Annotated in this window: 47 protein-coding genes, 3 tRNA genes and 2 pseudogenes (1 of these 52 cut by a window edge); 36 read left to right on the forward strand and 16 right to left on the reverse strand. The window is 58.4% G+C overall.

All coding sequences use genetic code 11. From position 1 onward, the window contains the following. Positions 1 to 141: 141 nt before the first annotated feature. The 4 genes from carA to AC1DIH_RS16470 all read left to right on the forward strand — a co-directional run bounded on the left by carA (position 142) and on the right by AC1DIH_RS16470 (position 5,551). Positions 142 to 1,278: a glutamine-hydrolyzing carbamoyl-phosphate synthase small subunit gene (gene carA / locus AC1DIH_RS16455; protein WP_477772484.1), complete on the forward strand. Its 1,137-nt coding sequence runs from the start codon at positions 142 to 144 to the stop codon at positions 1,276 to 1,278. A gap of 139 nt (positions 1,279 to 1,417) precedes the next feature. Further along, on the forward strand, positions 1,418 to 4,639 hold the full coding sequence (gene carB / locus AC1DIH_RS16460; protein WP_477772485.1) for a carbamoyl-phosphate synthase large subunit: 3,222 nt from the start codon (positions 1,418 to 1,420) through the stop codon (positions 4,637 to 4,639). A gap of 2 nt (positions 4,640 to 4,641) precedes the next feature. Beyond that, positions 4,642 to 5,118 carry a transcription elongation factor GreA gene (gene greA / locus AC1DIH_RS16465; RefSeq protein WP_477772627.1) on the forward strand — a complete coding sequence of 159 codons (477 nt, stop codon included), beginning with the start codon at positions 4,642 to 4,644 and terminating at the stop codon, positions 5,116 to 5,118. A gap of 28 nt (positions 5,119 to 5,146) precedes the next feature. Continuing rightward, the gene (locus tag AC1DIH_RS16470; protein ID WP_477772486.1) at positions 5,147 to 5,551 is read left to right on the forward strand and encodes an MFS transporter; all 405 of its coding nucleotides are present in this window, start codon (positions 5,147 to 5,149) and stop codon (positions 5,549 to 5,551) included. Positions 5,552 to 5,560: 9 nt separating this feature from the next. Here the strand turns inward: AC1DIH_RS16470 and AC1DIH_RS16475 are convergent, their stop codons facing one another. Next, positions 5,561 to 5,869 (reverse strand): YhbY family RNA-binding protein, encoded by a 309-nt coding sequence (locus AC1DIH_RS16475; RefSeq protein ID WP_019691785.1) that lies wholly within the window; start codon positions 5,867 to 5,869, stop codon positions 5,561 to 5,563. 101 nt (positions 5,870 to 5,970) lie between these two features. Between AC1DIH_RS16475 and rlmE the strand changes: the two genes are divergently transcribed. The 16 genes from rlmE (at position 5,971) to AC1DIH_RS16555 (ending at position 21,450) form a co-directional block, all read left to right on the forward strand. After that, a complete protein-coding gene (gene rlmE / locus AC1DIH_RS16480; protein ID WP_477772487.1) occupies positions 5,971 to 6,600 on the forward strand; it encodes a 23S rRNA (uridine(2552)-2'-O)-methyltransferase RlmE in 630 nt (209 codons plus the stop codon). A 203-nt stretch (positions 6,601 to 6,803) separates the two neighbouring features. Then, complete coding sequence (ftsH, locus tag AC1DIH_RS16485; RefSeq protein WP_477772488.1) at positions 6,804 to 8,705, forward strand: ATP-dependent zinc metalloprotease FtsH; 1,902 nt, start codon at positions 6,804 to 6,806, stop codon at positions 8,703 to 8,705. An 8-nt stretch (positions 8,706 to 8,713) separates the two neighbouring features. After that, entirely contained in the window at positions 8,714 to 9,565 is an 852-nt protein-coding gene (gene folP, locus AC1DIH_RS16490; RefSeq protein ID WP_477772489.1) for a dihydropteroate synthase, read from the forward strand. Positions 9,566 to 9,581: 16 nt separating this feature from the next. After that, positions 9,582 to 10,919 (forward strand): phosphoglucosamine mutase, encoded by a 1,338-nt coding sequence (gene glmM / locus AC1DIH_RS16495; protein WP_477772490.1) that lies wholly within the window; start codon positions 9,582 to 9,584, stop codon positions 10,917 to 10,919. 66 nt (positions 10,920 to 10,985) lie between these two features. Beyond that, the gene (gene tpiA, locus AC1DIH_RS16500; RefSeq protein ID WP_477772491.1) at positions 10,986 to 11,741 is read left to right on the forward strand and encodes a triose-phosphate isomerase; all 756 of its coding nucleotides are present in this window, start codon (positions 10,986 to 10,988) and stop codon (positions 11,739 to 11,741) included. A 4-nt stretch (positions 11,742 to 11,745) separates the two neighbouring features. Next, entirely contained in the window at positions 11,746 to 12,129 is a 384-nt protein-coding gene (gene secG / locus AC1DIH_RS16505; protein ID WP_054594060.1) for a preprotein translocase subunit SecG, read from the forward strand. Positions 12,130 to 12,151: 22 nt separating this feature from the next. Next, positions 12,152 to 12,237 (forward strand) — tRNA-Leu (locus AC1DIH_RS16510). 96 nt (positions 12,238 to 12,333) lie between these two features. Beyond that, positions 12,334 to 12,410, forward strand: a tRNA-Met gene (locus AC1DIH_RS16515). A 139-nt stretch (positions 12,411 to 12,549) separates the two neighbouring features. Continuing rightward, on the forward strand, positions 12,550 to 13,008 hold the full coding sequence (gene rimP / locus AC1DIH_RS16520; RefSeq protein WP_429539943.1) for a ribosome maturation factor RimP: 459 nt from the start codon (positions 12,550 to 12,552) through the stop codon (positions 13,006 to 13,008). Between the two features lie 47 nt (positions 13,009 to 13,055). Then, entirely contained in the window at positions 13,056 to 14,537 is a 1,482-nt protein-coding gene (gene nusA, locus AC1DIH_RS16525; protein WP_019691793.1) for a transcription termination factor NusA, read from the forward strand. A gap of 26 nt (positions 14,538 to 14,563) precedes the next feature. Further along, the gene (gene infB, locus AC1DIH_RS16530; protein WP_477772492.1) at positions 14,564 to 17,077 is read left to right on the forward strand and encodes a translation initiation factor IF-2; all 2,514 of its coding nucleotides are present in this window, start codon (positions 14,564 to 14,566) and stop codon (positions 17,075 to 17,077) included. A 159-nt stretch (positions 17,078 to 17,236) separates the two neighbouring features. Continuing rightward, positions 17,237 to 17,638, forward strand: a complete 402-nt coding sequence (gene rbfA / locus AC1DIH_RS16535) for a 30S ribosome-binding factor RbfA (protein WP_019691795.1) — start codon at positions 17,237 to 17,239, stop codon at positions 17,636 to 17,638. Positions 17,639 to 17,641: 3 nt separating this feature from the next. Then, positions 17,642 to 18,559 carry a tRNA pseudouridine(55) synthase TruB gene (truB, locus tag AC1DIH_RS16540; RefSeq protein ID WP_054594058.1) on the forward strand — a complete coding sequence of 306 codons (918 nt, stop codon included), beginning with the start codon at positions 17,642 to 17,644 and terminating at the stop codon, positions 18,557 to 18,559. Between the two features lie 117 nt (positions 18,560 to 18,676). Continuing rightward, the gene (gene rpsO / locus AC1DIH_RS16545) at positions 18,677 to 18,946 is read left to right on the forward strand and encodes a 30S ribosomal protein S15 (protein ID WP_011332409.1); all 270 of its coding nucleotides are present in this window, start codon (positions 18,677 to 18,679) and stop codon (positions 18,944 to 18,946) included. 196 nt (positions 18,947 to 19,142) lie between these two features. Further along, entirely contained in the window at positions 19,143 to 21,248 is a 2,106-nt protein-coding gene (gene pnp, locus AC1DIH_RS16550; RefSeq protein ID WP_477772493.1) for a polyribonucleotide nucleotidyltransferase, read from the forward strand. Positions 21,249 to 21,374: 126 nt separating this feature from the next. Continuing rightward, positions 21,375 to 21,450, forward strand: a tRNA-Thr gene (locus AC1DIH_RS16555). A 7-nt stretch (positions 21,451 to 21,457) separates the two neighbouring features. Here AC1DIH_RS16555 and AC1DIH_RS16560 read toward each other — a convergent pair. Beyond that, positions 21,458 to 21,958, reverse strand: a complete 501-nt coding sequence (locus tag AC1DIH_RS16560; protein ID WP_477772494.1) for a hypothetical protein — start codon at positions 21,956 to 21,958, stop codon at positions 21,458 to 21,460. Between the two features lie 301 nt (positions 21,959 to 22,259). Here AC1DIH_RS16560 and AC1DIH_RS16565 point away from each other — a divergent pair, with 301 nt between their 5' ends. Beyond that, on the forward strand, positions 22,260 to 22,565 hold the full coding sequence (locus AC1DIH_RS16565) for a DUF6388 family protein (protein WP_054598178.1): 306 nt from the start codon (positions 22,260 to 22,262) through the stop codon (positions 22,563 to 22,565). 38 nt (positions 22,566 to 22,603) lie between these two features. Here AC1DIH_RS16565 and nadC read toward each other — a convergent pair whose 3' ends face one another. Further along, entirely contained in the window at positions 22,604 to 23,452 is an 849-nt protein-coding gene (gene nadC, locus AC1DIH_RS16570) for a carboxylating nicotinate-nucleotide diphosphorylase (protein ID WP_477772495.1), read from the reverse strand. 127 nt (positions 23,453 to 23,579) lie between these two features. Here nadC and AC1DIH_RS16575 point away from each other — a divergent pair. From AC1DIH_RS16575 to AC1DIH_RS16595, 5 genes and pseudogenes are all read left to right on the forward strand, one after another. Next, a pseudogene (locus AC1DIH_RS16575) lies at positions 23,580 to 23,711 on the forward strand (hypothetical protein); the annotation flags it as partial. Between the two features lie 64 nt (positions 23,712 to 23,775). Further along, the gene (ampD, locus tag AC1DIH_RS16580) at positions 23,776 to 24,336 is read left to right on the forward strand and encodes a 1,6-anhydro-N-acetylmuramyl-L-alanine amidase AmpD (RefSeq protein WP_477772496.1); all 561 of its coding nucleotides are present in this window, start codon (positions 23,776 to 23,778) and stop codon (positions 24,334 to 24,336) included. Further along, positions 24,333 to 25,169: a regulatory signaling modulator protein AmpE gene (gene ampE, locus AC1DIH_RS16585; protein WP_477772497.1), complete on the forward strand. Its 837-nt coding sequence runs from the start codon at positions 24,333 to 24,335 to the stop codon at positions 25,167 to 25,169. Before ampD ends, ampE begins: the two co-directional genes overlap by 4 nt. 1,262 nt (positions 25,170 to 26,431) lie before the next feature. After that, positions 26,432 to 26,635, forward strand: a pseudogene (locus tag AC1DIH_RS16590) (HAMP domain-containing protein); the annotation flags it as partial. Positions 26,636 to 26,788: 153 nt separating this feature from the next. Then, positions 26,789 to 27,493: a methyl-accepting chemotaxis protein gene (locus AC1DIH_RS16595; RefSeq protein ID WP_477772628.1), complete on the forward strand. Its 705-nt coding sequence runs from the start codon at positions 26,789 to 26,791 to the stop codon at positions 27,491 to 27,493. 28 nt (positions 27,494 to 27,521) lie between these two features. Here AC1DIH_RS16595 and AC1DIH_RS16600 read toward each other — a convergent pair whose 3' ends face one another. Beyond that, positions 27,522 to 28,298, reverse strand: coding sequence for a TatD family hydrolase (locus AC1DIH_RS16600; RefSeq protein WP_477772498.1), 777 nt, complete (start codon positions 28,296 to 28,298; stop codon positions 27,522 to 27,524). A gap of 3 nt (positions 28,299 to 28,301) precedes the next feature. Then, on the reverse strand, positions 28,302 to 29,297 hold the full coding sequence (gene cra, locus AC1DIH_RS16605) for a catabolite repressor/activator (RefSeq protein ID WP_477772499.1): 996 nt from the start codon (positions 29,295 to 29,297) through the stop codon (positions 28,302 to 28,304). A gap of 307 nt (positions 29,298 to 29,604) precedes the next feature. Here cra and ptsP point away from each other — a divergent pair, with 307 nt between their 5' ends. The 4 genes from ptsP (at position 29,605) to AC1DIH_RS16625 (ending at position 36,735) form a co-directional block, all read left to right on the forward strand. Beyond that, positions 29,605 to 32,466, forward strand: a complete 2,862-nt coding sequence (gene ptsP, locus AC1DIH_RS16610) for a phosphoenolpyruvate--protein phosphotransferase (protein WP_477772500.1) — start codon at positions 29,605 to 29,607, stop codon at positions 32,464 to 32,466. Further along, positions 32,466 to 33,407, forward strand: a complete 942-nt coding sequence (pfkB, locus tag AC1DIH_RS16615; RefSeq protein WP_477772501.1) for a 1-phosphofructokinase — start codon at positions 32,466 to 32,468, stop codon at positions 33,405 to 33,407. Before ptsP ends, pfkB begins: the two co-directional genes overlap by 1 nt. Positions 33,408 to 33,418: 11 nt before the next feature. Further along, positions 33,419 to 35,158: a PTS fructose-like transporter subunit IIB gene (locus tag AC1DIH_RS16620; protein ID WP_477772502.1), complete on the forward strand. Its 1,740-nt coding sequence runs from the start codon at positions 33,419 to 33,421 to the stop codon at positions 35,156 to 35,158. Positions 35,159 to 35,226: 68 nt separating this feature from the next. Then, positions 35,227 to 36,735, forward strand: coding sequence for an alkaline phosphatase D family protein (locus AC1DIH_RS16625; protein WP_477772629.1), 1,509 nt, complete (start codon positions 35,227 to 35,229; stop codon positions 36,733 to 36,735). Between the two features lie 212 nt (positions 36,736 to 36,947). Here the strand turns inward: AC1DIH_RS16625 and AC1DIH_RS16630 are convergent, their stop codons facing one another. The 3 genes from AC1DIH_RS16630 to AC1DIH_RS16640 all read right to left on the reverse strand — a co-directional run bounded on the left by AC1DIH_RS16630 (position 36,948) and on the right by AC1DIH_RS16640 (position 42,546). Further along, on the reverse strand, positions 36,948 to 37,313 hold the full coding sequence (locus AC1DIH_RS16630) for an endonuclease domain-containing protein (RefSeq protein WP_427530021.1): 366 nt from the start codon (positions 37,311 to 37,313) through the stop codon (positions 36,948 to 36,950). Between the two features lie 231 nt (positions 37,314 to 37,544). Then, the gene (locus AC1DIH_RS16635; RefSeq protein ID WP_477772503.1) at positions 37,545 to 40,076 is read right to left on the reverse strand and encodes a PepSY domain-containing protein; all 2,532 of its coding nucleotides are present in this window, start codon (positions 40,074 to 40,076) and stop codon (positions 37,545 to 37,547) included. A gap of 145 nt (positions 40,077 to 40,221) precedes the next feature. Further along, positions 40,222 to 42,546: a TonB-dependent receptor gene (locus AC1DIH_RS16640; RefSeq protein WP_477772504.1), complete on the reverse strand. Its 2,325-nt coding sequence runs from the start codon at positions 42,544 to 42,546 to the stop codon at positions 40,222 to 40,224. Between the two features lie 206 nt (positions 42,547 to 42,752). Between AC1DIH_RS16640 and AC1DIH_RS16645 the strand changes: the two genes are divergently transcribed. From AC1DIH_RS16645 to AC1DIH_RS16660, 4 genes are all read left to right on the forward strand, one after another. Continuing rightward, complete coding sequence (locus tag AC1DIH_RS16645; protein WP_054594043.1) at positions 42,753 to 43,433, forward strand: Fe2+-dependent dioxygenase; 681 nt, start codon at positions 42,753 to 42,755, stop codon at positions 43,431 to 43,433. Positions 43,434 to 43,435: 2 nt separating this feature from the next. Further along, complete coding sequence (locus AC1DIH_RS16650) at positions 43,436 to 44,191, forward strand: tetratricopeptide repeat protein (RefSeq protein WP_477772505.1); 756 nt, start codon at positions 43,436 to 43,438, stop codon at positions 44,189 to 44,191. A gap of 382 nt (positions 44,192 to 44,573) precedes the next feature. Further along, positions 44,574 to 46,790 (forward strand): alpha-xenorhabdolysin family binary toxin subunit A, encoded by a 2,217-nt coding sequence (locus tag AC1DIH_RS16655; RefSeq protein ID WP_477772506.1) that lies wholly within the window; start codon positions 44,574 to 44,576, stop codon positions 46,788 to 46,790. A gap of 49 nt (positions 46,791 to 46,839) precedes the next feature. Next, positions 46,840 to 47,718 (forward strand): hypothetical protein, encoded by an 879-nt coding sequence (locus AC1DIH_RS16660; RefSeq protein WP_477772507.1) that lies wholly within the window; start codon positions 46,840 to 46,842, stop codon positions 47,716 to 47,718. A 43-nt stretch (positions 47,719 to 47,761) separates the two neighbouring features. Here the strand turns inward: AC1DIH_RS16660 and AC1DIH_RS16665 are convergent, their stop codons facing one another. The 5 genes from AC1DIH_RS16665 to AC1DIH_RS16685 all read right to left on the reverse strand — a co-directional run bounded on the left by AC1DIH_RS16665 (position 47,762) and on the right by AC1DIH_RS16685 (position 52,763). After that, complete coding sequence (locus tag AC1DIH_RS16665; protein ID WP_477772508.1) at positions 47,762 to 48,925, reverse strand: type III PLP-dependent enzyme; 1,164 nt, start codon at positions 48,923 to 48,925, stop codon at positions 47,762 to 47,764. Positions 48,926 to 49,308: 383 nt separating this feature from the next. Then, positions 49,309 to 50,466, reverse strand: a complete 1,158-nt coding sequence (locus AC1DIH_RS16670; RefSeq protein ID WP_477772509.1) for an osmoprotectant ABC transporter ATP-binding protein OsmV — start codon at positions 50,464 to 50,466, stop codon at positions 49,309 to 49,311. Then, on the reverse strand, positions 50,463 to 51,116 hold the full coding sequence (locus tag AC1DIH_RS16675) for an ABC transporter permease (RefSeq protein WP_054594039.1): 654 nt from the start codon (positions 51,114 to 51,116) through the stop codon (positions 50,463 to 50,465). Before AC1DIH_RS16675 ends, AC1DIH_RS16670 begins: the two co-directional genes overlap by 4 nt. A gap of 12 nt (positions 51,117 to 51,128) precedes the next feature. Continuing rightward, complete coding sequence (locus AC1DIH_RS16680; protein ID WP_477772510.1) at positions 51,129 to 52,022, reverse strand: glycine betaine ABC transporter substrate-binding protein; 894 nt, start codon at positions 52,020 to 52,022, stop codon at positions 51,129 to 51,131. 24 nt (positions 52,023 to 52,046) lie between these two features. After that, positions 52,047 to 52,763 (reverse strand): ABC transporter permease, encoded by a 717-nt coding sequence (locus AC1DIH_RS16685; RefSeq protein WP_477772511.1) that lies wholly within the window; start codon positions 52,761 to 52,763, stop codon positions 52,047 to 52,049. A 486-nt stretch (positions 52,764 to 53,249) separates the two neighbouring features. On the opposite strand from AC1DIH_RS16685, the gene AC1DIH_RS16690 reads away from it, so the two are divergent. Next, on the forward strand, positions 53,250 to 54,833 hold the full coding sequence (locus AC1DIH_RS16690; RefSeq protein ID WP_427530037.1) for a peptide chain release factor 3: 1,584 nt from the start codon (positions 53,250 to 53,252) through the stop codon (positions 54,831 to 54,833). Between the two features lie 229 nt (positions 54,834 to 55,062). Then, entirely contained in the window at positions 55,063 to 55,305 is a 243-nt protein-coding gene (locus tag AC1DIH_RS16695; protein ID WP_477772512.1) for a hypothetical protein, read from the forward strand. A gap of 120 nt (positions 55,306 to 55,425) precedes the next feature. Here the strand turns inward: AC1DIH_RS16695 and AC1DIH_RS16700 are convergent, their stop codons facing one another. The 3 genes in view from AC1DIH_RS16700 to AC1DIH_RS16710 are tightly spaced (at most 10 nt apart) and all read right to left on the reverse strand, a layout consistent with a single transcriptional unit that may run on beyond the window. After that, positions 55,426 to 56,397, reverse strand: coding sequence for a peptide ABC transporter ATP-binding protein (locus tag AC1DIH_RS16700; protein WP_427530041.1), 972 nt, complete (start codon positions 56,395 to 56,397; stop codon positions 55,426 to 55,428). After that, a complete protein-coding gene (locus tag AC1DIH_RS16705; protein WP_427530043.1) occupies positions 56,397 to 57,365 on the reverse strand; it encodes an ABC transporter ATP-binding protein in 969 nt (322 codons plus the stop codon). The genes AC1DIH_RS16700 and AC1DIH_RS16705 overlap by 1 nt, the downstream gene beginning before the upstream one ends. Before the next feature lie 10 nt (positions 57,366 to 57,375). After that, positions 57,376 to 57,671, reverse strand: the 3' end of a protein-coding gene (locus tag AC1DIH_RS16710; RefSeq protein ID WP_019691855.1) for an ABC transporter permease subunit. The gene runs 616 nt beyond the window's last position; the window shows 296 of its 912 coding nt (coding positions 617–912); its start codon lies off the right edge, out of view; it ends in the stop codon at positions 57,376 to 57,378.

The raw sequence follows: 57,671 nt of genomic DNA on the forward strand, positions 1-57,671 counted from the left end.
TTCTGTAAGCTACAGCTTTAGTGTGTCCACTAAAAGCGCGCAGAATAATTCAGTGAAGAAGCGGGGTGACGTGTCCATACGTCACTCCGCTTTTTTACAACCTGCGATCGCCCTTTCAGGCTTTATTTACGGGAGGTCTTCTTGACTAAGCCAGCCATACTCGCCCTTGCTGATGGCAGCATTTTTCGCGGCGAAGCCATTGGAGCCGACGGTCAAACCGTTGGTGAGGTGGTGTTTAACACCGCCATGACCGGCTATCAGGAAATCCTTACCGATCCTTCCTACGCCCAACAGATCGTTACCCTGACTTACCCGCACATCGGCAACACCGGCACCACGCCGGAAGACGCCGAGTCCAACCGCGTCTGGTCGGCGGGTCTGGTGATTCGTGACCTGCCACTGGTTGCGAGCAACTGGCGTAACACGATGTCCCTGTCCGACTACCTGAAAGCCAACAATGTTGTGGCAATCGCCGGTATCGACACCCGCCACCTGACACGCATCCTGCGTGAAAAAGGCGCGCAGAACGGCTGCATCATGGCTGGCGACAACATTTCCGACGAAGCTGCAATTGCAGCGGCGCGCGGCTTCCCGGGCCTGAAAGGCATGGATCTGGCGAAAGTCGTCAGCACCAAAGAGCAGTACGAATGGCGCTCGACTGTCTGGGATCTGAAAACCGACAGCCACGCGACCCTCGACGCTTCCGATCTGCCGTACCACGTGGTTGCCTACGACTACGGCGTCAAGGTCAACATCCTGCGCATGCTGGTCGAGCGCGGTTGCCGCGTGACCGTGGTGCCAGCTCAAACGCCGGCTGCTGACGTTCTGGCTCTGAAGCCGGACGGTGTGTTCCTGTCCAACGGCCCGGGTGACCCTGAGCCATGCGACTACGCGATCCAGGCCATTAAAGATGTGCTGGAAACCGATATCCCGGTGTTCGGCATCTGCCTCGGCCACCAACTGCTGGCTCTGGCCTCTGGCGCCAAGACCCTGAAAATGGGCCACGGCCACCACGGTGCCAACCACCCGGTCCAGGATCTGGACAGCGGCGTGGTGATGATCACCAGTCAGAACCACGGTTTTGCGGTAGACGAAGCGACTCTGCCAGGCAACGTTCGGGCGATCCACAAATCGCTGTTCGACGGCACCCTGCAAGGCATCGAGCGTACCGACAAGAGCGCGTTCAGCTTCCAGGGTCACCCTGAAGCCAGCCCTGGTCCGAACGATGTGGCGCCGCTGTTCGATCGCTTCATCAACGAGATGGCCAAGCGACGTTAATCGCCGGGCTTGAGCATGTAGCGAGAAGTCCCTGAGGGTGGCCCCGGTATCCCGGCGGTCCCTGACGGGCTTCAGAGATTGATCAAGACGGCTTCTCCTCGGGGATTGCCGTCGGACCTGCGGATTTGAGTGACTACCCATGCCAAAACGTACAGACATTAAAAGCATCCTGATTCTCGGCGCTGGCCCGATCGTGATCGGCCAGGCTTGCGAATTCGACTACTCCGGCGCCCAGGCTTGCAAAGCCCTGCGCGAAGAGGGTTACCGCGTCATCCTGGTGAACTCCAACCCGGCCACCATCATGACCGACCCGGCCATGGCCGATGCCACCTACATCGAACCGATCAAATGGCAGACCGTTGCCAAGATTATCGAGAAAGAGCGTCCGGACGCGCTGCTGCCGACCATGGGCGGCCAAACCGCTCTGAACTGCGCCCTGGACCTGGAGCGCGAAGGCGTTCTGGAGAAGTTCGGCGTAGAGATGATCGGCGCCAACGCTGACACCATCGACAAGGCTGAAGACCGCTCGCGTTTCGACAAGGCGATGAAATCCATTGGCCTGGCTTGCCCGCGTTCCGGCATCGCCCACAGCATGGAAGAGGCCAACGCGGTTCTCGAGAAGCTCGGCTTCCCGTGCATCATCCGTCCGTCCTTCACCATGGGCGGCACCGGCGGCGGTATCGCTTACAACCGTGAAGAGTTCGAAGAAATCTGCGCCCGCGGTCTGGACTTGTCGCCGACCAAAGAGCTGCTGATCGACGAATCGCTGATCGGCTGGAAAGAGTACGAAATGGAGGTTGTCCGCGATAAAAAGGACAACTGCATCATCGTCTGCTCGATCGAAAACTTTGACCCGATGGGCGTGCACACCGGTGACTCGATCACCGTGGCTCCGGCACAGACCCTGACCGACAAGGAATACCAGATCCTGCGTAACGCCTCCCTGGCGGTACTGCGCGAGATCGGCGTGGAAACCGGCGGCTCCAACGTCCAGTTCGGCATCTGCCCGAACACTGGTCGCATGGTGGTCATCGAGATGAACCCGCGGGTGTCCCGTTCCTCGGCGCTGGCTTCGAAAGCCACCGGTTTCCCGATTGCCAAGGTCGCGGCCAAGCTGGCTGTGGGTTACACCCTGGATGAGCTGTCGAACGACATCACTGGCGGTAAAACCCCAGCGTCTTTCGAGCCGTCCATCGACTACGTCGTGACCAAGCTGCCACGCTTCGCCTTCGAGAAGTTCCCGAAAGCCGATGCCCGCCTGACCACTCAAATGAAGTCGGTTGGTGAAGTCATGGCTATCGGCCGGACCTTCCAGGAATCCCTGCAGAAAGCCCTGCGCGGTCTGGAAGTCGGTGTGTGCGGTCTGGACGAGAAGCTCGACCTGAGCAACCCGGAAAGCATGAGCGTGCTCAAGCGCGAACTGACCGTGCCGGGCGCCGAGCGTATCTGGTACGTGGCTGACGCAATGCGTGCCGGCATGAGCGTTGAAGACATCTTCGGCATGACCATGATCGATCCATGGTTCCTGGTACAGATGGAAGATCTGATCAAGGACGAAGAGAAGGTCAAGACCCTGGGTCTGACCAGCATCGACCGCGACCTGATGTTCCGCCTCAAGCGCAAGGGCTTCTCTGACATGCGCCTGGCCAAGTTGCTGGGTGTGACCGAGAAGAGCCTGCGTGCCCATCGCCACAAGCTTGAAGTGTTCCCGGTCTACAAGCGCGTCGACACTTGCGCCGCCGAGTTCGCCACCGACACCGCTTACCTCTACTCGACCTACGAGGAAGAGTGCGAAGCCGCACCATCGGGTCGCGACAAGATCATGATCCTGGGCGGCGGTCCTAACCGTATCGGCCAAGGCATCGAGTTCGACTACTGCTGCGTACACGCGGCACTGGCCCTGCGCGATGACGGGTACGAGACCATCATGGTCAACTGCAACCCGGAAACCGTATCCACCGACTACGACACCTCCGATCGCCTGTATTTCGAGCCAGTGACCCTGGAAGACGTGCTGGAAATTGTCCGCGTCGAGAAGCCAAAAGGTGTGATCGTCCAGTACGGCGGCCAGACTCCGCTAAAACTGGCTCGCGCCCTGGAAGCTGCTGGCGTGCCGATCATCGGCACCAGCCCTGACGCAATCGACCGCGCCGAAGACCGTGAGCGCTTCCAGCAGATGGTCCAGCGCCTGAACCTGCGTCAGCCGCCAAACGCCACCGTGCGCAGCGAAGACGAAGCTATTCGTGCTGCCGCGAAGATCGGTTACCCGCTGGTGGTGCGTCCGTCCTACGTACTGGGCGGTCGTGCGATGGAAATCGTTTACGAAGAAGAAGAGCTCAAGCGCTACCTGCGTGAAGCGGTTCAAGTGTCCAACGACAGCCCGGTGCTGCTGGACCACTTCCTCAACTGCGCCATCGAAATGGACGTGGATGCGGTTTGCGACGGCACCGACGTGGTGATCGGCGCGATCATGCAGCACATCGAACAGGCGGGTGTTCACTCCGGTGACTCCGCGTGCTCGCTGCCGCCGTACTCGCTGCCTTTGCATATCCAGGACGAGATGCGTGAGCAGGTCAAGAAAATGGCCCTGGAACTGGGCGTTGTCGGCCTGATGAACGTTCAGTTGGCGTTGCAAGGCGAAGACATCTACGTCATCGAAGTCAATCCGCGCGCATCCCGTACCGTACCGTTCGTGTCCAAGTGCATCGGTGTTTCCCTGGCAATGATCGCGGCTCGCGTGATGGCCGGTAAAACCCTGAAAGAGCTGGGTTTCACCAAGGAAATCATTCCGAACTTCTACAGCGTGAAAGAGGCGGTGTTCCCATTCGCCAAATTCCCTGGCGTTGACCCGATCCTTGGCCCGGAGATGAAGTCCACCGGTGAAGTGATGGGCGTGGGCGACACCTTCGGCGAAGCCTTTGCCAAAGCCCAGATGGGCGCCAGCGAAGTGCTGCCGACCGGCGGTACTGCGTTCATCAGCGTGCGTGACGATGACAAGCCACTGGTTGCAGGCGTGGCCCGTGATCTGATCAACTTGGGCTTCGAAGTGGTCGCCACTGCCGGTACTGCCAAGCTGATCGAAGCTGCAGGCCTGAAAGTGCGCCGTGTGAACAAGGTGACCGAAGGTCGTCCGCACGTGGTCGACATGATCAAGAATGACGAAGTCACGCTGATCATCAACACCACCGAAGGTCGTCAGTCGATCGCTGATTCGTACTCCATTCGTCGTAATGCCTTGCAGCACAAGATTTACTGCACCACCACCATTGCTGCTGGCGAAGCTATCTGTGAAGCGCTGAAGTTCGGTCCCGAGAAGACTGTGCGCCGCTTGCAGGATCTACACGCAGGATTGAAGGCATGAGCATAACCAAGTACCCAATGACCGTTCAGGGCGCGAAGGCCCTGGAAGAAGAACACGCTCACCTGACCAAGGTCGTCCGTCCGAAGCTTAGCCAGGACATCGGTACGGCCCGCGAGTTGGGTGACTTGAAGGAAAACGCCGAATATCACGCTGCTCGCGAGCAGCAAGGTATGGTCGAGGCACGGATCCGTGACATCGAAGGCCGCATGCAGAATGCGGTGATCATTGATGTCACGAGCATTCCTCACACAGGCAAAGTGATTTTCGGTACCACCGTTGAAATCGCCAACGTCGAAACGGATGAAAGTGTCACTTACCACATCGTGGGCGAGGATGAGGCTGACTTCAAACTCGGCAAGATCTCCGTCAGTTCGCCACTCGCTCGCGCCTTGATTGCCAAGGAAGAGGGTGATGTGGTGGCGGTCAAAACGCCTGGCGGCGTTATCGAGTACGAGATTGTCGAAGTCCGCCATATCTGAAGGCAAGCGCCTGCTTCGTGCGGGCGCCATGCTTTGGCAGCTGACTCAGATGTTATGGGTTGGCGGCCTGTGGTTGTTGCACATCGGTCTGCTGCCGGTGCTAGGCCGTATTGGCCTGGCGCCGCTGTTGGTCGAAGAAATTTCAAGCATGCTGAGTGCGCTGCTGGTCGGGTTTTCAGCGGTGTGCATGGTTTTTCAGGTTTTGGTGCTGGTTCAGGCCAAGGGCCTTGTCAGTCTATGGCGCGATATTCGTGGGCAGCTGCTGTTGATAGCGCTATATGCGAGTGCGATGTACTTCGTCGTGCTAATCGACTGGCCGCAGGCACAACACTGGTTGTTGTTCAGTTATCTTGTGCTGGGTTTTTCCGGGTTGGTGCTGGTTTTGCAGCCGGTGCCGGGATGGGGTGGCAGGGTGCGCGAAGCACACCCTTGACCCGTATCATCACTTGAAGCGATGGACGTTCGACAACTGCTTGTTGACGCTGAAGTTCTTGCGGTAAATCAGCGCCATCTTGCCGATGACTTGCACCAGATCCGCTTTGCCGGCCTTGCACAGTTCTGCAATGGCTGCCAGGCGCGATTCGCGATCGAGGATGCTGAGCTTGATCTTGATCAGCTCGTGATCGCCCAATGCGCGTTCCAGTTCGGCTAAAACACCTTCAGTCAAACCGTTGTCAGCCACAGTCAAAACTGGTTTCAGATGGTGGCCAATGGACTTGTACTGTTTCTTCTGCTCTTGAGTGAGCGGCATAATCTGACCCTTTCGTCTGGATTCTGTAAAATGGCGGCCATTTTACCCGAGGGCTCGTGGATCCGCCCAATTAATCACGACCCTTATCATCGAGGTGCCCAATGGCGCGTTCCAAGACAAGCCTTGGTTGGCTGAAAAGACATGTCAATGATCCCTATGTGAAGCAGGCGCAGAAGGATGGCTACCGCTCGCGTGCGAGTTACAAACTTCTGGAGGTCCAGGAGAAATACAAGCTGATCCGTCCGGGCATGAGCGTCGTCGATCTGGGGGCGGCGCCCGGTGGCTGGTCGCAGGTCACTAGCCGGCTGATTGGTGGTCAGGGGCGTCTGATAGCCTCAGACATCCTGGAAATGGACAGTATTCCGGACGTGACTTTCATACAGGGGGACTTCACCCAGGACGAAGTGCTCGCTCGCATCCTTGAAGCCGTGGGTAATTCGCAGGTGGACCTTGTGATTTCCGATATGGCCCCCAATATGAGTGGTACGCCTGAGGTGGACATGCCAAAAGCCATGTTTCTTTGCGAGCTGGCGCTTGATCTGGCGGAGCGGATACTCAAGCCGGGTGGTAATTTCCTGATCAAGATATTTCAGGGCGAAGGGTTCGATACTTACCTGAAGGACGCTCGTCAGAAATTCGACAAGATCCAGATGATGAAGCCGGACTCCTCTCGTGGCAGCTCCCGTGAGCAATACATGCTGGCTTGGGGATATCGCGGCCGTAGCGAGTAAAACGAGGTTTTTTTGGCGGGGTGATAGGTTTTTCGTATTTCGCCCCGCGTGCATAAGCGAATATTGTGTAGAAAGTGTTTCACAAAGGGTTACAGACGGCGCCTGCCAGAGCCGTAGGTAATGTAGTAAGTTAGGCCGGTGAATATCATGCGAAGCGCGCGCCAGTAGCGGAGCTTGCTTCAGAGGGTAGTTAATTGAACGATATGGCAAAGAATCTGATCCTGTGGTTGATCATCGCGGCTGTCCTCGTGACGGTGATGAACAACTTCTCCAGTCCTAACGAGCCACAGACCCTCAACTATTCCGACTTCATCCAGCAGGTCAAGGATGGCAAGGTCGAGCGCGTAGCTGTGGACGGCTATGTCATTACTGGCAAGCGCAATGATGGCGACAGCTTCAAGACCATTCGTCCGGCCATTCAGGACAACGGTCTGATCGGCGACCTGGTGGATAACCACGTAGTCGTCGAAGGCAAGCAGCCTGAACAGCAAAGCATCTGGACTCAGCTCCTGGTCGCCAGCTTCCCGATCCTGGTGATCATCGCCGTTTTCATGTTCTTCATGCGGCAGATGCAGGGCGGTGCCGGCGGCAAGGGCGGACCGATGAGCTTCGGCAAGAGCAAGGCGCGCCTGCTCTCCGAAGATCAGGTGAAAACCACCCTGGCTGACGTTGCCGGTTGCGACGAAGCCAAGGAAGAAGTGGGCGAGCTGGTCGAGTTCCTGCGTGATCCGGGCAAGTTCCAGCGCCTGGGTGGTCGTATTCCTCGCGGTGTGCTGATGGTGGGGCCGCCGGGTACCGGTAAAACCCTGTTGGCCAAAGCCATTGCCGGTGAAGCCAAGGTGCCGTTTTTCACCATCTCCGGTTCGGACTTCGTCGAAATGTTCGTTGGTGTGGGTGCCAGCCGTGTTCGTGACATGTTCGAACAGGCGAAAAAACACGCTCCGTGCATTATCTTCATCGATGAAATCGATGCTGTCGGTCGCCATCGTGGTGCGGGCATGGGTGGTGGTCACGACGAGCGTGAACAGACTCTCAACCAGTTGCTGGTAGAGATGGATGGTTTCGAAATGAATGACGGCATCATCGTCATTGCCGCAACCAACCGTCCTGACGTGCTTGACCCTGCGCTGCTGCGTCCGGGTCGTTTCGACCGTCAGGTTGTCGTGGGGCTGCCGGATATTCGTGGTCGTGAGCAAATCCTGAAAGTCCACATGCGCAAAGTGCCGATGGGTGATGACGTTGCTCCGGCGGTTATCGCACGTGGTACGCCTGGTTTCTCCGGTGCCGACCTGGCCAACCTGGTGAACGAGGCTTCGCTGTTCGCTGCCCGTACCGGTAAGCGCATTGTCGAGATGAAAGAGTTCGAACTGGCGAAAGACAAGATCATGATGGGCGCTGAGCGCAAGTCCATGGTCATGTCCGAAAAAGAAAAGCAGAACACCGCTTATCACGAAGCGGGTCACGCGATCGTTGGTCGTGTGGTTCCCGAGCACGATCCGGTCTACAAGGTCTCGATCATCCCGCGCGGCCGTGCGTTGGGTGTGACGATGTTCCTGCCGGAAGAGGATCGCTACAGTCTCTCCAAGCGTGCGTTGATCAGCCAGATCTGCTCGCTGTACGGCGGCCGTATTGCTGAAGAGATGACCTTGGGCTTCGATGGCGTGACCACGGGTGCGTCGAACGACATCATGCGTGCCAGCCAGATTGCACGAAACATGGTCACCAAGTGGGGCCTGTCGGAAAAGCTCGGTCCATTGATGTATGCCGAAGAAGAGGGCGAAGTGTTCCTCGGTCGCGGCGGCAGTGGTCAGCACGCCAGCTTCTCGGGCGAGACTGCCAAGCTGATTGACTCTGAAGTGCGTAGCATCATTGACCAGTGCTATGGCACGGCCAAGCAGATCCTGACGGATAACCGCGACAAGCTCGACGCCATGGCCGATGCGCTGATGAAGTACGAAACCATTGATGCTGATCAGATCGACGACATCATGGCTGGTCGCGCCCCGCGTGAGCCTCGTGACTGGTCGGGTGGCGCGGGTACTCCTCCTGTCGTACAGGAAGAGCGTCCGGAAACTCCCATCGGTGGCCCGGCTGCTGACGTCTAAGGTTTGAAATGACTCTAATGCAGTCCTCAACCCGGTTGCCTTGCGGCAACCGGGTTCTTGATTTGGCCCATGTGCATGTCATGGGCATCCTCAACGTCACTCCTGATTCTTTCTCCGACGGTGGTCGCTTCAGTCAGCTCGATGCTGCTCTGCGACACGCTGAGGCGATGGTGGCTGCTGGCGCGACCCTCATTGATGTAGGTGGGGAATCGACCCGGCCTGGCGCACGGGCGGTCTCACCGCTTGAGGAGCTGGAGCGCGTGGCGCCGATCGTCGAGCGTATTCATCGCGAACTGGATGTGATTATCTCGGTCGATACCTCGACGCCTGCGGTCATGCGTGAAACGGCCCGCCTGGGAGCAGGTCTGATCAATGACGTGCGTTCGCTGCGTCGAGACGGCGCGCTGGATGCGGCGGCAGCCACCGGATTGCCGGTGTGCCTGATGCATATGCTCGGTGAGCCGGGAGATATGCAGGACAATCCGCATTATCATGACGTGACGAGCGAAGTCGGTGAGTTTCTTGCCGAGCGCATGACGTCGTGTGCTGCGGTTGGCATTCCGGCCGAGCGGATCATTCTTGATCCGGGTTTCGGGTTCGCGAAAAATTTGCAGCACAATTTGAGTCTGTTCAAGCATATGGAAGCCCTGCATGCCTTGGGGCGGCCCCTGTTGGTCGGGGTTTCGCGAAAGAGCATGATCGGGCAGGCATTGAATCGTCCGGTAGGAGAGCGGCTGCATGGAGGCCTGGCTCTCGCGGCGTTGGCTGTCGTCAAGGGCGCGCGTATCTTGCGCGTGCATGACGTGGCCGAAACAGTCGATGTGGTACGGATGATCACAGCAGTTGAATCAGCCGAATAAGAATGATGGAGCGCTTATGACTAAGAAATATTTTGGCACCGACGGCATTCGTGGTCGGGTCGGCGAGTATCCGATTACCCCTGACTTCATGCTCAAGCTCGGTTGGGCCGCGGGCATGGCCTTCCGCAGCAAGGGCGCTTGCAAGGTTCTGGTCGGCAAGGACACTCGAATCTCTGGTTATATGTTCGAGTCGGCACTTGAGGCCGGGCTTACCTCTGCCGGGGCTGATGTCATGCTGCTGGGGCCGATGCCTACTCCGGCTATCGCCTATTTGACGCGTACTTTCAATGCTGAGGCCGGTATTGTAATCAGTGCTTCGCACAATCCTCATGATGATAACGGCATCAAGTTCTTCTCCGGCCAAGGCACGAAATTGCCGGATGATGTTGAGCTGATGATCGAAGAATTGCTCGATATGCCGATGACCGTGGTTGAGTCGAGCAAGATCGGCAAGGTCTCGCGAATCAACGATGCGTCGGGTCGTTACATCGAGTTCTGCAAAAGCAGTGTGCCAACCGGCACCAATTTCTCTGGTTTGAAAATTGTGATCGATTGCGCACACGGTGCTACCTATAAGGTAGCCCCGAGTGTTTTCCGTGAACTGGGTGCGCAGGTGACGGTGCTTTCTGCGCAACCTGACGGTCTGAACATCAATCACAATTGCGGTTCGACCCATATGGGGCAATTGCAGGCAGCCGTAGTGGCCGAGCAAGCAGATCTGGGCATTGCCTTCGATGGTGATGGCGACCGGGTGTTGATGGTTGATCACACGGGCGCGATCGTCGATGGCGACGAGTTGTTGTTTATCATCGCGCGCGACCTGCATGAGCGTGGCAAATTGCAGGGCGGTGTTGTTGGAACCTTGATGAGTAACCTGGGGCTGGAGCTGGCCCTGGCGGATCTGGGGATTCCTTTTGTGCGGGCCAACGTCGGTGACCGCTATGTAATCGCCGAACTGCTTGAGCGCAACTGGCTGGTGGGTGGTGAGAACTCCGGCCACGTCGTGTGCTTCAGTCATACCACCACGGGTGACGCGATTATCGCTGCGTTGCAGGTGTTGTTGGCGCTGAAGCGTCGTTCCGAGGGGCTTGCTCAATCGCGGCAGGCGCTACGCAAGTGTCCTCAGGTATTGATCAATGTGCGTTTCGGCGGCGGCGAAAATCCGGTCGAGCATGCGACTGTCAAGGAAGTCAGCGAGCGCGTCACCAAGGCCATGGCCGGGCGTGGTCGCGTGTTGTTGCGTAAGTCTGGCACAGAGCCGCTGGTGCGGGTCATGGTCGAAGGCGAGGACGAAACACTGGTTCGCGGTTACGCCGAGGAGCTGGCAAAACTGGTTGCTGAAGTTTCTGCCTGATTTCGGCTTGCCAGTAATGATGTGGTTGGGTAACATCTGCGCCCACTTTGACCGACGAGGTACAGCATGCGTCGCCCTATGGTAGCTGGTAACTGGAAGATGCACGGTACCCGCGCCAGCGTCGCTGAGCTGATCAACAGCCTTCGTCATCTGGCCTTGCCGAGTGATGTAGATGTCGCGGTATTCCCGCCTTGCTTGTATATCAATCAAGTGATTGATGGCTTGGAAGGTACGTCGATTTCGGTCGGCGCGCAGAATTCTGCGGTGGAAACCATGCAAGGTGCGTTGACTGGTGAGATTGCGCCGAGTCAGTTGGTGGATTCAGGTTGTTCCCTGGTGCTCATTGGGCACTCCGAGCGTCGCCAGATCATCGGCGAGCGTGACGAGACGCTGATTCGCAAGTTTGCAGCGGCACAGGCATGTGGCTTGATTCCGGTGTTGTGCATAGGGGAGACCCTTGAGCAGCGTGAAGCCGGAAAAACGCTTGAGGTTGTCGGGCATCAGCTGGGCAGCATCATCGATGAGCTGGGTGTTGGTGTATTTGCAAAAGCAGTAATCGCTTACGAGCCGGTCTGGGCCATTGGCACCGGGCTGACTGCTTCGCCGCAACAAGCGCAGGATGTGCATGCAGCCATTCGCGCACAGTTGGCGGCAGAGAATTCTGAGGTCGCACAAGGTGTGCGGCTTCTATACGGCGGCAGCGTGAAGGCGGCCAATGCGGTCGAACTGTTCGGCATGCCGGATATCGATGGGGGGCTCATTGGTGGAGCTTCCCTGAATGCAGATGAGTTCGGTGCGATTTGTCGCGCCGCGGGAAACTGAAAAAATGCTGGAAACAGTCGTAGTCGTTTTTCATCTGCTGGGTGCACTGGGCGTAGTTGCTCTCGTATTGCTGCAGCAGGGTAAAGGTGCGGATGCTGGCGCGTCTTTCGGAGCAGGTGCTTCAAATACTGTGTTCGGAAGCCAAGGTTCCTCTACCTTTCTTAGTAAGTTTACTGCTATACTTGCCGCAGGTTTCTTCATAACCAGCTTAGGGTTAGGTTACTTTGCTAAAGAGAAAGCTCACCAGCTGACTCAAGTAGGTTTGCCAAATCCAGCAGTGTTGGAAGTTCCAAAGCAAAAACCGGCTTCTGATGATGTCCCGGTGCTTCAAGAGCAAAAGTCGGCAACCAATGCGACTGACGTACCTCCAGCTCAAGAGCAAAAGTAAGAAGGGTTTCAAACGTAGTATTGCCGAGGTGGTGGAATTGGTAGACACGCAACCTTGAGGTGGTTGTGCCCATAGGGTGTAGGGGTTCGAGTCCCCTTCTCGGTACCAATTATCAGGAGAGCCCGCTGTTGCGGGCTTTCTTGTAGGTGGAAGGTTACATTGACCCTGTTAGGGATCGGTCGTATACTTCCGCCCCAGCTTTGTCGCGGGGTGGAGCAGTCTGGTAGCTCGTCGGGCTCATAACCCGAAGGTCGTCGGTTCAAATCCGGCCCCCGCAACCAGTTTCAGGAGCCCCTTTTAAGGGGCTTTTTGTTAGCTGGACACTTTATAACGCCGCTGTTCAACGGCGTTTCAGGGATGGGCGTTTCGCCCATTTTTTTATTTTGCATAGCATGCATTTACATGCACGAGGGGGTTCAGGTGTCGAGCAAGCTAGAACAGTTGCAGGCCTTGTTGGCCCCGGTGGTCGTGGCCCTTGGCTATGAATGCTGGGGTATTGAGTTTTCGGCTCAAGGTCGCCACTCACTGTTGCGCGTTTATATCGATAAAGAAGGCGGTGTGCTGGTGGACGACTGTGCCATCGTCAGCCGTCAGATCAGCGGTGTGCTGGATGTTGAAGATCCGATCTCCGTTGAATACACCCTTGAAGTTTCCTCGCCTGGCATGGAACGCCCGCTGTTCACGCTTGAACAGTTTGCAAAGTTTGCCGGTGACCAAGTGAAGATCAAGCTGCGCTCGCCTTTTGAAGGTCGACGCAACTTTCAGGGCCTTCTGCGCGGTGTAGAAGAGCAGGATGTCGTGGTGCAAGTGGATGACCATGAGTTCCTGTTGCCGATCGATATGATCGACAAGGCCAACATTATTCCCAGTTTTGACTGAGACGCGGATCCCGCGGATCCAATGGCTTGCGAAAGGCGAGGCGTACGATGAGCAAAGAAGTACTGCTGGTTGTTGAGTCGGTATCCAATGAAAAGGGCGTACCGGCAAACGTGATTTTTGAAGCGCTGGAGCTGGCTCTGGCCACTGCTACCAAAAAGCGTTTTGAAGACGAAGTTGATCTGCGTGTGGAAATCAATCGCCACACCGGTGCTTATGAAACTTTCCGTCGCTGGACGGTAGTCGAAGAAGCAGACCTGGATGATCCGGCTGTTGAAACCTGGCCGAGCAAGGTCCAGGAAACGCATCCTGGCGCGAAGGTCGGTGATGTTGTCGAAGAGAAAATCGAGTCCATCGAGTTCGGCCGTATCGCTGCGCAGACTGCCAAGCAGGTTATCGTGCAGAAAGTTCGCGAAGCCGAGCGCGCTCAAGTCGTTGATGCCTACCGCGAGCGTCTGGGAGAAATCATCTCCGGCACCGTGAAGAAAGTAACCCGCGACAACGTGATCGTTGATCTGGGTAACAACGCTGAAGCGCTGCTGGCTCGTGAAGATATTATTTCTCGTGAAACTTTCCGGGTGGGTGTGCGCTTACGTGCACTGCTCAAGGAAATCCGCACCGAGAACCGCGGCCCGCAGCTGATTCTGTCGCGTACCGCGCCAGAAATGCTGATCGAGTTGTTCCGCATCGAAGTGCCGGAAATCGCTGAAGGCCTGATCGAAGTAATGGCTGCGTCCCGTGACCCGGGTTCGCGCGCCAAGATCGCGGTCCGCTCCAAAGACAAACGCATCGACCCGCAAGGTGCTTGCATTGGTATGCGCGGTTCGCGCGTCCAGGCAGTGTCGGGCGAGTTGGGCGGTGAGCGTGTGGATATCGTCCTGTGGGACGACAACCCGGCGCAGTTCGTGATCAACGCCATGTCCCCGGCTGAGGTTGCGGCAATTATCGTTGACGAAGATGCCCATGCAATGGACATCGCCGTTGGCGCAGACAATCTGGCTCAGGCCATCGGTCGCGGTGGTCAGAACGTGCGTCTGGCTAGCCAGTTGACTGGCTGGACCCTGAACGTGATGACCGAATCGGACATCCAGGCTAAACAGCAAGCAGAAACCGGCGACATCCTGCGCAACTTCATCGACGAGCTGGAAGTCGACGAAGATCTGGCACAGGTGCTGGTTGATGAAGGCTTTACCAGCCTGGAAGAGATTGCCTACGTACCGTTGGAAGAAATGCTCAACATCGATGGCTTTGACGAAGACACCGTCAACGAGCTTCGCGCTCGGGCCAAGGATCGTTTGTTGACTAAAGCCATCGCTACTGAGGAAAAGCTGGCAGACGCCCATCCGGCCGAAGACCTGCTCTCGCTTGAGGGTATGGACAAGGATTTGGCGATGGAACTGGCGGTGCGCGGCGTAATTACCCGCGAAGACCTGGCCGAGCAGTCTATTGACGACCTGCTCGACATCGACGGCATTGACGATGATCGTGCCGGCAAGTTGATCATGGCCGCCCGAGCCCATTGGTTCGAGTAATAGGCGCGGCCTGAGGAGAGAAGTGCATGACGCAAGTCACGGTGAAACAACTGGCCGATGAGGTCAAAACACCGGTAGAGCGCCTGCTGCAGCAGATGCGTGAGGCAGGTCTGCCGCACACCGCCGCCGAGGAACATGTGACCGACAGTGAGAAGCAATCTTTGCTGACTCACTTGAAAAGCAGCCACAAGGCGAAAGTGGAAGAACCGCGCAAGATCACGTTGCAGCGTAAAACCACCAGCACCCTGCGTGTTGCTGGCAGCAAAAGCATCAGCGTTGAAGTACGCAAGAAGAAAGTCTTCGTACAGCGCAGCCCGGAAGAAATCGAAGCCGAGCGCAAACGCGAACTGGAAGAACGTCGCGCAGTAGAAAATGCTGCACGTCAGAAGGCTGAAGAAGAAGCCAAGCGTCGCGCCGAAGAAGAAGCGCGTCGCCAGCCTGCTGCTGTGCAACCTGCTGCTGAAGCTGTGGCAGCACCTGCTGCAGTTGCCGAGCCAGTGCGTGAAGCACCGGTTGTAGCAGCTGCGCCAGTGGCTGACACTCGCAAGCGCGACGAACAGCGTCGTCCGGACAAACCACGTGCCGACGATAACAATCGTCGTGGCGCGGGTGATGGTGAGCGCAAAAACGCTCCACATCGCGCTTCGGTCAAGGAAAAGGCGCCTGCTCCACGCGTTGCTCCACGCACTACCGACGAAGAAAGCGATGGCTTCCGTCGTGGTGGTCGCGGCAAGGCCAAGCTGAAGAAACGCAACGCCCACGGTTTCCAGAGCCCAACCGGCCCTGTCGTGCGCGAAGTGAAGATCGGCGAGACCATCACTGTTGGCGATCTCGCTCAGCAGATGTCGGTCAAGGCAGCTGAAATCATCAAGTTCATGTTCAAACTGGGTACTCCAGCGACTATCAACCAGGTACTTGATCAGGAAACTGCTCAACTGGTTGCTGAAGAGCTGGGCCACAAAGTGACCCTGGTCAGCGACACCGCCCTGGAAGATTCCCTGGCCGAGTCCCTGAAGTTTGAAGGTGAGGCCTTCTCCCGTGCGCCAGTCGTGACCGTAATGGGCCACGTTGACCATGGTAAGACCTCGCTGCTCGACTATATCCGTCGTGCCAAGGTAGCGGCTGGCGAAGCCGGCGGTATCACCCAGCACATCGGTGCGTACCACGTTGAAACCGAACGCGGCATGGTCACCTTCCTCGACACCCCGGGTCACGCCGCGTTTACCGCCATGCGTGCTCGTGGTGCCAAGGCGACCGACATCGTGATCCTGGTGGTTGCAGCGGACGACGGCGTAATGCCGCAGACCATTGAAGCCGTACAGCACGCCAAGGCTGCTGGTGTTCCACTGGTTGTTGCAGTGAACAAGATCGACAAGCCGGGTGCCGATCTCGATCGCATCCGTAGCGAACTGTCGGTTCACGGCGTGACCTCGGAAGAGTGGGGCGGCGACACTCCGTTCGTATCGGTCTCGGCGAAAGTTGGTACCGGTGTAGACGAGCTGCTCGAAGCTGTTCTGCTGCAAGCTGAAGTTCTCGAACTGAAAGCGACTCCTTCGGCTCCTGGCCGTGGTGTCGTGGTTGAATCGCGTCTCGACAAAGGTCGTGGCCCGGTTGCAACCGTTCTGGTTCAGGACGGCACCCTGCGCCAAGGCGACATGGTGCTGGTCGGTTCGAACTATGGTCGCGTTCGCGCCATGCTCGACGAGAACGGCAAGCCAATCAAGGAAGCCGGTCCTTCCATCCCTGTCGAGATTCTCGGCCTGGACGGTACCCCGGACGCTGGCGACGAGATGAGCGTGGTTGCCGACGAGAAGAAAGCCCGTGAAGTGGCTCTGTTCCGTCAAGGCAAGTTCCGTGAAGTCAAACTGGCTCGTGCTCACGCAGGCAAGCTGGAAAACATCTTCGAGAACATGGGCCAGGAAGAGAAGAAGACGCTTAACATCGTCCTCAAATCCGACGTCCGTGGTTCGCTGGAAGCGTTGAACGGCGCCTTGAACGGCCTGGGTAACGACGAAGTGCAAGTGCGTGTAGTCGGTGGCGGTGTCGGTGGTATCACCGAGAGCGACGCCAACCTGGCACTGGCCTCCAACGCTGTACTGTTCGGCTTCAACGTGCGTGCCGATGCCGGCGCTCGCAAGATCGTCGAGCAGGAAGGTCTGGATATGCGTTACTACAACGTGATCTACGACATCATCGAAGACGTCAAGAAAGCCCTGACCGGTATGCTTGGCAGCGACGTTCGGGAGAATATCCTGGGTGTTGCTGAAGTCCGCGACGTGTTCCGTTCGCCGAAGTTTGGCGCGATCGCCGGTTGCATGGTTATCGAAGGTGTTGTGCACCGTAACCGTCCAATCCGTGTACTGCGTGAAGACATCGTTATCTTCGAAGGCGAGCTGGAATCCCTGCGCCGCTTCAAGGATGACGCTTCCGAAGTACGTGCCGGCATGGAATGCGGTATCGGCGTGAAGAGCTACAACGACGTCAAAGTCGGTGACAAGATCGAAGTCTTCGAGAAGGTTCAGGTTGCTCGCAGCCTCTAACTCGCGCACTTCAAGAGCCGTGATGGGCAGTCGCATGAAAATGCACGGCGTATCACCCGGACTCTAAACGCAACGCCCGGTCTGGCTTCTGTCAGGCCGGGCGTTTGCCGCTTTCAGACCACACGGGTTTCACCGTGAGGCAGTAACAGGTAACAAGACATGGCAAAAGAATACAGCCGTACCCAACGTATCGGCGATCAGATGCAGCGTGAGCTGGCACAGCTGATCCGTCGTGAAGTCAAAGACCCGCGCGTCGGCCTGGTCACCATTACCGCTGTTGAAGTCAGCCGTGACGTCGGTCACGCCAAGATCTTCATCACCGTGATGGGGCAGGACAGCGCAGACGATATCGCTCAAAGCATCAAGGTGCTGAACTCGGCTGCCGGTTTCCTGCGCATGCAGTTGGCTCGCGAGATGAAGCTGCGCAGTGTTCCTCAGCTGCACTTCCACTACGACGAAAGCGTCGTGCGTGGCGCTCATCTGTCGGCATTGATCGAGCGCGCCGTGGCTGAAGACAATCAGCACCCGGTTGCGGCAGAACCCGTAGACACCAAGGAGTAATCGGTGGCTCAGGTCAAACGTATCCGTCGTAACGTCAGTGGCATCATCCTGCTCGACAAGCCGCTGGGGTTCACCTCCAACGCGGCGTTGCAGAAGGTTCGCTGGCTGCTCAATGCCGAGAAGGCCGGGCACACCGGCAGTCTTGATCCGTTGGCCACCGGCGTGTTGCCGCTGTGCTTCGGTGAGGCGACCAAGTTCTCGCAATACCTGCTCGACTCCGACAAGGGCTATGAAACCCTGGCGCAATTGGGCAAGACCACCACCACGGCAGACGCTGAAGGTGAAGTTTTGCAGGAGCGCCCGGTGACCGTTTGTCGCGCCGATATCGAAGCGGTTTTGCCGAAATTTCGTGGGCAAATCAGTCAGATACCGCCGATGTACTCAGCCCTCAAGCGTGACGGCCAGCCGTTGTACAAGTTGGCTCGTGCAGGTGAAGTGGTGGAGCGCGAACCGCGTTCTGTTACTATTGCGCGCTTGGAATTGCTGGCCTTTGAAGGTGATACTGCGCGCTTCGCCGTAGATTGCAGCAAAGGCACCTATATCCGCACCCTCGTGGAGGATATTGGTGAAGCACTCGGTTGTGGCGCTTACGTTGCGCAGTTGCGACGTACCCAGGCCGGTCCGTTCAGCCTGGCCCAGACGGTCACGCTGGAAGAGTTGGAAGCAGTACATGCCGAAGGCGGCAACGAAGCGGTTGATCGCTTCCTGATGCCATCGGACAGCGGCCTGCTGGATTGGCCACTGTTGCAGTTCTCGGAGCACAGCTCGTTCTACTGGCTCAACGGCCAGCCGGTACGTGCCCCGGATGCACCGAAGTTTGGCATGGTACGCGTACAGGATCACAATGGTCGCTTCATCGGTATCGGTGAAGTGAGCGAAGACGGGCGCATCGCGCCACGTCGACTGATTCGGTCAGAATGACCGAACGAGGGTGGCTGTTAACAGGCACGGTCACTACTCATTTTTCGATACAGGGATTTGTCCCTGGCCTGTTGAAACTGTTTCTTTGAAACAGTTTCCTGATAAAAGGATTGCCTCATGGCTCTCGACGTTCAAGAAAAAGCTCAAATCGTAGCTGACTACCAGCAAGCTGTTGGTGACACTGGTTCGCCAGAAGTGCAAGTTGCACTGCTGACCGCCAACATCAACAAACTGCAAGGTCACTTCAAGGCCAACGGTAAAGATCACCACTCCCGTCGTGGTCTGATCCGCATGGTTAACCAGCGTCGTAAGCTGCTGGACTACCTGAAAGGCAAGGACGTGAGCCGTTACAGCGCTCTGATCGCTCGCCTGGGTCTGCGTCGCTAATAAGCGATTGCGCTAGAGGTTGGTTGTCTGTCGTGCGTCAGCGGGTTTCCCGCAGGCGCATGGCAGGCTCCCAGCCTCAAGTTTTATCTGGACACACGTTTTACCCCTGGACAAGGGTTGGGCCGATTCCCGACATTGCCCAAGAATTTCGCAAGAAAACCAGTTCCCCCAAGAGCCACAAAGAAGGTAGGACACCGTGAACCCGGTAATCAAAAAATTCCAGTTCGGTCAGTCGACCGTTACCCTCGAGACTGGCCGTATCGCCCGTCAGGCCTCCGGCGCAGTATTGGTCACCGTTGACGACGACGTCAGCGTATTGGTGACCGTAGTCGGTGCCAAACAAGCCGATCCAGGCAAGGGCTTCTTCCCTCTGTCTGTTCACTACCAGGAAAAAACCTACGCTGCCGGTAAGATCCCTGGCGGTTTCTTCAAGCGCGAAGGCCGTCCTTCCGAGAAAGAAACCCTGACTTCCCGACTGATCGACCGTCCGATCCGTCCGCTGTTCCCGGAAGGCTTCATGAACGAAGTGCAGGTTGTCTGCACCGTCGTTTCCACCAGCAAGAAGACCGATCCGGACATCGCTGCGATGATCGGTACCTCGGCTGCGCTGGCGATCTCCGGCATTCCTTTCGATGGCCCGATCGGCGCTGCCCGCGTTGCGTTCCACGAAAGCACCGGCTACCTGCTGAACCCGACTTACGAACAACTGAAAGCTTCGAGCCTGGACATGGTCGTTGCCGGTACTTCGGAAGCGGTATTGATGGTTGAATCGGAAGCCAAAGAGCTGACCGAAGACCAGATGCTGGGCGCGGTACTGTTTGCTCACGACGAGTTCCAGGTTGTGATCAACGCTGTTAAAGAACTGGCTGCCGAAGCTGCCAAGCCAACCTGGACCTGGGCTCCTCAGCCTGAAGCCACCGCACTGCTGGGCGCTATCCGTGCCGAGTTCGGCGACGCGATCTCCCAGGCCTACACCATCACCGTCAAGGCCGATCGTTACGCTCGCCTGGGTGAACTGAAAGACCAGGTTGTTGCCAAGCTGTCTGGTGAAGAAGGCCAGCCTTCGTCCAGCGACGTCAAAGCTGCTTTCGGTGAAATCGAATACCGCACCGTTCGCGAAAACATCGTTAACGGCAAGCCACGTATCGACGGCCGCGACACCCGCACCGTACGTCCGCTGAACATCGAAGTCGGCGTTCTGCCGAAGACCCACGGTTCGGCATTGTTCACCCGTGGCGAAACCCAGGCTCTGGTAGTCGCGACTCTGGGCACCGCCCGTGACGCACAACTGCTGGACACCCTGGAAGGCGAGAAAAAAGACCCGTTCATGCTGCACTACAACTTCCCTCCGTTCTCGGTGGGCGAGTGTGGTCGCATGGGTGGCGCTGGTCGTCGCGAAATCGGTCACGGCCGTCTGGCCCGTCGTTCGGTTCAGGCCATGCTGCCTGCTGCTGACGTGTTCCCGTACACCATCCGTGTGGTATCGGAAATCACCGAGTCCAACGGTTCCAGCTCGATGGCGTCGGTCTGCGGTGCTTCCCTGGCGCTGATGGATGCTGGTGTGCCGATGAAGGCGCCGGTTGCCGGTATCGCCATGGGTCTGGTTAAAGAAGGCGAGAAGTTCGCCGTCCTGACCGACATCCTGGGTGACGAAGACCACCTGGGCGACATGGACTTCAAGGTAGCCGGTACCTCCAAAGGTGTTACCGCGCTGCAGATGGACATCAAGATCAAAGGCATCACCGAAGAAATCATGGAAATCGCTCTGGGCCAAGCCCTGGAAGCGCGCCTGAACATCCTCGGCCAGATGAACCAGATCATTGCCCAGTCGCGTACCGAGCTGTCGGAAAATGCTCCGACCATGATCGCGATGAAAATCGACACCGACAAAATCCGTGATGTCATCGGTAAAGGCGGCGCGACCATTCGTGCGATCTGTGAAGAGACCAAGGCTTCGATCGACATCGAAGACGACGGCTCGATCAAGATCTTCGGCGAAACCAAGGAAGCAGCTGAAGCCGCTCGTCAGCGCGTTCTGGGTATCACCGCTGAAGCTGAAATCGGCAAGATCTACGTCGGCAAGGTTGAGCGCATCGTCGACTTCGGCGCATTCGTCAACATCCTGCCAGGCAAGGACGGTCTGGTTCACATCTCCATGCTGAGCGACGCTCGCGTTGAGAAAGTCACCGACATCCTGAAAGAAGGCCAGGAAGTGGAAGTACTGGTACTGGACGTGGACAACCGCGGTCGTATCAAACTGTCCATCAAAGACGTAGCAGCAGCCAAGGCTTCGGGCGTTTAATCACCCCGTAGCTTAAACGCTGAACAAGCAAACGCCCCGACTGGTTCGGGGCGTTTTGCTGTGTGCTGGAAATTGAGGGGGGACCGAGTTGCCCGACCCCAAACTCAGTGCTAGCTTTAGCCCACCGCCCGTGTAGCTCAGCCGGTAGAGCAGCGCACTCGTAACGCGAAGGTCGCAGGTTCGATTCCTGTCTCGGGCACCACTTCCCCTTATTTCACCTTGCGGCTCAATTCCTCGACGGTGCGTTTGAGCTGATCTATCGCACGATCCTGATCGCTGATGGTCCGTTTCAGGTTCGAGATCTCGCTGCTGTTCGAGCTGGAGCCGCTGTTGCGCTTGAGGTCTTCCACCTGCCGGCCGAGATTATCCAGATCACGTTCCTGCTCTTTGACCTTGCTCTTGAGGTCGTCGATCTCCTTGCTGCTGGAGCTTGAGCTGGAACCGCTGCTGCGCTTGAGTTCTTCGATCTGGCGTGTCTGGTCTTTGATGGTTTCCTGCATCTTTTTCAGTTCGTCGATGCGCAAATCGCTTTTGACCAGAACGTCCTTGCCGTATTCATTGTGGATGGCGGAGAGTTTGTCATCGTAAGACGGACCGCTGTTGCTCAGCTCAATGCTGGCCATTGCGGTGCCCGGCAGAGCCAGGACACCCAGCAGGGCGGTCATTGCGGTGGCGGACAGAACAGAGGAAAGCTTCGAAAAACTGTGCATCACTGAGGTTCCTTGTGAAGTACCGATATGGCACATCGCTATGACTTTGGATTTGAATTTATGTTCCCAAGGCCCCCGACGCACCCTGCSTGAAACTTTTTGTGGAATAGATGTAAAGAGCCGTGTAATTCGCAGGCCAAACGTCCTATATTCGGTGCCTGCATGAGCATCGCCCAGCAGTTTTCAGATGATCCCGAATGGTTCTGAAGGCCAGATAAACCGGGCTTCAAACGGTTTTCTGCGTCAGAGAGATCCTTGATGATCCAGATCCATCTTCCATTCCCAGATCAGAGAGAACGATATGACCGTGAACGAAATGACTCAAGAACAACGACACGAAGAGGCCCTCAAGAAGTACATGCTTGATGCGCCAGAATTGATGGAAGAGATCAAGAACCTGAGCGCCGACGATCAGAAAGATCAGATTCAGTGGGCGTTCGAGGACGAGGCAGAAGCACAGGGCTTGCAGCCTTGGGAGCTGACGCTCAAGTACACCTCAACGCCTGAAGAATACGAAGCGACGCGCCTTGCGTTGCACAAGGAAGCAGCCGAAGTGCTGGGTGTCGAGTGGGAAGAATACTGCGAGATGAACAATCTGGTGGTTTGAAAGCAACGCCAGCCTCATGAGGCTGGCGTTTCTTTTTGTCAGAGACTCAAGCGCATCGACAGGTCTACAGCCTTCACATCCTTGGTCATCGCGCCAATCGAGATGTAATCCACGCCCGTCTCGGCGATTGGCCGCAAGGTGCTTTCGTTGACGCCACCGCTGGCCTCGAGTTTCGCCTTGCCGGCATTCAGGCGCACGGCTTCACGCATGTCGTCCAGGCTCAGTTCATCGAGCATGATGATATCGGCACCCGCCGCCAGGGCCTCCTTGAGCTCCTCCAGGCTTTCCACTTCAACCTCCACCGGTTTGCCCGGCGCGATCTTGTGCGCGGCGGCGATGGCTTGAGGGATGCCACCGCAGGCAGCGATATGGTTTTCCTTGATCAGAAAAGCGTCGTACAGGCCGATGCGGTGGTTGTGGCAGCTGCCGCAGGTCACGGCGTACTTTTGCGCCAATCGCAGCCCAGGCAGGGTTTTGCGGGTATCCAGCAATTTCACCTGAGTATCGGCAACGAAGTCGGCCAGGTATTGCGCACGAGTGGCGACACCGGAAAGCAGTTGCAGGAAGTTCAGCGCACTACGCTCGCCGGTCAGCAGCGAACGGGCGGGGCCTTCGAGGTGAAACAGCGCCTGATTGGGGCTCACGCGTTCACCGTCGCGCACTTGCCAGTGCACCGCGACCCGTGGGTCCAACTGCCGAAACACTGCATCGACCCAGGCGGTGCCGCTGATGACGGCTGTATCACGGGTAATGATCGTGGCTTTGGCCAGGCGTTCGGCCGGGATCAGTTGTGCGGTGATGTCGCCGCTGCCGATGTCTTCAAGCAACGCACGGCGCACGTTGGCTTCGATTTCGGCGGTCAAATCGGCGAGGCGTAGATTCGGCATAACGGGCTCCACTAACAAAGTGGCCCGATTATAGGGCCATGCGGCAAGCTAACCCAAGGCACCCTCTACTTTCAGCGGGTTCTTAAACCTGCATTTGGTCGACTCGCCAGCGTTACTCCTCAGCGATGAGCGCCGTCGCACCGGGCTGGCCCTGGAGTTTCGCCGTAGCGCGGTACGTACGTTCGACGAGACCTTGTTGTTTGATCGGGCGCTGGAGTCAGTGATTGGCGACCTGCGTCGACTCAATTACGGCAAGTGATCGCAACCTGAGGGGCGATCACGGCATACTGGAGCCCGTCAGAGCCGTCATTGAAGGAGCCTGTATGCAGTTGGACCCCGCGAGCGGTTGGTTTGAAGGCGTGCGCCATTGCCCGTCCCCCAACTTCAACGCGCGCCCCACGGGCGAAATCTCCTTGCTGGTGATCCACAACATCAGCCTGCCACCAGCGCAGTTCGCGACGGGCAAGGTGCAGGAATTTTTTCAGAACCGCCTGGATGTCACCGAGCACCCCTACTTTGAAGGGATTGCCGACTTGCGGGTGTCTGCCCATTTTCTGATCGAGCGTGACGGCGCGATCACACAGTTTGTCTCTTGTCTTGATCGGGCGTGGCACGCAGGCGTGTCCCGATTCGAGGGGCGCGAAGGCTGTAACGATTTCTCCCTTGGCATTGAGCTTGAAGGCACTGATGACCTGCCGTTCACCGATGCTCAATATCACGCGCTGATTGCCCTGACTCGCCAATTGCAGTCTACGTTTACAGCCATCACCCAATCACGTATTCAGGGGCATAGCGATATCGCACCCGGGCGTAAAACGGATCCGGGACCGGCGTTCGACTGGGCACGCTTTCGCGGGGCTCTGGAAAAAGGGGAAGCACAATGAGTTTTCTGGTGTTACTGCTGGCGGTCTGGATCGAGAAGTTCTCGGCCTTGCGTCATCAAGTTCAGCGCGACAGTGGATGGCTGCGGGAGCTGGCCAAATATGAAGCCAGCCCAAAGCTTGCGAATCGGCCCTGGCTGGTACTGGCATTGCTGGTGCTGTTCCCTGTGGCGTTACTCGGCTTTTTGTTGCTGGTACTGGAGCCGGTGGCCTATGGCTTGCTGGCCTTGCCGGTGCATTTGCTGGTGGTGATTTACAGCCTGGGCCGTGGAGATTTACTCGGCGGCCTGGGACCGTTTCGTGATGCCTGGCGCCGGGAAGACCTGCAAGCGGCGGCGCTTGTCGCCAAACGTGACCTGGATATTTGCGCCGACAGCGGCGAGCAGTTGCTACAACGGGTTCAAGCCCATTTGCTGTGGCAGGCTTACCAGAGTTTTTTTGCGGTGATTTTCTGGTACTTCCTGCTCGGTCCGGTGGCGGCCTTGAGTTATCGCTTGCTGGCCCTGGCGGCCGAACATGGCAAGAACCCGGCAGTGGCCGAGCGCGCCGCACAATTGCGACATGCCTTTGACTGGCTGCCGGTGCGCTTGCTGGCAGCGAGTTTTGCTTTGGTCGGCAACTTCGTCGCGGTCAGCCGGGTGATGCTCCATGAATTGTTGAACTGGAATATCAGCGCCGCACAGTTGATCGAGAACGTCGGCGTAGTAGCGGGTGAGATTCCGGCGCCAGTGGCGGGGCCTGAAGGGGTTCAAAACCTGGATCGGATCTGGGAACTGCTGCTGCGAGCGGCGGTGGTCTGGTACGCCGGGTTTGCCGTTTGGACCGTGCTGCCCTGATTTCTGCATAACCCCGAACTGTAGCAGCTGCCGAAGGCTGCGTTCGGCTGCGCAGCAGTCGTAAATCCTGCTTGCGCGGTGAGCCTGACAATCCGCGGTGCCTGAGTTAGCGACTGCTGCGCAGCCGAACGCAGCCTTCGGCAGCTGCTACAGGTGCGCGTGTGCTCTAGCTGTTAACCTTAAGTTACAAAACCTCCTTTCGATTTGAGCTATACAGAAGCAGCGCGCCATAGTGGCTATCTGCTGCATCTGCGTGCCTGCCCAAAAAAATAAGAAATGAAAGGGGGACGTCCGTGAAGAGTTTGCTCTATCCCGCCGTTGCGCTGATGAATCGCCTGAGCTTCGGCATGAAGTTCAGCCTGATCAGCGTGCTGTTTTTCTTCCCCATGCTGGTGACCAATTTCTATCTGGTTCGGGATTCGTATCGCGAGTTCCAGGGCACCCAGGTCGAGTTGCAGAGCCTCGACCTGTTGGGCAGTGGTCTGACGCTGCGGCGAGATCTGGAAACCCTGAACAACCTGATACAGATCAACGCGAGCCTCGGCCAGTCTGGCAAGGCGGGCGATACCGAATCGAAAATCAGCGCCCTTGAGCAGAGCGCGCTAGCGCATCTGCAAAGCCTGACCGCGACGACCATCGATCCTGAGCAGGTCAGTGTTTTTGATGGCAAGCGCGATGAAATGATTGCGGCGTTCAAGGCTCAACAAGCGGAGACGTCTGTGCAAAGCAAAAGTGCGCTGATCGGCAAACTGCTCGGCAACGCACAGATTTTCAGTCAGATCATCGCCAGCCAGGCCGGCCTGAGTCGTGACAACCAGAGTGATCTGCGCCAATTGAGTGAGCTGATCACCAACGTTACCCCGCGTGTGACGCAAACCCTCGGCGAAGGCCGGGCGATGGGGGCCTACTCGCTGGGGCAGGGGTTTCTCAACTCCGCTTCGAGCACCCGGTTCGATGAGTTGCTGGCGCAGATCGACAAGCTTCAGGCCGAATACGCCTTGAAGTTGCAGGACGCACTGGCTGCCGGCAAAGCGGCGCGTGAGGTGCTGGAACCCTCGGCCAATGTCAGCAAAGCCACACTCAAGCAAGCCAGCGAGCTGTTTGAGGAGCAAGTGGTGATGGCCGCCACCCTCGATAAACCTTGGCAGGGCTTTTACGATCAGGTCACCGGGCTGATGGACAAGACCTATCAACTGAATGACGCGACGCTTAAGTTTCTCGGCGTGCAATTGCAACAACGCCTGGAACAGAACCGCACGCACATGGTGCTGCAGGCGGTGGCACTGTCGGTGGTGTTTGTGCTGATTTTTTATCTCTACGGCGGCTTCTATGCCTCCACCCGCACCACCCTCAAGCGTCTCGGCGGAGTGATGGACAAGGTGGCGGCCGGTGACATGACCATCACGTTTACCGCCCACAGCCGTGATGAGTTGGGTGAGTTGGGCAACGTCTTCAATGGCACCGTGGCGAAGATCCATGACCTGATCGAGTTGGTCGGCAAAACCGTCAACGAAGTGGAGCGACAGGCGAGTCAGGTGGAAACGGTATCGGCCCGGAGCAATCAGGCGGTGGCCGGTCAGCGTACGCAGATCGAGCAAGTCGCCACGGCGATGAACCAGATGTCGGCCACCGCTCAGGAAGTGGCGCGCAGTGCGGCGGCTGCCGTCAGCAGCGCCCACAGCGTCAACGATGAAACCATTAGCGGTCGCGGCTTGGTCGAGTCGCAGCAAGGCAGCATTGCGCAACTGGCCAGCGAGATCGACTCGTCAGTGCTGGTGATCAATCAACTGGCCAGCGACAGCCAGTCCATCAGTCGCGTGCTGGAAGTGATCAAGAGCATCGCCGAGCAGACCAACCTGTTGGCACTCAACGCGGCCATCGAGGCTGCCCGTGCGGGTGAGCAGGGACGTGGTTTTGCGGTGGTGGCCGATGAGGTCCGCACCCTGGCCAAGCGGACCCAGCAATCGACCGAAGAAATCGAGCAGATGATTACCAGGCTGCACGGTGGCGTTGGCGCAGCCGTGAAGGCCATGGGCGTCAGCCACCAGATGGCCAATGGCACGGTCGGTCAGTCGGAGAAGGTCCAGCAAGCCCTGGAAAACATCCTGGGGGCGGTGGGCATGATCGTCGATCAGAATCAGCAAATTGCCGCGGCAGTCGAGCAGCAAACCGCGGTGGCCCACGATATCGACCAGAACATTGTCGAGATCAACCGGGCCGGCGAGCGCACCGCCGAAGGTGCGCACCAGACCGAGCATGCCAGCCGTGCACTGTCGGCCCAAGTGGTGCAGTTGAAGCACTTGATCAGCGCGTTCAGGGTTTGATGATTACTGGCCACCGCAAACCGATGGATTACCAGTTGAACAGCTCGCAGGCGTTGGCGGTGCTGGCGGCGGCCAGTTGCTCGGGGCTGATGGCCATGATCTGCGCCAGTGCCGCGCAAATCGCCGGCAGGTGAGCAGGGCTGTTGCGTTGTCCGGGGTACATGGCGGGCGCCATGTCCGGTGAATCGGTTTCCAGCACCACCGAGGTCAGCGGCAAACCGGCGATTACTTTGTGCATGCGCAAGGCTTGTGGCCAGGTTGCCGCGCCGCCCAATCCCAGTTTGAAACCGAGCTTGAGGTATTCGCGGGCCTCTTCCTGGCTGCCGGCAAAGGCGTGGATGATGCCGGCGCGTTTGAGCCTGAAGCGTTTCAAGGTCGCAATCACCGCCGCATGGCTGCGCCGCACATGCAGCAGCGCCGGCAACTGGAAGTCTGCCGCCAGTTGCAGCTGTGCTTCAAACAGCGCTTGCTGACGTTCGCGGTCCAGGTCCTCAAGAAAGTAATCCAGGCCAATTTCGCCCACGGCGCACAGTTGCCGATGGCCGGCCAGACGCGTCAGCCAGTCCGCCAACTCGGTCAGGTCAGCGGGACGATGTTCATCGAGGTAGGCCGGATGCAGGCCAAACGCGGCATGCAGGTCCGGATCGCTTTGCACCAGATCCCACACCCGCTGCCAATTGCGCTGATAAACCCCCAGCACCACCATCCGCTTCACACCCAAGGCGCGGCATTGAGCCAGCAGCGCCTGACGGTCCGGGTCGAAGTCCGGAAAGTCCAGATGAGTGTGGCTGTCGATCAGCTCCACGTTTCAGTCCTGGCGAATACGCTGTTTGAAGGTCCGCGCGATGGCTTGCACACCGGGTTGGTAATGGGCTTCTTCAATCGCCGCGACCGCCAGTTGCAGCGCTTTGTCGGCGATCAGTTGATGCTGCTGGGCCATGGCGTTGACCGGCAGCGGCAGGAAGTCCAGCAGCTGTGTGTCGCCAAACGTGCCGAGGCGCAACGGGCGGGTTTTCAACGGGAAGTCATGCAAGGCATCGAACACGCCTTGAAGCAGCACGTAGGACGTCGTCACCAGCGCATCGGGCAAGTGACCAAGGCGTTGCAGTAATTCTTCCATCAACTGCCGACCGCAGTCGCGGCTGAATGCCTCGCCGTGTTCGATCAGGACGTCACCCTTGAAGTCGACCAGCGCCTGCTTGAAGCCGGCCGCACGCTCCTGGCTGATGCTCAGTTCGGGCCGCGCACCGATCAGTGCAATCTGTTTGGGCTGCGGTTGCAACAGACTGCGGGTGAGGTTCAGGCTGGCTTCGCGGTCATCACTGATCACCGAGCAGAAATGCTCAGGCTCCATGACCCGGTCAATGGCAATGATCGGCAAACCCTTGGCCTGCAACTGGCGATAGCTGTCATCACCGGCCGGCAGGCAGCTGGCGACGATTAACGCATCGCAGCGCCGTGCGCGAAACAGCTTGAGCAACTGGCGCTCGCTTTCTGGTGCATCGTCGGAGCTGGCAATCAGCAACTGATAGCCACGCGCCCGGGCCCCCTGTTCGAGGAGCTTGGCGATCCGCGCGTAACTGGGGTTTTCCAGGTCCGGCAGAATGAAACCCAGGGTGCGGGTGTGCCGGCTGCGCAACCCGGCCGCTTGAGGATTAGGCGTAAAGCCATGTTGCTCGACCACCGCGCGCACGCGCTCGACGGTGGCGTTGCTGATGCGCTGCTGTTCGGCCTTGCCATTGATGACATAGCTGGCGGTGGTGACAGACACACCGGCCAACTGGGCGATATCACTGAGTTTCAACCCGGGATTTCCTTGTTTTTTCGAGCTTGCCCCGACATTTTGTCCAATCCTACCCGATTACGGCAGGCGACTAATGTCGCAACGCATCCGACAAGTTGGACTTCAAGGTTGGGAGATTATCGAGTAACGTGCAGACTCATCTAGATTAAACGTTTCAGCAAGCGTATTTTCTGCGCTATTGGCTCTTTTTGCCGGTTCTGCCGCGAAACCGACAAAGGATGCTCTGAAAAAGAGTGCTCTGAATAAGGCCTAAACTGATTCAATCAAAACAATACCTGGCGCGACCCCGCGCCAAAAAGGAGAAAGCATGCTCGAGCTCACCATAGAGCAGATATCCATGGGCCAGTCGGCTGTGGATAAAGCCGCCGCATTGCATTTGCTGGCCGACACGCTGGTCGCCGATGGCCTGGTGGCCGAGGGTTACCTCAGCGGCTTGCAGGCGCGTGAAGCCCAGGGTTCGACCTTTCTCGGCCAAGGTATTGCGATCCCCCACGGAACCCCCGATACCCGCGATCTGGTGCACACCACCGGCGTGCGTTTGCTGCAGTTCCCCGAAGGGGTGGATTGGGGCGACGGCCACATCGTCTACCTGGCGATTGGTATCGCGGCCAAATCCGACGAGCATTTGCGCCTGTTGCAATTGCTGACCCGCGCCCTCGGCGAAACCGATCTGGGCCAGGCCTTGCGCCGCGCCAGTAGTGCCGAAGCCTTGCTGAAACTGCTGCAAGGCGCACCGCAAGAGCTGGCGCTGGATGCGCAAATGATCGGCCTGGGTGTCTCCGCCGACGACTTCGAAGAACTGGTCTGGCGTGGTGCGCGGTTGTTGCGTCAGGCCGACTGCGTGAGCAATGGTTTTTCTGCGGTATTGCAGCAGGTCGAAGCGCTGCCGCTGGGCGATGGCCTGTGGTGGCTGCACAGCGAACAAACGGTCAAGCGTCCGGGCCTGGCCTTCGTCACCCCGGACAAACCGATTCGTTACCTCGGCCAGCCACTGAGCGGGCTGTTCTGCCTGGCCAGCCTTGGCGAGGCGCATCAGGCTCTGCTCGAACGTCTTTGCGCCTTGCTGATTGAAGGCCGAGGTCACGAACTCGGTCGCGCCACCAGCCGCCGTGCGGTGCTGGAAGTGCTGGGCGGCGAATTGCCGGCGGATTGGCCGAGTGCCCGCATTACCCTGGCGAATGCCCACGGCTTGCACGCGCGGCCAGCGAAGATCCTTGCGCAATTGGCGAAGAGTTTTGAAGGCGAGATCCGCATCCGCATCGTCGACGGCCAGGACAGCGCCGTGTCGGTGAAGAGCTTGAGCAAACTGCTCAGCCTCGGCGCCCGCCGCGGCCAGGTGTTGGAGTTGATTGCCGAGCCGAGCATCGCCGCCGATGCGTTGCCGGCGCTGCTGAGGGCTATTGAAGAAGGCCTGGGCGAAGACATCGAACCGTTGCCGACGGTGAGTGCACAGAGCGAGGTCATCGACGAAATCATTGACGTCGTGGTTGCTCCAGCCTCCGGCAGCGTGATTCAGGCCGTTGCTGCTGCGCCGGGGATTGCCATCGGTCCTGCGCATATTCAGGTGCTGCAAGCAATCGACTACCCATTGCGTGGCGAGTCCACGGCGATCGAACGCGAGCGTCTGAAAACGTCACTGGCCGATGTTCGCCGCGATATCGAAGGGCTGATCCAGCGCAGCAAGGCCAAGGCCATTCGCGAGATTTTCATCACCCACCAGGAAATGCTCGACGACCCGGAACTGACCGACGAAGTCGACACTCGCCTCAAGCAAGGCGAAAGCGCTGAAGCGGCGTGGATGGCAGTGATCGACGGGGCAGCCAGACAACAGGAATCCTTGCAGGATGCCTTGCTCGCCGAGCGCGCAGCGGACTTGCGCGATATCGGTCGGCGGGTGCTGGCGCAACTGTGTGGCATCGAGACCCCGAGCGAACCGGATCAGCCGTACATCCTGGTGATGGATGAAGTCGGGCCTTCGGATGTCGCGCGCCTTGATCCAACGCGGGTGGCCGGCATTCTTACCGCGCGCGGTGGCGCCACGGCCCACAGCGCGATCGTCGCTCGGGCCTTGGGCATTCCGGCGCTGGTCGGTGCTGGTGCTGCGGTGTTGCGGCTGGCGTCGGGTACGCCGTTGCTGCTCGATGGCCAGCGCGGTCGGCTGCATGTCGACGCCGATGCGGCGACGTTGCAGCGTGCCGCCGAAGAACGTGACAACCGTGAACAACGCCTGCAAGCGGCCGCGGCCCAGCGTCACCAGCCGGCGCTGACCACTGACGGCCACGCGGTCGAAGTGTTCGCCAACATTGGCGAAAGCGCAGGCGTGGTCAGCGCGGTGGAGCAGGGCGCTGAAGGGATTGGCCTGCTGCGCACCGAACTGATTTTTATGGCCCACCAGCAAGCGCCGGACGAAGCCACTCAAGAAGTCGAATACCGTCGGGTGCTCGACGGCCTGGCCGGGCGGCCGCTGGTGGTGCGGACCCTGGACGTTGGCGGTGACAAGCCGTTGCCGTATTGGCCGATTGCCAAGGAGGAAAACCCGTTCCTCGGCGTACGTGGCATTCGCCTGACCTTGCAGCGTCCGCAGATCATGGAAGCCCAGTTGCGTGCCTTGCTGCGCGCCGCCGACAACCGCCCGTTGCGGATCATGTTCCCGATGGTTGGCAGCGTCGATGAATGGCGTCAGGCGCGGGACATGACCGAGCGCCTGCGTCTGGAAATCCCGGTGGCGGACCTGCAACTGGGGATCATGATCGAAGTGCCGTCGGCCGCCTTGCTGGCGCAGGTGTTGGCCAAGGAAGTCGACTTCTTCAGCGTTGGCACCAATGACCTGACCCAATACACCCTGGCCATCGATCGCGGTCATCCGACCCTGTCGGCCCAGGCCGATGGCTTGCACCCGGCGGTGTTGCAACTGATCGACATCACGGTGCGTGCCGCCCATGCCCATGGCAAATGGGTCGGCGTGTGTGGCGAACTGGCGGCAGACCCGCTGGCGGTTCCGGTGCTGGTCGGCCTGGGGGTGGATGAGTTGAGCGTCTCGGCGCGCAGCATCGGCGAGGTCAAGGCACGGGTTCGTGAGCTGAGTCTTGCGCAGGTAAAACATCTGGCCCAACAGGCTCTGGCCGTGGGCAGCGCGAATGAAGTGCGCGCATTAGTGGAGGCTCTGTAATGGCCAAAATCCTAACCCTGACCCTCAACCCGGCGCTGGACCTCACCGTTCAGTTGCCGCATCTGGAACCTGGTCAGGTCAATCGCAGCGACGCCATGCACACCCACGCCGCCGGCAAGGGCATCAACGTGGCGCAGGTGCTTGCAGACCTCGGGCATCAGCTGACGGTCAGCGGTTTTCTCGGTGTGGACAATCTTCAGGCGTTCGAAGCGCTGTTCGCCAAACGCGGGTTTGTCGACGCCTTCATCCGCGTTCCCGGCGAGACTCGCAGCAACATCAAACTGGCGGAAGCGGACGGACGCATCACTGACATCAACGGTCCGGGGCCGGTGGTCAGTGCGGCTGCGCAGCAGGCGTTGCTCGATCGTCTGGATCAGATCACCTTGGGTCATGACGCGGTGGTGGTCGCCGGCAGTTTGCCGCGTGGCGTCAGCGCACAGTGGCTGCACGGGTTGTTGCTGCGCCTCAAGTCGCGGGGTTTGAAAGTCGCCCTCGACACCAGCGGCGAAGCCTTGCGCGCCGGGCTGTCGGCGGGCCCGTGGTTGATCAAGCCGAACACCGAAGAGCTGTCCGAGGCGCTGGATTGCGAGGTGGTTTCGGTGGCTGCACAAGCCGAAGCGGCGAGTCGTTTGCACGCTCACGGCATCGAACACGTGGTGATTTCCCACGGTGCCGAGGGCGTCAACTGGTTCAGTGTCGGCTCGGCGATGCACGCCACACCACCCAGGGTCAGTGTTGTCAGTACGGTGGGCGCCGGCGATTCATTGCTCGCGGGCATGCTCCACGGTTTGCTCAGTGCCGATACGCCAGAGCAAACCTTGCGCACCGCCACGGCGATTGCCGCCATGGCCGTCACGCAGATCGGTTTTGGTATCGGTGACGCCGCGCAACTGGCGCAGCTCGAACAGGGGGTGCGCGTGCGCCTCCTGACAGAACAATAAGAGGGTTGGTCATGAAGTTAGCCATTGTTACTGCCTGCCCGAATGGCATGGTTACCAGTGTGCTGTGCGCGCGTTTGCTCGATGCCGCCGCGCAGCGTCAGGGCTGGAGCACCAGTGTAGAAGTGCATGACGCTGCACACCCGGAGCGCCAGTTGTCCGCAGCGACGCTCGATGATGCCGAGTGGGTGTTGTTGGTCAGCACCGGGACTGTGGATATGTCGCGGTTTGTCGGCAAGCGGGTGTTCCAGAGCACGCCGTCCCAGGCCCTGCAAGACGTCGATGCAGTGCTGCGCCGTGGTGCTGAAGAAGCTCAAATTTATGTCGCCCCGCAAGCTGTCGTCGAACCCGCAGCCGTCAGCAAAACCGCACCGCGTCTGGTGGCGGTCACTGCCTGCCCGACCGGTGTCGCTCACACCTTCATGGCCGCCGAAGCCTTGCAGCAAGCAGCCAAGCGTCTGGGTTATGACTTGCAGGTGGAAACCCAGGGCTCGGTCGGCGCCCGTAATCCGTTGAGCGCGCAAGCCATCGCGGATGCTGATGTGGTGCTGTTGGCGGCAGACATCGAAGTCGCCACCGAGCGTTTCGCCGGCAAGAAAATCTACCGCTGCGGCACCGGCATCGCCCTGAAACAGGCCGAGGCCACACTCAACAAAGCCTTGGCCGAAGGCACGCAGGAAACCGCGTCGACCGGCGCCAAAGGCCCGGCCAAGCAAGAGAAAACCGGGATCTACAAACACCTGCTGACGGGTGTCTCGTTCATGCTGCCGATGGTGGTGGCCGGGGGCTTGATGATTGCCTTGTCGTTTGTCTTCGGCATCACTGCGTTCAAGGAACCGGGTACGCTGGCAGCGGCATTGATGCAGATCGGTGGCGATACCGCCTTCAAGTTGATGGTGCCGCTGCTGGCGGGTTACATCGCCTACTCGATTGCTGACCGTCCTGGCCTGGCGCCAGGGATGATCGGAGGCCTGTTGGCGAGTACCTTGGGCGCCGGGTTTATTGGCGGGATCATTGCGGGCTTCATCGCCGGTTACGCGGCGCAGGCGATCAACCGTTATGCGCGTCTACCGCAAAGTCTGGAAGCGCTGAAACCGATTCTGATCATCCCGTTGCTGGCGAGTCTGTTCACTGGCCTGGTGATGATTTACGTGGTCGGTAAACCGGTCGCCGGACTGCTGGAAAGCCTGACGCATTTCCTCGACAGCATGGGCACCACCAACGCGATCCTGCTGGGGGTATTGCTCGGCGGCATGATGTGCGTCGACCTCGGCGGGCCGATCAACAAGGCCGCTTATGCGTTCTCGGTGGGGCTGCTGGCGTCGCAAAGTTATGCACCGATGGCGGCGACCATGGCCGCTGGCATGGTGCCGCCGATTGGCCTGGGCATCGCCACGTTCATCGCCCGGCGCAAGTTTGCTCAGACCGAGCGCGAAGCCGGTAAAGCGGCGTTGGTGCTGGGGTTGTGCTTTATCTCCGAAGGGGCGATTCCGTTCGCTGCCAAGGACCCGCTGCGGGTGATTCCGGCAAGCATCGCCGGTGGTGCACTGGCCGGTGCGCTGTCGATGTATTTCGGCTGCAAACTGATGGCGCCGCACGGTGGGCTGTTCGTGATGCTGATCCCGAATGCGATCAACCATGCGCTGCTGTACTTGCTGGCGATTGTTGCCGGGAGTTTGCTGACGGCGGTGGTTTACGCAACGGTCAAACGCCCGGAAGCCACCGAGTTGGCATTGGAGCCGGCCAACGCCTGACCGCCATACCCTGTGGGAGCGGGCTTGCTCGCGAAGACGGTTTAACATTCAACAAAGATACTGACGTGATGCAGGCTGTCGGCGCCGGTTTGTTGTTACCTGGTCTGGCTCCGGCAGTGATCGCTTCGGTCAAGGATCGCCCACAGCTCACCGATGGCGTGCAGTCCGGCGACCTGCTGGGCGATCGGGCGATGATCTGGAGCCGCAGCGACCGCCCGGCGCGGATGGTCGTGGAATGGGACACTCGCAGCCTGTTCAGCAATCCTCGGCGTTTCGTCTCACCGTTGGCCGATGCCCGCACCGACTTCACGGCCCGGGTCGAGCTGACCGGGTTGCCCGCCGATCAGGCGATCTTCTATCGTGTGTACTTCGAAGACGCCCAAAGCGGTGTGGCCAGCGAACCGTGGTTCGGTCACCTGCGCAGCGTGCCGCAGACCCGTCGCGACATCCGTTTTGTCTGGAGCGGCGACACTGTCGGTCAGGGCTTCGGGATCAACCCGGATATCGGCGGCATGCGCATTTACGAAGCGATGCGCTTGCGTCTGCCGGACTTCTTTATCCACAGCGGCGACACCATCTACGCCGACGGCCCGGTGCCGGCGCAACTGACCACCGAAAACGGTCGGGTGTGGCGCAATATCACCAGCGAAGCCAAGAGCAAAGTCGCGGAAACCCTCGACGAATATCGCGGCAACTACCGCTACAACCTGATGGACGAAAACGTTCGTCGCTTCAACGCCGAGGTGCCGCAGATCTGGCAGTGGGACGACCACGAAGTGGTGAACAACTGGTCGCCGGGCAAGCAGCTCGATGAGCGCTACCAAAGCAAAGATATCCACAGCCTGGTCGGCCGTGCGCGGCAAGCCTGGCTCGAATACGCGCCGATGCGCTTGCAGGCCGCCGACAACGGCGGACGGATCTATCGCAAGCTCGGTTACGGGCCGCAGCTGGATGTGTTCGTGCTGGACATGCGCAGTTATCGCGGGGCCAATGACGACAACCTCGGCGGCGAAAAAGCCTTCCTCGGACGCGAGCAACTGGAGTGGCTCAAGCGTGAATTGAAAAACTCCGGCGCGCAGTGGAAAGTCATCGCCGCCGACATGCCGATTGGCCTCGGCGTGCCCGATGGCGAAGTCAGCCCCGGCGTGCCGCGCTGGGAAGCCGTGGCCAACGGTGATCCAGGCCCGGCCCAGGGCCGCGAGCTGGAGATCGCTGAGTTGTTGGGTTTCTTGCGGGCGCAGCAGGTGCGCAATTACGTCTGGCTGACGGCCGATGTGCATTACTGCGCCGCCCACCATTACCACCCGGATCGCGCGGCATTTCAGGACTTCGAACCGTTCTGGGAGTTTGTCGCAGGTCCCTTGAATGCCGGCAGCTTCGGCCCCAATCCGCTGGATAAAACCTTCGGCCCCGAAGTGGTGTTCGAGAAAGCCCCGCCGGCGCAGAACACCTCGCCGTTTGCCGGGTTTCAGTTTTTCGGCGAGGTGAATATCGATGGTCAGACCGCCGAAATGAGCGTGATCCTGCGGGATCTGGATGGGGTGGCGGTGTTTGAGCAGCGGTTGCAGCCGGTTTGAATGTGTGAATCTTCAAAAACCACCCCTCACCCCAGCCCTCTCCCCGAGGGGGAGAGGGGGGAAAGTGTAGTGGTCTAAGGGAGCTAATCTTCTTTGTTTTCAAACCTGAGTTCGACTCGGTATTTCAGGTCGATGGACAGCGCAAGACACCTCGGTCAGTCCCCTCGCCCCTTGGGAGAGGCCTAGGGTGAGGGGACGATTTCAGATCAGGATCACGGCATACGATCCGCCGCCACCCCGAGAATCTGCTCCAGAACATCACTCATCTGCTCAATGACCTCCAGGTTGCTGAACCGCACAACCTCAATCCCTTGCTGCTGAAGGTAAAGCGTTCGGCGCCGATCATGGATTCTGGCAGCCGTTTCATAATGCTGACCGCCATCAAGTTCAATGGCCAGTTTCAGCTCGACACAATAGAAATCCAGAATGTACGGAGGGCAGGGAAATTGGCGTCGAAATTTCAGGTTGGCGAGCTGCCGGCTGCGGAGCTTTTGCCAGAGCAGGTGTTCGCAGTCGGTCTGGTTGACGCGAAGTGTGCGGGCGAATTGGCGTTGGTCGAGGGTAGGGCGGTTGGGCATGCTTCACGTCCGTGTGAAGGGAATGGAGGTTTAACTGTAGTCGGGTTTTGTACTGCGGCTTTAGAACCACCCCTCACCCCAACCCTCTCCCCAGGGGGGAGAGGGGGAAAGGGAGCTAATCTTCTTCGTTTTCAAACCTGAGTTCGACTCGGTATTTCAGGTCGATGGACAGCGCAAGACATCTCGGTCAGTCCCCTCGCCCCCTGGGGAGAGGGTTAGGGTGAGGGGGCTTCAGTAGACGTCGCGGCGATAGCGCCCCTGCTCGATCAACCGCTCGACTTCATCAACACCGAGCACGTCGTTGAGTACCTGATCCACCCCTGTCGCCATCCCTTGCAGGCTGCCGCAGATGTAGATCGATGCACCGTCCGCCAGCCATTTCTTCAGTTCGACGGCGCGTTGACGCAGGCGATCCTGAACATAGATCTTTTCGGCCTGATCCCGTGAAAATGCCAGGTCCAGTCGCTCCAGATCACCTTCGATCAACCATCCCTCGAGCTCATCGCGACAGAGGAAATCATGTTCGCGATTGCGTTCGCCGAACAGCAGCCAGTTGCGCGTCTGGCCATCGGCAATTCGTGCCTTGAGCAAGCTGCGCAGGCCAGCCAGCCCGGTGCCGTTGCCCAGCAGAATCATCGGCACGGGCGTGGCCGGTAGATGAAAACCGCTGTTGCGCCGTACTCGCAGGCTGATGGCAGAACCCAATGGCGCGTATTCGGTCAGCCAGCCGGAGCCGATGCCCAGACGTCCATCCGCATGACATTCCTGACGCACCAGCAGTTCGAGCACGCCGTCGGCGGCAATCGAGGCGATCGAGTATTCGCGCATGGCCAATGGCACCAGCGCGTCGACCAGCGCCTGAGCGTGCAAGCCGACCAGGTGCACGCGGTTCTCCGGCAACTGACGGCTGGCCAGGGCTTGTTCAAGGGTTTTGTGCAAACCATCGAGTTGCACTCGCGTATTACCGGCGATGCCCAGCCCTTCAAGGAACTGTTCAATCGCTCCCCGGCAGTTGCGCGGCAGCACTTCAACCAGGTCGCCGGCCAGCCAACTGCTGTTGTCGGGCGCCGTCAGGCCCAGCAGGTAAACATCGGCGCCGCTGCTGTCAGGGTTGAGCAGTTCGCGCTTGCTCAAGGTCCAGTTGTTGTAGCTCGGGGCTTTCCAGGTATCGACCGGTGGCTGCCCGGTCAGTTGACCGAGTTGCTGCTGCCAATGGCGCAGGGCGTACGGGTCGCCGCTGTCGACTTCCACGGGGGCAAACAACGTGGTGCCACCGTGTTCCGAAAGCCAGCTGTGCAAGCGTTTGGCGAAGCCGCAGAAGTGTTGATACTGCCGATCACCGAGGCCAAGCACGGCGTAGTTCAGGCTCGAAAGGCTCAGCGCCCGACCCAGCACCTTGCGCTCGAAACCACGAGCGCTGTCCGGTGCTTCGCCGTCGCCAAAGGTGCTGACCACGAACAGCGCATGGCTCGACTCACGCAGGTCCTGCTCGCTGACAGCCGCCAGCGATTGCACTTTTACCGGCAACCCGGCGGCCTGCAATTGGCTGGCGGTCTGCCAGGCCAACTGTTCGGCAAAACCGCTCTGGCTGGCAAAGCCGATCAGCCATGCCGGTACATCGCTGGCGGTTTGCTCCAGATCTTTACGGGCGTTTTTGATCTGGCGTTTTTTGCGCCGACGGTCCAGGTACAACAACCAACCGGTGATGAAGAACAGCGGCATGGTCAACGAAGCCAGGGTCAGCACAATTCGCCCGACCAGACCGAAGTAACTGCCGACATGCAGCGCGTAAATACTGGTCAACAGTTGGGCCTTGAAGCTCTTGTCGCCGTAGCGATCGTGACGGCTGATAACACCGGTGGCCGGGTCGAGCGTGATCTGGTTCAGCGCCCGGTCATGGGGGGAATTCTTCAACAGATAGAACACGGTCGCTGGTTGTCCGGCCACCGGAGGCATGCGCACGTTATACGCGCTCAGGCCCGGCCCGGCGGCGCTGTAGATGCTGCTCCAGATCGCGTTGTAATCGGCGGTCGGCAGAGGGCCGGCCGGTGGCGGGGTACCACGATTTGGTCTGATGCGCTCGTTTTGCGGTGTGTCGGACAGCAGTTTGCTCAGGCCCTTGTTGTACCACTCATAGGACCAGGACAGCCCGGTCAGCGCGGCCAACAAATACGCCAGCAAGCACCAGGTGCCCGCGACCGAGTGCAGGTCCCAGTTGAAGCTGCGACCTTTTTTTGCCCAGTCGAGGGTCAGCCAGGCGCGCCAGCTCGCCACCTGACGCGGCCAGCGCAAGTAGAGCCCGGACAGGCAGAAGAAAATCAGGATCAGTGTGCAGGCACCGGTAATTTGCCGGCCGGTGTCGCCCATCGCCAGGAAACGGTGCAGTTGCAGCATCAGGCCAAAAAAGTCCTGGCCGACGGCATCGCCCATGTAGTCGCCGGTGTACGGGTCGACGTAGCGCATCTGGCCACGGCGCTCGCCCGGCGGCGGGGTGAAGAACACGCGCGCCGCAAAGCCACTTTCGGTTTCGACCCAAAGCATCGCGACTTTCTTGCCTTCAGTGGCTTCGACCTTGGCCACCAGATCGGCCGGCGGCAGTACGCCGGCCACCTGCTTCTCGACCTGCAGGACCTGTGGGTTCAGTGCCCGCAGGATTTCATCCTGAAATGACACTGCCGCACCGGTAATGCCCATCAAGGCCAGTACCAGACCCGCGCTGATGCCGAAGAACCAGTGCAGCTGGAACAGGGTTTTCTTCAACACGTCGACCGCCTTGTTCGTCTAAAACTGTTTGTTCAATAAGAAACGTCACGGCGCGCATTATGCCGTGAGTTGTCGAGAAACATTCTTTTTTACACGCAAAAGCCCCGCTCATCGTGATGGCGGGGCTTGGCGACTTGGTTCTTTATCAGAAGTGGAAATTGGTGCTCAGCAATGCCGTACGCCCCGGCGCCTGATTGGCGAAGTGGGTGGCGAAGGCTTTGTCGTAGTAGGTCACGTCGGTCAGGTTTTGCAGGTTCAGTTGCAGGTCGACGTTTTTGGTCAACTTGTAGCTGGCCATCGCGTCGTAACGAACGTAGGAGTTGACCATGGTGGTGTTGGCCACGCTACCGAATACGTCATCGACGTAGAACGCGCCGCCGCCCAGGGTCAGCTTCGGCGTGACGTTGTAGGTCGACCACAGGCTGGCGCTGTTTTTCGGGGTGTTAGGCAATTGGTTGCCGTCGGTGGCGTGGTTCAGCGGGCCGCCATCGACTTGCTCGCTGTCCATGTAGGCGTAGCCGGCGAAGACCTGCCATTTGTCGGTGATCTTGCCGTTGGCCGACAGCTCGATCCCTTGAACCCGGGTTTTGCCGGCGTTTGCGTAGGAAGTGGTATCAACCTGAACGCGAGCGTTCTCTTTCTCGGTACGGAACAGGGCGGCGGTCAACGACAGACGATCGTTGAGCAGGTCCCACTTGGTGCCGACTTCGTAGTTCTTGGTGGTTTCCGGCTCCATGTCGCTGCTCAGCAGATTGCCGTTGCGATCCTTGGTGCCCGACAGCGGGTTGCCGTCCATACCTTCGCCCAGGGTGTTACCCGGAGGTGTGGCGGAGGTGGCATAAGAGGCGTAGATGCTGCCGTTTTCAGCCGGTTTGTAAACGACGCCCAACTGACCGGTGACGAACTCGCTGGTGTCAGCGCCTTTGGCAGTGGTGGCACCTGCCGCGGTGAAGGTCTTGTACTTAGTGTCGAAGTGGTCGTAGCGCAGGCCCATGTTCACCAGCCATTGCGGCGACAGTTCCAGCGTGTCGAACACGTACAGGGCACGTGTGTTGGCGGTGGTGTCGGTGCCTGCGTAGTTACGCGAAATAGCGCCGTTCCACGGATCGTTCGGGTTCGGGTTGGCCAGCGAGGTGCAGTTGTAGCCGCTGGACGCGCCGATCATCGACGGCGTGCAGTTGCTGCTCGATGTCGCGGGCGATCCCGGGGTGGTATCGGTGTTCACGTTGTACGAGGATTTTTCACCTTCTTCACGGGTGAACTCGACACCGGTGGAGAAGCTGTTCTTGAAGCCGGCGATGTAGAAGTTGCCAAACAGATCGGTCTGGTTGGTGGTGGTCGCCACGTTGCTGACACGAGTGTTGGCACGACGCCAGACGCTGCCGTTGTTCACGTTGCCTTTGCTGTCGTCCGGCTGGGTCAGGATGTAATCCTGCATGCTGGTGCCGTGGCGCAGGGTGTTCTTGATGGTCAGCGCGTCGCTCAGGTCGTGCTCGATGGCGAAGGTCGCGGTATCGGTACGGGTCTTGCGGAAGTCGCGGTCGGTCAAGCCATAGAAATTGCTGCTGTCACCGCCCGCGTAAGGCTTGTCCGGGCTGCTCTTGGTGCGATCAGCGGTCTTGCCCGAAGCGGGCACGGTGTACGGAATACCCGAGTCCGGCAGGTCATTGCTTTGCAGATGGTAGTAGTCGAGGTTGACGCGGGTGTCCGTGCCCAGGCCGAAGGCCAGCGACGGTGCGATGCCCCAACGGTCGTAGTCGACCTTGTCACGACCAGCGACGTTGCTTTCGTGGCTCAACAGGTTCAGGCGGCCAGCGGCGGTATCGCTGAACTGGTAGTTGCTGTCCAGGGTGTAGCGCTGGGTCTGGTCCGAGCCCCAGGTGAAGCCGCCATTGAACGAGTCGCCCAGGTGCGCCTTTTTGCTCACCAGGTTGATGCTGCCGCCCGCTGCGCCACGCCCGCCAATCGCGGAGTTCGGGCCCTTGCTGACTTCGATCGACTCAACGGCGAAGATTTCACGGCTTTGGGAACCGGTGTCACGCACGCCATCCAGGTAGGTATCGCCCTGAGCGTCGAAACCACGGATGAACGGGCGGTCACCCTGCGGGTTGCCGCCTTCACCAGCACCGAAGGTGATGCCCGGGACGGTGCGTAGCGCATCCTGCATGTTGAGGGCGCCAGTGTCCTTGAGGACCTGCTGTGGAATCACGGTCACCGAACGCGGGGTATCAATCAGCGGCGCGGTGTACTTGGGCGAAGAGGCTTTTTCGACCTGGTAGGAGGTGGAGTCCTGGGCTTCACCGGTGACACTGGTGGCCTCGAGGGCAATTGCATTGCGCGGCGCTTTTTCGTCGGTCTTTTCTGCCGCGTAAGCCATGTGCGCTGCAGAGCTGGCAGTGATCGCCACGCCAATTGCAGAGGCGAGTAAACGCGGTGAGCTGACCGGTGATTGTGGTAGTTGGCGTGACATTGTGAATTCCCCTCCCCAGGGTTTGAGGCGGCGGAATATAGGGTAAATACGTATTTGTATCAATTGAGATATATTGCTATTTGCGCTGAATTTACATTCTTTACAGTTTTCCCTTACGGGTTTTGCGGACTCATCCGTCAGCGCGATTTTACATTGCCAATAAGAATCAATACCATTGGCATCCCTTTGCCCTCAGGTATCGCCCCATGCTGCTGCATATTCCCGGCTTGTTCTCCCGCGAAGAGGTGCAGCGCATTCGCGAGGCTCTGGAGCAGGCTGATTGGGCGGATGGCAAGATCACCGCAGGCTTTCAGTCAGCCAAGGCCAAGCACAATCTGCAACTGCCGGAAGGTCACCCGCTGGCGCAGGAAATTGGTGCAGCGATGCTTGAACGGTTGTGGAAACATCCGCGATTCATGTCAGCGGCGTTACCGCACAAAGTCTTTCCACCACTGCTCAACTGCTACACGGCGGGGGGGAGCTTCGACTTTCATATCGACAACGCTGTGCGCCAGCCCAAGGGCAGCATCGAGCGCGTTCGTACCGACCTGTCGTCGACGTTGTTTTTCAGCGACCCGGACGAATACGACGGCGGTGAGCTGGAAATCCAGGACACCTTTGGCACCCAGCGAGTGAAATTGCCGGCCGGAGACCTGGTGCTCTATCCGGGCACCAGCCTGCACAAGGTCAACGCCGTTACTCGCGGCACACGTTATGCCTCATTCTTCTGGACCCAAAGCCTGGTTCGCGAAGACAGCCAGCGTGCCTTGCTGTTCGAGATGGACGAGGCGATCCAGCAACTGACCCGCGACATGCCGGATCACCCGTCACTGATTCGCCTGACCGGCACCTATCACAACCTGCTGCGTCGCTGGGTCGAGGTGTAACCGTGAGCTACCGACTGCGCCGTGAGGAAGTCCTCGACGGCGATCAGCTCAGCGCGATGCTCGCCGAAAGCCCGGCCCGTGCCTCCCAGGCAATCCTGATCGCTGCAAAGGCCGGGATCCTCGACGGCCAGGCCTTGCTCGGCCAGATCCTGCTCGAAGGGCAGGGTATCGCCAAGGACCAGGCGCTGGCTTTGCGCTGGTTCGAGATTGCCGCCAACGGCGGGCATTTGATGGCGCGCAACATGCTCGGTCGCTGTCATGAACATGGCTGGGGCTGTAATGCCGACGCTACGGTCGCTGCGGGGCATTATCGCTGCGCCGCCGACGCCGGACTGGACTGGGCGATGTACAACTACGCCAACCTGCTGGCCACCGGGCGCGGAGTGATCGAGGATCAGTCGCAAGCTCTGGCGTTGTATCGCTGCGCCGCCGAGTTGGGCCACGCCAAATCCATGAACCTGCTGGGCCGCTATCTGGAAGAGGGACGCCAATGCACGGCGGATCCATTGGCGGCTCGGGAGTGGTATCGACGCTCGGCCGAAGGCGGGGATTTTCGCGGGCAGTTCAGTTATGCCGCGGTGCTGGCCGATGAAGGGCATGTCGATGATGCGCTGGGCTGGTTGCGCAAGGCGTTGGCCGGGGGGAACGTGAATTTCTTGCGGGTGGGCAGTGAGTCATTGCAGGGCGCACATCATCCGCAAATCCGTGGGATGGCTGATGCCTATCGGCTGCGGCTTTCTCAGCTGGTCACGTTGTAACGGTCTGTTGTTACCGTTAATGATCTCGATAGCGAAGTTTCGCTTTCTTCAGACTATTACTCGATAGTAAGTATTACCTGAACAGGTTTTATGCATTCGTCAGGGGTGCGTAATGTTTGGGGCTGAAACCGTAGTTGTAGTAGTTTGATTTTGAGGCAAGGCAATTCTGTTTTGGAGGTATTTTTAAAAAAAACATTGGCCTGGTTAAGTGGGTGTTGTGCTGCCTGTCTTGATTTTTAATATTTAAAGTCTTGTGAGTGTTCGTCACAGCACATTAATGTTTGTTTTCACGGTGCCTGTAACTGAGCGGGATGAAACGGCTCATCAGTGTCGTGAATGAACTGGGTATATATTAAAATCCGAAGAAGACAAGGAGTCTCTGATGGAATTCAAGATGGATAGCAAGGTGGTCGAAGCCGCTGCAAAAGCGCCTCAGGTATTTGTGAACGCATCGCTTGGCGAGGGCGAGGAATATAATCGGGCCCCCGGAATGCAGTTGACCAAAGAGCAGATTATCAGCCTAAGGAAGTATGAAACCTTAGGGCTGTCTCTTCCCGTTCGGCTACAGGATGTTATTGCGTATTTAAATTATGGCGCGGGTGATGAGGGCCGCGTGGGACTGACGGCCAAGGATTTTTTACGCACATTCACCATGACGTATGACCATGCCAAGCGCTGGTCGCCATTGCGCGAGCAAATAATGCTGACGGGTACCGACCTTAAAATTTTCGCCGGTAGCATTATCAGGATTGGTAAAGCAATTGTAGAGGTTTATGAAGACCTCAGGTCATCGAAATACCTGGAAGAACACAATATCAATACGCCGGAGGAGTATCAGAAACTGAAACTCAAGATCCCGAATCTTCCCGATCTTGGCTTGCCTTCGGGAGATGTTCCGGATATCAAGCACTACCTCAATGACATGCTGACAAAGGTCAAACACTGTCATGAGAAGGCCGAGCATGTCAGGGAACAGTTGGATAGTTTTGGCACCGACATGCGCGAGAAGGTACTCCCGGAAATAAAGCTGCGACTGGAATTTATCTCGAAAAATACGTATCAGGCAGAGATTCAGGGTCTGCAAAAGCAAATCGACCAACGCTCGGCAGGCATCGACGAACTCAATAAACAATACGATCAACTGGTTCAGGAAGCGATCAAGGCAGCAGCGACTCTCAATATTGGCGGGTTGATTCTTGGCATCTATCAGGGGGTCAAGGCTGAAAATATACGCAGTGAACGTAATAAGCTGAAGGAGTTGCAACGCGCCGATAATCAAAAGATGGCCAGCAAAAACCAGACACTGAGCTCCTTGAATAAAGTGCGTGATGATCTTCAAAACCTGAGCTACGTTGCGATCGAAGCTGAACTAGCGACTCAAAATCTTATGCTGGTGTGGAATGCGCTGAGTACCTATATCGCTGCTTCTATCAAAGAGGTCGATAAACTGGAAGAGGCGACTTCGCTGAGGCGGTTTACAAAACAGATAGTCGGTATTATTGATCCTTGGGAACAAATACAAGTAGGTTCGGATCAATTGCTTGGCGTGTTCGCAGAGGCGGAAAAGGAATACAACAATAATCGTCAGTTTTTTTGGAGTGAGATAATTACGAGTTCATTATTTAATGGTTCGGATTATTCGGCGTTCAATATGGCGGAGTTGCGAAGCCATAATGCCTCGGTGCAAGGAACGAACACCACTGCACAAATGCTTGTCGAACAATTCAATTACTTGCCTGGCACCGTCGGAGCAATGAATGATCTGGCGGTCGCTATCAATAAGACACTGTTCGGTCTGCGTAACCAGGCTCAGACAACCAGTATCTACTTGGAGCGTGCGCAGAAGAAGCTGAAAGGCTATCAGGCAGAGCTTGACTACCCGGACGATGTAGACGAGGTTCGTGAGGACATGGAGGGCGAACTCAAGAATGTATTCAATAAAATGTCCGCACACACTGAGGATTTAAAAAATATCCATAAGAGTATTAGCAACCCGTTTGACAGGGGGGCCTCGGAAAAATGGGTTGTGACGCTGAAGCAGGATCGGGCATTCGTTGAAGAGCTAAAAATAAATTCCGAAGAAAAATTAGCTGAACTGAATGAACAGATGAAGTCCGTGTCCGAAGCGATTGACGTGGTCGGGAAAGCCGGAGTCGAAAAAATCGGTGAAGAGGCGCAGTTATCGCTGGATAATTTGAAAGCACTGGGGTTGGCGCCACCGCAAATTCAAGTCGCTTTGTTGGCTATTGATACGCTTAAGAAATTGATCTCTGGTATTGGGGAAGCCATTTCTTATCTCAACATGCTGGCGGCGTACAACAGGCTCAAGGAGAGAGCGGGTGACTTGAGGGTGCAGTTGCAAAAACACACCAAAGATATCGCCCAGGTTGATGGGAAGATTGAATTGGTCATGACACTGGACAAGCTGGACGATGAGCGCTGGGAATACGTGAGTGAATTTTCGAATCTGGTCTCCGACATTGAACAGTTCTCTCGCGAATTTAAGCAGGATAAGTCACTGCCCGTCGAGGCGCGAACGGATACCGCGATTACCCGGATCGCCGGCGTCATTCAATACTTGAAAACCATTCAGCAGTAATAGGGAGAGAGGGCGGTGGGTCGCACGCCCACCCCCTCCAAGATAGAATATGAATATACTTGCCTATGAGTTCACTGCGGCGCAGCGGCGCGTGTTAGATCGTTACACCCGTTTCCTTGGGACCCTGCACCCGACATTCGACAGTATACCGGTTGTGTTTGAGCGCCGTAGCAGAAGCGGCCATCAACTTGCGGTTCTGGCCAAGGATTCGCGTTTGAACAATGCTCAGTTTAATGAGCGATATCTGCAAGAGTGTTGGGAGCGTACTGAAGTAACCAGGCTTCTATGCAGCGCATATGTCGAAGACCTGGCAACATTCTCCCGCGAATCGTTAGAAATAACCAAGCAGTTCTCCAGGAACGAACCCATTGCCCAAGTGGATTTCAGGTTGTACGGTTTATCCAGATCTCCGACCTGGATGTTATTTCCACCAAGGAATGTACAGGACCTGGTTCACGAATTGGCGCTTCGGTTTTATGATCTAAGAGCTGCGATGCGACAATTGAAATATACCATCGAGGAGATGTATCACGAGTCATTTGGACTGAAAGCAGTATTCACGAGTGCAATGGACCATCGATCGTGTAATTGCCACTCACAACCGACTGTGGCGGAGGAGTTGTTTTTCGAGGTGGGCACTGCACCTGTCTGGGACATCCCTTACTCTTCCAGGGACGCTTCGATCAGGGCGGCAGAATATAAAAGTGATATTGTGGCGTTATTTAGCGGGTTCGTTTCCGTAAACTCGCAGATGGGCCTGTTCATCGAGGAGGTCTATCAGCGTATAGACGGCGTAATCAACGAGCTCTTGAGAGCAAAGAGTGCGTACAAACTCGGGGAGTTGAATTTCAAATTGGGCGCAGCTATGGCGGGTGCTAATGAATGTGTGGCGATGATTGACCATGTAGAAGCATGGCTGCGGAAATAAAAAAGGTCCATGGTTACATGGACCTTTTATTTCAAGAGATCGCTTATACGTAGAACGACTTCAACGGCGGGAAGCCATTGAACTCAACAGCGCTGTAGCTGGTGGTATACGCGCCGGTGGACAGCCAGTACAGGCGGTCACCGATGGCCAGGTTCAGTGGCAGGCCATACTTGTAGTTCTCGTACATAATGTCGGCGCTGTCGCAGGTCGGGCCGGCGATGACCACTTCTTCCATCTCGCCTTTCTTCTCGGTCCAGATCGGGAACTTGATGGCTTCGTCCATGGTTTCGATCAGGCCGGAGAACTTGCCCACATCGGTGTACACCCAACGCTCGACGGCGGTGCGGGATTTACGCGCGACCAACACCACTTCGCTGACCAGGATGCCGGCGTTGGCGATCAGCGAACGGCCTGGCTCGAGAATGATTTCCGGCAGGTCGTCACCGAAGTCTTCCTTGAGGAAACGGATGATTTCTTCGGCGTAGGTTTCCAGGCTGTTGGTGCGGGTGATGTAGTTGGCCGGGAAGCCGCCGCCCATGTTGATCAGCTTGAGGTTAATGCCGTCTTCTTCTTTCAGACGTTCGAAGATCACTTTGACCTTGGCRATCGCTGCGTCCCAGACGCTGATGTCGCGCTGCTGCGAGCCGACATGGAAGGAGATACCGTAAGGCACCAGGCCCAGGTCGCGAGCGAGGATCAGCAGGTCCATGGCCATGTCGGTCTGGCAGCCGAATTTGCGCGACAAAGGCCAGTCGGCAGTGGTCGAGCCTTCGGTCAGGATGCGCACATAGACTTTCGAGCCCGGTGCCGCCTTGGCGATGTTGCGCAGGTCGGCTTCGGAGTCGGTGGCATACAGACGCACGCCCTTCTCGAAGAAGTAGCGAATGTCCTTGGATTTCTTGATGGTGTTGCCGTAGCTGATGCGGTCCGGGGTTACGCCGCGGCCCAGCACTTTGTCCAGCTCGTAGATCGAGGCGATATCGAAGCTCGAACCTTTCTCTTTCAGCAGGTCGATGATCTCGACGGCCGGGTTAGCCTTGACCGCGTAGTAAACCTTGGCAAATTCGAAACCGGCACGCAGGTCGTCATAGGCCTGGGCAATCATCGCAGTATCAATGACCACGAACGGGGTTTCTTGCTTGTCAGCGAAGGCCTTCATTTTCTGAAAGGTTTCGCGCGCAAAATAGTCTTCGACGTTGATCGACATGCTGGGAACTCCTACTGGCAAACTGAAATTATCAATGGGTGCAAATGAACGTCCTCCGTATCCCCACTTTGGTTCGCCTACTTCCCAAGGCATGTCGCCGAAAGCAAAAAGGCCATGGGAAATGCAGATTCCCTTGGCCTTGCTGTCTCGTCGTCAGTACTTGAGCCGGATGGATCGTTTCCAGCATGGACGTTCGGCGCGAACTTTAGGGCGTGAGGGCCTTGAGATCAACAAAAAATGTCGCGTTTTTGCACGCATCCGTCGTGCGGTCCTGGTTAGACACTTGTGTAACCGACCCTGATGACAGTGTGATGTTCCCGTTGGAGGGATATTTGGGGTGTAAATGATCGTTCCCACGCGTGGGAACGATCAGTCGGAACGAATCAGGCCAACGCCGTCTCAGCAGGCAAAACAATGCTGGTCTTGCCACCCCGCGAGCGCCCGGAACTCAGGTACTCGGCAATCGACTCCTGCGTCACTTCACCGAGGAACACCCTCTCGGCGTCCATCACCGGCAGCCACGAGCGGTTGAACTCGTACATGCGCGACAAGAGGATTCGCAGGTGCTCGTCGTAGGCTGCCGTGGCGTTGAATTCGCGCAGGTATTGCACGCAGGTGCCGGCCTGACGGTGCAGATCGCGGCGGCGCACGTAGCCCATGGCCTTGTTGTCGGCGCAGGTGACCACCACGTAGCGGCGGTCGAGTTCGTCCATCAGTTCCAGCGCTTCGGCCACCGGCGTTTCCGGGCTGACTGACGGCGCGTTGTCCGCCGCGTCCTCGGCCTTGACCAGCAGCAGGCGCTTGAGCGTGCTGTCCTGGCCGACGAAGTTGCTGACAAAGTCATCCGCCGGGTGCGCGAGCAGGGTGTCCGGGTGATCAACCTGAATCAGCTTGCCGCCACGGAAGATCGCGATCTTGTCGCCGAGCTTGATCGCTTCGTCGATGTCGTGGCTGACCATGATTACGGTCTTGCCCAGCGCCCGCTGCATCTCGAAAAACTCGTTCTGGATCATCTCGCGGTTGATCGGGTCGACCGCGCCGAACGGTTCGTCCATCAACAGCAACGGGGCGTCGGCGGCGAGGGCGCGGATCACGCCGATCCGCTGTTGCTGACCACCGGACAGCTCACGCGGGTAGCGGCTCAAGTACTGCTTGGGTTCGAGCTTGATCATGTTCATCAACTCGCGGGCGCGATCGTGGCATTGCTGTTTGTCCCAACCGAGCAGGCGCGGCACGATGGTGATGTTTTCCTCGATGGTCATGTTCGGGAACAGGCCGATCTGCTGGATCACATAACCGATGTTGCGGCGCAGCGTCACTGCGTCGAGGTCGGTGGTGTCTTCGCCGTTGATCAGGATTTTGCCCGAGGTCGGCTTGATCAAGCGGTTGATCATTTTCAGCGTGGTGCTTTTGCCGCAACCCGACGGGCCGAGGAACACGCAAATCTCGCCTTCGTTGACGATCAGGCTTACCGAGTCCACGGCTTTCACATCTTTGCCGTTGCTGTGAAAGGTTTTGCTGAGGTTTTGAAGTTCGATCATTTGAGTAATCCTTTTGGAGTCAGCGAACGTTGCAGCCATTGCAGAAGCAGGTCGGCGAAGATCGCCAGAAGACTGACCAACACTGCACCGACGATCAGCATCGACATATCGCTGCGGCTGATGGCAGCGAGGATCAGTACGCCCAGACCACCGGCGCCGATGGTGGCGGCGATGGTCATCACGCCAATGTTCATGACCACGGCGGTGCGTACGCCGGCGAGGATCACCGGCACCGCAATTGGTAACTCGACCATGCGCAGGCGTTGGCCGAAGGTCATGCCGATGCCCCGGGCTGCTTCGCGAATGCCGGGTTCGACACCGGTCAGTGCCAGGTAGGTGTTACGCATGATTGGCAGCAGGGAATACAGAAATACCGCGGTGATGGCTGGCATCGGTCCCAGGCCCTGGCCGAATTTCGAGTAGAACGGCAGCAGTAGACCGAACAGCGCAATCGACGGGATGGTCAACAGCACCGTGGCGCTGGCTTGCAAGGGACCGGCCAGCGTCGGGAAGCGCGTCATCAGAATGCCCAGCGGCACGCCGACCACAATTGCCAGGGTCACGGCGATGCCGACCAGAGTGATGTGTTGCCAGGTCAGGTGCAGGACAAGTGGCCAGTCCAGGTGGGAAAAGGCGTTGAGAAATTCCATGGCTTTTCCTCCTTAGTTCAATGGGTGCTGGCGCAAGAAGTCTGCGGCCACGGCGGAAGGGCTTTCGTGGTCGACATCGACCCGGGCGTTGAGCTGACGCATGGTTTGGTCGTCGAACAGTTCGGCAAGAGGTTTGAGCTGTTCGGCCAGTTGCGGATGAGCATCGAGGTACACCTGACGCACGACCGGCGCAGCGGTGTAGTCGGGGAAGTAATGCTTGTCGTCTTCCAGCAGTTTCAATTTGAAAGCGTTCAAGCGACCGTCAGTGGTGTAGACCAGGCCAGCGAATACCTGGCCATTGCGCAGCGCGGTGTAGACCAGCCCGGCATCCATCTGCCGGATATTGTTGCGGGTCAGGTTCATGTTGTAGAGCTTGACCATGCCTTTGAGGCCGTCGGAACGGTTGGCGAACTCGGTGTCCAGGGCTACCAGGTGGTTGGCCTTTGCCTCAGCGTCGAGCACGTTGTTCAAGTCGCTGATGCGGTTGATCTGCGGGTATTCGTCAGCCACGTTCTTCGGCAACGCGAGGGCGTAGGTATTGCTGAATTTCGACGGGGTGAGCCAGACCAGACCCTTTTTCGCGTCGAGTTCCTTAACCCGCGCGTAGGACTGTTCGCTGTCGAGTTTCTCGGTGACATGGTTGTAAGCCACCAGCGATACACCGGTGTATTCCCACATCAGGTCGAGTTGGCCGTTTTCATGGGCGCTGCGGGCCAGGCTGCTGCCCAGGCCGCCAGTCACCTGAACCTCGTAACCCTTCGTCCGCAGGTATTGCGAGGTAATTTCCGCGAGCAGGGTTTGTTCGGTGAACACCCGGGCGCCGATGCGGATCAGCGGTTTGTCGGCGGCATGGGCAAATCCTGCGCACAGCAGGACGCAGCCTAGTAACAAGCTAAATGTCTTCATGATTATTCCTTCGCTCAGCCGGATTCAGGACTGGGGTAAACCGCGTTCCAGCCAGAGGCAGCTGGCCAGTGTCACCAGACCGTCGAGCAGCAAGGCCAGCAGGGCGGTGCAGGCTGCGCCGAGAATCAATTGCGGCTGGTTGTTCAAGGCAATGCCGGGGAAAATCAGGCTGCCCAGGCTGTTGGCGCCGATCAGGAACGCCAGCGGTGCGGTGCCGACGTTGATCGCCAATGCCACGCGCACGCCGCCGATGATGATCGGCACGGCGTTCGGCAGTTCAACCCGCCAGAGCACCTGGCGCGGGGTCATGCCGATACCCACGGCTGCTTCCTTGAGTGAGCCCTGAACGTTTTTCAGGCCTTCGTAGGTGTTGCGCACGATCGGCAACAGGGACGCGAGGAACAACGCGAAGATCGCAGGGCCGCTACCGATCCCGAGAATCCCCAGGGCGATGGCCAGTACGGCGAGAGGTGGAACGGTGTTGCCGATGTTGAAGAGCTGCATGAAGCGTTCGGCGCGTCCGACCATGGTCGGGCGGCTGAGGAGGATGCCGGCAGGAATGCCCACAACGAGGGCAGCCAGCATGGAGGCGAGGACGAGAATCAGATGAGCTTGCAGGTAAAACAACAAATCGTCGCGGTACAGGTCGATCGTGTTGATGCCGATCCAGTGGATCAGCAGGGCCAGAAGGGCGACGACAACCGCTCCTCCTATTAGCCCTTTGCCATAGCGGATAGCCACAGGCGGACTCCTTTATTTCAGTCGGCGGACAGTGCTTCGTGTGGCAACGCCATACTTGGCTGCCGAAGACACTGTTCGCGAAAAGCAGCTCGTTCGATGCCGGCAAAGCGGCATGAGAACGAGCCATAAGCGCAACCTCGTCAGGCTGACTTGCTGATATTTCAGCCCCTGACGACAGGTCGTAACAGGGGAGTGGACGGCTCCACTCTTTAAAAGGTTCCACAATTAGCAGCATTTAGCCACCCCGATCGCCTCTCCCCGTCGTAGCAGCTGCCGAGCCCGCGAGGCTGCGTTCGGCGGCGCAGCCGTCGTAAAACCTTTATGCGCGGTATGCCTGAAAGACCGCATTGTTTGATTTACGGCCGCTTCGCAGCCGAACGCAGCCTCGCAAGCTCGACAGCTGCTACAGGGTGAACGGTGGTCCGTGGCCCCATGTTTACGCTATACTCGCCGCCCTTTTTTGAATCACCTGCCAGGCGATTTCCCATGACCAAACAGGCCGCCGAAGTCGCGAAACGCCGCACTTTCGCCATTATTTCCCACCCCGATGCGGGTAAGACCACCATCACCGAGAAGCTCTTGCTGATGGGCAAGGCGATTGCGGTTGCCGGCACGGTGAAGTCTCGCAAATCCGACCGCCATGCCACCTCCGACTGGATGGAAATGGAAAAGCAGCGTGGTATTTCCATTACCACGTCGGTCATGCAGTTCCCGTATCGCGATCACATGATCAACCTGCTCGACACCCCGGGCCACGAAGACTTCTCCGAAGACACCTACCGCACCCTGACGGCGGTCGACTCGGCATTGATGGTCCTCGACGGCGGTAAGGGTGTAGAGCCACGGACCATCGCCCTGATGGACGTTTGCCGTCTGCGTGACACGCCGATCGTCAGCTTCATCAACAAACTCGACCGCGACATTCGTGACCCGATCGAACTGCTCGACGAAATCGAAGCCGTCCTGAAGATCAAGGCTGCGCCGATCACCTGGCCGATCGGTTGCTACCGCGATTTCAAAGGCGTCTATCACCTCGCCGACGACTACATCATTGTCTACACCGCTGGCCATGGCCACGAGCGGACCGATGTGAAAATCATCGAGAAGCTCGACTCCGATGAAGCCCGCGCCCATTTGGGTGACGAGTACGAGCGCTTCATCGAGCAGCTGGAACTGGTGCAAGGCGCCTGCCACGAATTCAATCAACAGGAATTCCTGGACGGCCAACTGACCCCGGTGTTCTTCGGTACGGCGCTGGGCAACTTCGGGGTCGATCACGTGCTCGACGCCGTGGTCGACTGGGCACCGAAGCCTCTGGCCCGTGTCGCCAACGAGCGTACCGTGGAACCGGTGGAAGAGAAGTTCAGCGGCTTCGTGTTCAAGATCCAGGCGAACATGGACCCTAAACACCGCGACCGCATTGCCTTCATGCGCATCTGCTCCGGCAAGTACGAAAAAGGCATGAAGATGCGCCACGTGCGCACCGGCAAGGACGTCCGGATCGGCGACGCGCTGACCTTCTTCTCCTCCGAGCGTGAGCAGCTGGAAGAAGCGTTTGCCGGCGACATCATCGGTTTGCACAACCACGGCACCATCCAGATCGGCGACACCTTCACCGAAGGCGAAACCCTGGGTTTCACCGGTATCCCGCACTTCGCCCCGGAACTGTTCCGTCGCGTACGCCTGAAGGATCCGCTCAAGTCCAAGCAACTTCGCCAGGGCTTGCAGCAGCTGGCCGAAGAGGGCGCAACCCAGGTGTTCTTCCCGGAACGCAGCAACGACATCATCCTCGGCGCCGTCGGTGTGCTGCAGTTCGATGTGGTCGCCAGCCGCCTGAAAGAGGAATACAAGGTCGAATGCGCCTACGAGCCGATCACCGTGTGGTCCGCGCGCTGGATCGATTGCAGCGATAAGAAGAAGCTCGAAGAGTTCAGCGTCAAGGCCGTGGAAAACCTCGCCCTCGACGGCGGCGGCCACCTGACCTACCTGGCCCCGACCCGGGTCAACCTGGCGCTGATGGAAGAGCGCTGGCCGGACGTGAAATTCCGCGCGACGCGTGAGCATCATTAAGCGCTGAGTTGCACAATAAAAAGCCCCGATGCGAAAGCCTCGGGGCTTTTTTATGGGAAAGAGCATTTTGGTATATCGATTATTCCAAACCTGTCTTTTGGCAAAAGGCAATTGGCGACCATCGTTAGTGTCCTATCTGGTCAATCCCGTCTATCCAGACTAGATTTCAGACAGCGCTACGCTCGTTGGACATACGATCCGTAGCTACTCGTGATTCACCTACGAAAGGATGGAATCAGCTATGAGCATTTTTCAACGCATGGTTTTATTGATCAAAGTGCTGGTGCTGCTGTCGGTGGGCACTTCGGCAGCGTGGGCGAGCAGCGGCGCGGTGCAGGACCAGGGTTTTTGGGCCGCAAACAGTGTGCAGGGCAGTGGCTTGATGGTTGCCACTGGTGATCAGAGTCAAAGTGACACTAAAGGCGATGAGGACCCATCCTCCGACGATTCCGAAGACGATACCCAAGGCTAAGGCTTAAGGTCTCAGACAAAAGAAAACCCCCTCCTGCCGGACTGATGCGCAGTCCGACAGGAGGGGGTTGGTCGACGCGTTTCAAAAAGCGCCCCGAGAGGGCGCTTTTTCATGCCTGGCCTAGACGACGAATTGCTCGGCGTAATGGCAAGCCACCTGACGGCTGTCGAGCTGGCGCAGGGCCGGCTCTTCTTTGCTGCAGCGCTCAGTGGCGTACGGGCAGCGCTTGTGGAACGCACAGCCCGACGGCGGGTTCAGCGGGTTCGGCAGTTCGCCGACGATCTTGATTTTCGGCTTGTCCGGATCCGGGTGGATCGTCGGCGTGGCCGACAGCAGGGCCTGGGTGTACGGGTGCAGAGGACGGGTGTAGATGTCTTCTTTCGGGCCCATTTCCACCGGTCGGCCGAGGTACATCACCAGCACCTGATCGGCGACGTGACGCACTACCGCCAGGTTGTGGGAGATGAACACGTAGGCGGTGTTGAACTCTTGCTGCAGGTCCATGAACAGGTTCAGCACCTGGGCCTGAATCGACACGTCCAGCGCCGAGGTCGGTTCGTCCGCGACCAGCACCTTGGGTTGCAGCATCATGGCGCGCGCCAGGGCGATGCGCTGGCGCTGACCGCCCGAGAACATATGCGGATAACGCTGGTAGTGCTCAGGGCGCAAGCCGACCTGCTTCATCATCGCCTGGACTTTTTCACGGCGTTCGGCCGCGGAAAGTTTGGTGTTGATCAATAGTGGCTCTGCAAGCTGATCGCCGATTTTCTGCCGTGGGTTCAACGAGGCGTAAGGGCTCTGGAAGACCATCTGCACGTCTTTGCGCAGCTGTTTGCGTTCGGCCTTGTTGGCGCCGGTGACTTCTTGCCCGGCGATTTTCAACGAGCCCGAAGATGGCTCCTCGATCAGCGTCAGGGCACGGGCCAGGGTCGACTTGCCGCAGCCGGACTCGCCAACCACTGCGAGGGTCTTGCCGGCTTCGAGTTCAAACGACACTCCATTGAGTGCGCGTACCAGTGCGGTGCCTTTGAACAGGCCGCGGGAAACTTCGTAGTGACGGGTCAGGTCACGGGCGGTGAGAACGACGGCCATTACGCCACCTCCTGATTCAAAGGATAGAAGCAGCGGGCGAGGCTGTTGCTTTTCGGGTCCAGGCCTGGACGTTGTTGACGGCAGCTGTCCTGCACGTACGGGCAGCGTGGCGACAGCAGGCAGCCTTGCGGACGGTCATAGCGACCGGGAACGATGCCGGGCAGGGTGGACAGGCGCGAGGAACCCAGGCTGTGCTCGGGAATGGCCTTGAGCAGTGCTTCGCTGTAGGGGTGTGCAGGGATGTCGAACAACTGCGGCACCTGACCGACCTCTACCGCTTGGCCGGCATACATCACACACACGCGCTGGGCGGTTTCGGCTACCACGGCGAGGTCGTGAGTGATCAGCACCAGGCCCATGTTCTGCTCTTTTTGCAGCGCCAGCAGCAGGTCCATGATCTGCGCCTGGATCGTCACGTCCAGTGCGGTGGTCGGTTCGTCGGCGATCAGCAGTTTCGGCTCGCCGGCAATTGCCATGGCAATCGCCACACGTTGGCTCATACCGCCGGACAGTTGGTGCGGGTAGGCGTCCATACGGCTCGCGGCGCCCGGGATTTCGACCTTTTCCAGCAGTTCGATGGCGCGCTTGCGGGCGTCCTTGCCGGACATTTTCAGGTGCAGGCGCAGCACTTCTTCGATCTGGAAGCCGACGGTATAGCTCGGGTTCAGCGCGGTCATCGGGTCCTGGAAGACCATGGCCAGGTCTTTGCCGACGATTTGCCGACGCTGACGATTGCTGAGCTTGAGCATGTTCTTGCCATCGAAATTCAGGGCGTCAGCAGTGACGATCCCCGGATGTTCGATCAGGCCCATCAGCGCCATCATGGTCACGGACTTGCCGGACCCCGACTCGCCAACGATGGCCAGGACTTCGCCCTTGTCCACGGAAATGTCGAGACCGTCGACCACCGGAACGGCGTTCTTGTCGCCGAAGCGAACGTTGAGATTCTTGATTTCCAACAGTGACATTTGAATCTCCTCAGGCGGCGTTCTTGAGTTTCGGGTCCAGCGCGTCGCGCAGGCCGTCGCCCATCAGGTTGATTGCCAGCACGCTGAGCAAAATGGTCAAGCCAGGCAGGCTGACGACCCACCAGGCGCGTTCGATGTAGTCGCGAGCCGAAGCCAGCATGGTGCCCCACTCAGGGGTTGGCGGTTGTACGCCAAGGCCGAGGAAGCCCAGTGCAGCGGCATCGAGAATCGCCGAGGAGAAGCTCAGGGTTGCCTGAACGATCAGCGGCGCCATGCAGTTGGGCAGCACGGTAATGAACATCAGGC

It is taken from the genome of Pseudomonas sp. 05N36 (assembly GCF_056397385.1).

Bases quoted from the DNA above. Each gene is read 5' to 3' on its own strand.
- nusA (WP_019691793.1), top strand. From the start codon at position 13,056: ATGAGCAAAGAAGTACTGCTGGTTGTTGAGTCGGTATCCAATGAAAAG.
- AC1DIH_RS16670 (WP_477772509.1), bottom strand. From the start codon at position 50,466: ATGATCGAACTTCAAAACCTCAGCAAAACCTTTCACAGCAACGGCAAA.
- AC1DIH_RS16640 (WP_477772504.1), bottom strand. From the start codon at position 42,546: ATGTCACGCCAACTACCACAATCACCGGTCAGCTCACCGCGTTTACTC.
- ftsH (WP_477772488.1), top strand. From the start codon at position 6,804: ATGGCAAAGAATCTGATCCTGTGGTTGATCATCGCGGCTGTCCTCGTG.
- rlmE (WP_477772487.1), top strand. From the start codon at position 5,971: ATGGCGCGTTCCAAGACAAGCCTTGGTTGGCTGAAAAGACATGTCAAT.
- AC1DIH_RS16630 (WP_427530021.1), bottom strand. From the start codon at position 37,313: ATGCCCAACCGCCCTACCCTCGACCAACGCCAATTCGCCCGCACACTT.
- glmM (WP_477772490.1), top strand. From the start codon at position 9,582: ATGACTAAGAAATATTTTGGCACCGACGGCATTCGTGGTCGGGTCGGC.
- AC1DIH_RS16475 (WP_019691785.1), bottom strand. From the start codon at position 5,869: ATGCCGCTCACTCAAGAGCAGAAGAAACAGTACAAGTCCATTGGCCAC.
- folP (WP_477772489.1), top strand. From the start codon at position 8,714: ATGACTCTAATGCAGTCCTCAACCCGGTTGCCTTGCGGCAACCGGGTT.
- pfkB (WP_477772501.1), top strand. From the start codon at position 32,466: ATGGCCAAAATCCTAACCCTGACCCTCAACCCGGCGCTGGACCTCACC.
- nadC (WP_477772495.1), bottom strand. From the start codon at position 23,452: ATGCCGAATCTACGCCTCGCCGATTTGACCGCCGAAATCGAAGCCAAC.
- AC1DIH_RS16675 (WP_054594039.1), bottom strand. From the start codon at position 51,116: ATGGAATTTCTCAACGCCTTTTCCCACCTGGACTGGCCACTTGTCCTG.
- AC1DIH_RS16680 (WP_477772510.1), bottom strand. From the start codon at position 52,022: ATGAAGACATTTAGCTTGTTACTAGGCTGCGTCCTGCTGTGCGCAGGA.
- ptsP (WP_477772500.1), top strand. From the start codon at position 29,605: ATGCTCGAGCTCACCATAGAGCAGATATCCATGGGCCAGTCGGCTGTG.
- AC1DIH_RS16660 (WP_477772507.1), top strand. From the start codon at position 46,840: ATGAATATACTTGCCTATGAGTTCACTGCGGCGCAGCGGCGCGTGTTA.
- AC1DIH_RS16700 (WP_427530041.1), bottom strand. From the start codon at position 56,397: ATGGCCGTCGTTCTCACCGCCCGTGACCTGACCCGTCACTACGAAGTT.
- AC1DIH_RS16655 (WP_477772506.1), top strand. From the start codon at position 44,574: ATGGAATTCAAGATGGATAGCAAGGTGGTCGAAGCCGCTGCAAAAGCG.
- AC1DIH_RS16645 (WP_054594043.1), top strand. From the start codon at position 42,753: ATGCTGCTGCATATTCCCGGCTTGTTCTCCCGCGAAGAGGTGCAGCGC.
- infB (WP_477772492.1), top strand. From the start codon at position 14,564: ATGACGCAAGTCACGGTGAAACAACTGGCCGATGAGGTCAAAACACCG.
- AC1DIH_RS16695 (WP_477772512.1), top strand. From the start codon at position 55,063: ATGGAATCAGCTATGAGCATTTTTCAACGCATGGTTTTATTGATCAAA.
- ampE (WP_477772497.1), top strand. From the start codon at position 24,333: ATGAGTTTTCTGGTGTTACTGCTGGCGGTCTGGATCGAGAAGTTCTCG.
- AC1DIH_RS16565 (WP_054598178.1), top strand. From the start codon at position 22,260: ATGACCGTGAACGAAATGACTCAAGAACAACGACACGAAGAGGCCCTC.
- AC1DIH_RS16625 (WP_477772629.1), top strand. From the start codon at position 35,227: ATGCAGGCTGTCGGCGCCGGTTTGTTGTTACCTGGTCTGGCTCCGGCA.
- carB (WP_477772485.1), top strand. From the start codon at position 1,418: ATGCCAAAACGTACAGACATTAAAAGCATCCTGATTCTCGGCGCTGGC.
- secG (WP_054594060.1), top strand. From the start codon at position 11,746: ATGCTGGAAACAGTCGTAGTCGTTTTTCATCTGCTGGGTGCACTGGGC.
- rpsO (WP_011332409.1), top strand. From the start codon at position 18,677: ATGGCTCTCGACGTTCAAGAAAAAGCTCAAATCGTAGCTGACTACCAG.
- ampD (WP_477772496.1), top strand. From the start codon at position 23,776: ATGCAGTTGGACCCCGCGAGCGGTTGGTTTGAAGGCGTGCGCCATTGC.
- AC1DIH_RS16690 (WP_427530037.1), top strand. From the start codon at position 53,250: ATGACCAAACAGGCCGCCGAAGTCGCGAAACGCCGCACTTTCGCCATT.
- AC1DIH_RS16595 (WP_477772628.1), top strand. From the start codon at position 26,789: ATGTCGGCCACCGCTCAGGAAGTGGCGCGCAGTGCGGCGGCTGCCGTC.
- AC1DIH_RS16470 (WP_477772486.1), top strand. From the start codon at position 5,147: ATGCTTTGGCAGCTGACTCAGATGTTATGGGTTGGCGGCCTGTGGTTG.
- tpiA (WP_477772491.1), top strand. From the start codon at position 10,986: ATGCGTCGCCCTATGGTAGCTGGTAACTGGAAGATGCACGGTACCCGC.
- rbfA (WP_019691795.1), top strand. From the start codon at position 17,237: ATGGCAAAAGAATACAGCCGTACCCAACGTATCGGCGATCAGATGCAG.
- AC1DIH_RS16620 (WP_477772502.1), top strand. From the start codon at position 33,419: ATGAAGTTAGCCATTGTTACTGCCTGCCCGAATGGCATGGTTACCAGT.
- AC1DIH_RS16705 (WP_427530043.1), bottom strand. From the start codon at position 57,365: ATGTCACTGTTGGAAATCAAGAATCTCAACGTTCGCTTCGGCGACAAG.
- AC1DIH_RS16560 (WP_477772494.1), bottom strand. From the start codon at position 21,958: ATGCACAGTTTTTCGAAGCTTTCCTCTGTTCTGTCCGCCACCGCAATG.